The following is a 57671-nucleotide window of genomic DNA, read 5'->3' on the forward strand; positions in this document are numbered from 1 at the left end:
GCCACATAGCTGTCGCTACGGGGAGTGAGTGTGTTGTCGTAACCCACGTCACTTTGTTGCGCCCCCAGGTTAAAGGTCAAAGAGGGGTAGTGACCGCCCTTGCCTTCGCGCACTGCCGCATCGGCCGCTGCCAGATTGCTCTCATACGCTTTGAGTCTGGGATTGCTGTCCATCGCCTGAGCGATCCAGGTCTCCAACGGCAACGTGGGTGCTTCAAGCGCAATGTCGTTACGGATACGACTCAGGCGCTCATTGATGGGTCGCCCGACGATTTCCGACAACGCCTCTCGAGTCAGACGGACCTGATTGCGCGCTTCCACCTCCTGCGCCACCAGAGAGTCAACGCGCGCCTTCAGGTCGAGCATGTCGGTGATCTTTGCCATCTGCTTGGCATACATCGCATTGACCCGGTCCAGGCTGCCCTGGGTCGCACGCCGTTCAGCCACGACAAGCTCCAGAGCGTCGTCGGCAGCCAGTGCAGCAAAATACCGCTTAGCCAGATCAACTGTCGCCTCCGCCTGAGCGTCTTCGGACTGCGAGCCCTTCTGCTGCGTGACACTCTTGGCCTTCTGGTAACGCTCCCACGCCTCTTTGTTGTAGATGAACTGCGTGAGGTTCAGCGAATAGCTCTTGTTGTCGTAGATTTCCCGAGACGCATCATCCTTGCGCAGGATCCGGTTGAAGTTGCTGCTGGCCGTGACCTGAGGAAGTAAGCCGCCGAAAGCATCACGCTCTTGCTCGGCAGCGGAGCGTGCGCGCGCATAGGCAGAAAGAATGCGCGGATCCTCGAGTCTGGACTCCTTGTAAAGGGTCATCAGATCAAGGGAGTACGTCGAAGCGCTGACCTGCTGCGGGGCAACAGGCTGGGCGGCATGGGCATCAAGAACAAGCAGGCTCAGAACAAGACCGGGGATAAAACGCACTGCTGTCATTCCTCGATCATCGACTTGGCGAACATGTTGTTGGCAGGCTTCAAGAGGTACTGAAGCATGGTCCGGCTACCCGCGTTGATCAACACCTCAGCGGGCATGCCAGGTTGCAGCTTGCGATCGCCGAGCCGCTCTTTGCCCTCGTCAGTCAGCTTGACCCGAACCAGATAGTAACCTTCACCGGTCTTTTCATCGGTGAGCCGGTCAGCTGAAATGCGCGTCACCTCGCCTTGAATAACAGGCGTCGTGGCACTGTTGAACGCGCTGAAACGAATGTCCGTGTGTTTGCCCAGAGTGATCCGGTCAATGTCGTTCGTGCCGACGTGCGCTTCGACCACCAACTCCGACGACTCGGGAACAATGTCCAGCAACGGCGTTGCCGCGCTGACCACACCGCCGATGGTGTGGACCTTCATGTCCAGCACCATGCCGTCCTCCGGCGCGCGGATGACGACGCGAGAAAGTCGGTCCTTCAGCGCAGCGGCCTTCTCTTGCAGGTCGAACACCTGAGCCTGCACATCACTCAAATCCTTGGCAACTTCAGAGCTGAATTTCTGATTGAGCTGGACGATCTGCAACTCGGTTTCGTTGATCTGCAAACGGGTTTTGGTGATCGTCGACTGGTGATCGGCCACCTCGGACTTGAGCATGTCCAGCTTGCGCTCCTGCTCCAGCAAGCGCTGCTTGTCGACAAAGCCCTGGCGCAACAGGTCTTTGAGTTCAGTAATCTCGCCGCTGTAGGACTTTTCGAGATTGACCTTGGTCGCAATCATGTCGTTGAGGCCGACGATCTGTTGCTTGAGCTGACCGATACGCTCCTGCTGAACCGAAATCTCACCCAGACGGGCGACATGACGCGACTTGAAAACCTGCGCTTCACCATTGATGGCCTCGCGCGCGCGGTCACTTTCCTCCCCCTTGATGACCAGCGGCGGGATCGACGGAAGATCGTCACGTTCCGCCCTCAAGCGCGCCTCTTTGGCCTGAGCGGTGATCAACTGGTTGCGCGTGGACTCGTACTCCGAGCTCAACTGCGAATCGTCCAGGATGATCAGCGGATCGCCCTTTTTGACGGTGTCGCCGTCACGGGCAAGAAGCTCTTTGACGATACCGCCCTCCAGGTGCTGCACCGTCTTTCGATAGCTCTGCACCGTCACGAAGCCGTTGCCGTACACCGCATTGCCCAGCGGAGCGAAAGCGGCCCAGGTGCCGAACAGACCGAAGGTCACCAGTACAATCGTCATCCCGATCCGACGGATACCCCGGTCGGAGGTCGGCATGTCGGAAGAATGCTCGTCGAGCACGGTCATTGCATTACTGCTCATTCATTGAATTCCTTTCAAGCGCTGGGCTGTTCTTCGCCGGTGGTCGTGGCGGCGACTCGGGGCTGAGCCTGACCCTGCGCTTTGGCTTGAGCCTTGGCCTGTTGCTGAGCCAGCTCGGCGATGACCTGGTCGCGTGCCCCGTACATGCTCAGGGTGCCCGCACTCAGTACCATCACACGGTCCAGGCGGGACAGGATGTTGGGACGGTGAGAGATGATAAACACCGTGGCACCTGTTTCCTTGATCTTCTGCAGCGCAACGCTGAGCGCGCGTTCACCGACTTCATCGAGGTTGGAGTTGGGTTCGTCGAGCACAATCAATCGAGGGCTGCCATAGACTGCGCGTGCCAGACCGATGCGCTGGCGCTGACCGCCGGAAAGGTTGACGCCTTCACTGCCGATGACCGTGTCATAACCATCCGGCAACTGCAGGATCATTTCATGAACGCCAGCGATTCGAGCGGCCAGCACCACTTGCTCGGGGTCGACCTTGGTAAACCGTGCGATGTTGTCGCTGATGCTGCCTTCGAACAGTTCGATGTCCTGAGGCAGGTACCCCAGATGCGGCCCGAGTTCGCGTTTGTCCCAGGCACTGATGTCAGCGCCGTCGAGACGTACCGTGCCGTGCTGCGGCGGCCAGATGCCGAGTAGCGCGCGGGCCAGTGTCGACTTCCCTGCCGCACTCGGCCCGACGATGCCGACGATGCTGCCTGCCGGCGCAACAAAACTCAGGTTGCGAATGACCGCAGCCTTCGCCCCTGGCGGCGCAACGACGAGATTCTCGACCTGAATATGACCTTCAGGCGCCGGCAACGACATCCGCTCAGGCTCGGAGTGGAGTTTCTCCAGGGTGTCATTCAGGCGCTGGTACTGCATGCGCGCCGCGACGAAGCCTTTCCAACTGCCAATCATCTGATCGATAGGCGACAACGCCCTACCCAACAGCAATGAGCCAGCCATCATCAAGCCCGGATTGATCTCGTGGGTGATCACCAGGTACGCACCGGCCGCCAGCATCATCGACTGGGCCCAGTTGCGGAAGGTCTTGGAAATCGAGGTAAGAATACCGCCCTTGTCGCTGGCTGCCGATTGCAGGACCAATACCCGGCGCTGCCGCGTCGCCCAGCGGCCCATGAGCGTGTCGAGCATGCCCATGGATTCGATCACTTCAGCATTGCGCAGATTTTTAGTGGTCTGAAGGTTTGCCGTGATGCTCTGCTTGTTTGCTTCGGCCAACGCATTGCTGGTGTAGCGGTGGTTGAGATAGGCAAGGGCAACCAGCACGACAGCGGCGCCCACTGTCATCCAGCCGAACCATGGATGGAACAAGAACATGACGGCGGTATAAATAGGCAGCCAAGGCGCATCAAAAAAAGCAAACAACCCGCTGCCCGTCAGGAACTGCCTGAGGGATGTCAGGTCGTTGAGCGATTGCGCAGAGGCATCCATCCCTCCACTGCTAAGCGCTCGCTTGAAGCTTGCCCGATAAACGTCACGACTGAGCAACACATCCAGACGGTTGCTGATGCGGACCATGATTCTTGATCGCACCCATTCAAGAGAGCCAAGCGTCAACATCAGCACGGTCAGGATGAGGGTCAACATGATCAGCGTCGAGGTGCTGCTGCTGGGCACCACCCGCCCTGAAATCTGGATCATGTAGAACGTCGGGGCCAGCATCAGCGTGTTGACGAACAGGCTGAAGAACCCGACCGATAGGAAGCTACCTTTGCAGACCTTGAGGGCGGCTTGCAGGTTGTTTTCGTGTGAGCGACTCATGGAATCCATTACTGATGAGATAGGGCTGCGAAAGCGCGGGAGTGTATCACTGACCTTGGCCATAGACAGCATTAAAGGGCCATCAATTGGGGGGCCGTCCGGCAGATTTTCGTGAAGTTTTTTTAAGAATCAGAACTCAACAGATAACAAACGATGCGGTGCTTTACACATTTAACGAATAGTTCCGTAATTTTTTTTCCGACCCGACGAGCTTCGTTAGATCAACGTCTATATGTTGGCCAACATCATCAAGAGTTCATGAAACTGTATTGAATTCCTTGGAAGATATGGATTCACATAAATGTCTTTATCCCATGCGTAGTTGCCCTAGCCGAGCGCGCCCCAAGGCTGCGATTAAAGCGTATACCCCCTATCGATTGCAGATTTTGCAGGTGCGAGAGCCGGCAGCGGAGAAGTCGAAATGGTCAAAAAATAGGCAGCTTTCAACGACGACAACCGCCTTCAGCGTGAGCCACGGGACCGAAACACTCTGAAACACCCGTCCCAGAGCACCCCATATTGCTGACGTCAAAAAAACACGAGCGCATTGACTGAATTGCCACCCGGCAGCGGTTTTTTGCGAACGCCGGCCGCCCAGGTCAAAAATCGCCACAATACTGATTCCAGCGGCTCTCAGGCGAGTTTGAGCATGGCAACTTCCGACCCCTCGACCGCTCTTCCTGACCAGCGGCTTACACAGAACTCGGAATTCAGAGCAACATGCGAGCGCTGGTTTCCCGCGACACCGGGGGAAAATTCCTACGGGAACAATTGACATTTCGCAAAGATCAATTAATCTCCGACGACGGAATTGCCACCAGTGCGCCACTAAGTTGCGCGGTACCAGTGAAGAGTTGATCGGATCGACGAATTCCCAATCAACTGCTGTCAGCTCGGGATAAGAAGGAAACTTATTGAGTGCAGTCCCAAACATTAGACGGCCTGAAAATCACTTCCCGTGTCACGCTCCTTGAGCCCGGGATGTACATTTTTCGCTACGCCTCCCAGCCCATCGCAGAACGCAGCGTCTGCATTGCCTTGCAGCAGGCACCGCTTGGGAAAGGTGTGATTGATTTTTTCCCGGCTGAGGGTGTGTCCAAGAACATGCTCACCAAGCTGGGAGACTGCATCATCGGCCGCGTAAAAAGCGGCGTCGCGACAGTCCTCATCACCGAATACTATCTTGCCGACATGCAAGTCGATCCCGTCGACCTGCGGATCGACCGCATCGACACATCTGCGGCAATCATGCGTAACTTCATGCCAGCAAGCCCTGCTCCCGAAGCGGTGGCGTTTTCCCATACCGCTCCTACCCGCGCCGTGCTTAAGCTCACCGGGCATATCGAAAACCACGGCGATCTGTCCGTGACCGACGACTGCCTGGGAGACCAGCGCGCGAGCAGCCGCCTGGAAGGCTTCGCCATCGCCTGGGAAAACAAACCCTCCGGTGTAGACCTGGCTTACACCAGCACGATCGCGGGCGCTGGCCCCAGCCAGAAAGTGCTGACCGGAAGCTTCACCGGAGCGCGCAACAAAGGTGCTTCGCTGGTCGCAGTGGGCTTTGGCCTGACCGGTCCAGACCGCTCTCATTACGAATTGACCGGCTACGTGGTGTTCGCTGGATCAGCGCCCCAAGCCATCGTTAACGAACAAATGCTTTTTGGACCCAGCGGGACTGAACCCCTGGTTGCAATACAGCTCTCAATTACTCCCAAAACCGAGATCAACGCTCTCCGCCATAAGTCTCTCAGGGAAAAACCTGCGATTACGCAGACAGATAGCAACATAGGCCAAATGGCCTGACACATCAGGAATTAGACTCATGGCACTGCAATATGATGCACCAACCACAGCAGCAGCTCTGACCGCAGAACTGGAAAGCAACCCAGCAATCTCCGCTACCACCCTGGCAGCCATCAGCTCCCTGCTGAACCTGGATGCAGCGGGCACTCAAGTGTCGGTAGCTTCTTACAACGCCATTACCGGTCAAGTGGATGGCCAAGACGGCGTGACCCCAGACGTCGTGACTATCTCGACTGACGCTACTATCACTGCTCGCGCTATCGCCACGCCTCAAGTCGACGTCAACCTGACTCCAGTTGCCGACGCTTCCGTTTTCATCATCAGCGGCGATCAGGGCGTTAACGCTACCCTGAACACCGTTGCAGGTTCGGACAAAGTCATCGTTGGCGGTAATGGTAACGACACCATCACTGTGACCGGCGACGCTAACGTCACCGTTGAAGGCGGCGACGGTAACGACGTCATTACCACTGCAGGCGGCAACGACACCGTCATCGGCGGCATCGGCGTTAACTTCATCTCCACTGGTGCAGGCAACGACACCATCATCACCGGTGCTGGCATTGCCAACACTATCGATGCTGGCGATGGTTTCGACACCGTTCAGATCGGTGGCGCACGTGCTGACTTCCAGATCTCGCAGTCCGGTTCGACTCTGGTCCTGAACGGCGACGATCAGACCACCAGCGTTACCCACGCTGAATTCCTGAGCTTCACCGATGGCGCTACCGTTGCTATCGCTGACAACGCTGAAGATGCTGCAGTCCTGCGTCTGTACGAAGGCCTGCTGGGTCGCGACGCTGACCAAGGCGGCGCTGAGTTCTTCACCACTGCTCACGCTAACGGTGCAACCACTACTCAGCTGGCTGAGATCTTCGTCAACTCGGCAGAGTACAAAGATGTCGTCGTCGACAGCTATATCGACGATCTGTACAACACTCTGCTGGGTCGCACCGGTGGTGCTGATCAAGCGGGTCAGGACTTCTGGTCCAATGCCGTAGCCAATGGCTTGAGCCTGGGCGACTTGGCAGCTCAACTGTCTAACTCGACCGAAGGTCAAACTGCGACCGCCACCGATTCCGCGTTCGTGCAAGGCCTATACGAAGTTGCACTGGGTCGTAATGCAGACACAGGTGGTCTGGACTTCTGGGTTAACGCCCTGTCCAACGGCAGCAGCCGTGCAGACATCGCTTCGGACATCATCAACTCGAACGAAGCGGCTAGCCACTCTAACCTTGAGTTCGTGAACTCGCTGTACACCAACGCTTTGGGTCGTGACAACGACGCGAACGACATCAGCGGCAAAGCCTTCTGGCTGACCGCGCTGGACAACGGTGTATCGCAAGCACAAGTCGCCATCGAAATCGTTGGTTCGGCCGATGCACAAGCTCACATCACCAACGTTGTAGTGGTCCCAGGTTCGGTTTAATCGACCGTTTCTGAACCAGCCCGATCACCTCCAGCCGCAAGGCTGGGGGTTTTCAAAAAGGGGCTCCCTCGCGGGCGCCCCTCTTTATTTATCTGCGAACCACCCATGGCCACTTCTATTCAACCCAACCTTGAGCCGGGAACGCTCATGGATCGATTTCACCTTGCCCGGCAAGCCGGCGAGCTGGAACAGGCCATTTTTTTTCTGAACAAAGCGCTGCACACGCCCGAATACCGCGCTGAAGCCCTGATCTGGAAGGGCATAGACGCGATGCAGCAACAACAGCCTCAGGACGCATTTCTGTACCTGAGCACCGCCGCAGCTGCACTGCCCCAACGCTCGGACATCCAGGCGCTGACCGGTCGCGTTGTCGCTAGCCTCGGCAAACCGGAGCTCGCCACCCGACTGCTCACGTCGGCCTGGAAACTGAATCCTGCCGACAGCGTTCTGCGCTCAATGCTGTGGCAGTTACGCAGCCAGACAGAACGACCGGACACCCTGCGACGTTCACTTCTCTCAAGGCTTCCAGAGATTACCGCCCCCCAAGAGCTTCAACTGGTGGTCGGGCTGCTGAAGAAACAACCCGGCGCTCCCCTGCTGCTTGGCGTCAGCCGATACGATGCCGAACGCCGTGAAGTCTCTGGCTGGGCCCTCAACCTGCGCTCACCTGGCAGCCACGTCGAAGTGTGCATTGCCTCAGGGGCGACCCAGTACGTTTGCACAGCTGAACACGCCGATCCTTTGCTGACGCAAGCGGGTCTGGCCTCAGACCAGGGCGCATTCCGCGTGCAGATCAAGGACCCGGCGCCCACGCTGCATGTCCGCTTTGAAGATGGCACGCCGCTCATCGGCAGTCCGCTGTCCAACCTTCCGACCTTCGTTGCGCCTCTGCCTGTTGGCAAACAGGCGGGACGCCAGGAACCGGTCGATGTACTCGTTCCCGTGTATGACGGGCTGGAAGAGACCCTTGAATGCCTCAACAGCGTCCTTGGCAGCCGAGCATTAAACCGCACGGCCCACCGTCTGGTGGTGCTCGACGATGCAACGCCCAACCCGGCGCTGCGCCGCGCGCTGGCTGAGCTTGCGGCCAAAGGCGACATCGTGCATATCGAGCAGAACATCAACCTGGGCTTTATTCGAAACGTTAACCGGGGCATGGCGCTCAACCCGGAACGAGACGTGGTGTGGCTCAATGCCGACACCCGTGTACACGGCAACTGGCTCGATCGGCTGCGGGCAGTGGCGTACAGCGCCAAAGACATTGCGTCGGTGACACCTTTCACCAATAACGGTGAGCTGATGAGCTTCCCGGTCAGCCGTGTCAGCCATACGATGCCCACGGCCGAACAACAGGCGGTGCTGGACGAACTTGCCCTCGCCATCGACAGCCCGGCTGTTGAGATCGAGACCGGTTGCGGCTTTTGTCTGTACATCAAACGTCAGGCCATCGACGCGACTGGATATCTGGATGAAATACACCTGTTGCGCGGCTACGGCGAAGAAACCGACTGGTGCCTCAGAGCACGCGCGCTCGGATGGCGTCATATGGGCGCACCGAATGTCTTCGTTGCCCACCAAGGGGGCGTCTCCTTCGGTGAAGAAAAAGTCCTGCGCGTGGCCCATAACAACGCCATTCTGGAACGGCGCTATCCGACGGCTTCCGCCCGGTATCAACATTTCTGCCTGCGGGATCCGCTCAAGCCGTCCCGTGACGCGCTCCAACGCGGCAGACTGGCACAACTGGCCACTGAAATGGCGCAATCCTTGGCCAGCGCGAAGGCGATGCAGGCGTTCAGACAGCTGCAGGTCTGCTCCGGCGCAGCCTTCAAGACCCCGCTGAGCCTGCACTGGAAACAGGAAGGCGCGCGTACCCTAGTCACGCTGCATGCCGACCTGAAGCCATTGCCTTTGACCCTTGAATACCAGTTGCCGGACGAGGCTGGGCGCATGATCGACGACCTGAAGACACTCAGCCTCGACGAGGTCGTGTACCGGCAACTGACGGCGTGCCCTGCAGACTTGCTGGACCTGGCAGCGAAGCTTGAAAAACCCTACCGCATCGTTTGCCGGGACGACGAGTTGCTCAAGCCCGCGCCCTCACGCGACTGGGCGGCATTTGCCAACCAGGCCACAAGCCTCCATGTGCCGTGGAAGGCGCTGCGCAAGCCTTACGCAGAGGCGTTTCCGGGCACCGCGATTGTCATTGATCGCAACACGCTCAAACCTGCTCGTCCAGACAAACGGACTCCACGGGTGCTGATGATTGCCGACGAACTGAGCAATGCTGATCTCGCCCGCCGATGGATCGAACTGGGACGGCGCATCACGCGAGACCAGCTCAAGCTCACACTGCTCGCGCAGGGTGACAGCCCTTGGCTCAAAACACTGCTGGCAACTGGCGCAGTTCATGCTTTGCCTCAAGTCCAGGGACTTGAGCCTGCCGACTGCGCGTCACTCGCTGGCTGCACAGGTGCGCTGAGCCTCGAGGCCAACCCCGGCGCCAGCTGGAAAGCGCCCGCCATGGCGGCATCGCTGGGCGTGCCGTTGTACGCAGTGCCTGGAGCGATCAGTCAGGAGGCGGGAGCCTTCTCGACGAAACTACTTCCCTTTTCTCTGAGCCAGGTCTGATGTCAGAAGAAGTCCTAACGAAGCCTGCCAACAGCAGCCAGATCAGCGTGACCCCCTTGCGCGGAGCGATAACCGGTCTTTACGGCGATGTCCTGCAAGGATGGGCGCTGGACCTGTCCAGACCGAGCGAGCGTCTGGTTATTGAGGTCATGGTGGATGGCGCTTGCGTCAGCCTGGTGCGCGCCGATCATTTCGAGCCAAACGCCGACAGTGGCGACCAGTTCCATGGCTTTGGCGTGCAGCTCAGGCACTCGTGGCTTGAGGGGGCCCAACACATCAGTGCTCGCGTGGCCAATCAGGACTTCACCCTGGCAGGCGACCTCAAGATGCCGCCGCCGCCGCCCAAAGTGCCGGCGGCGATCGCCTCGCAAGTCTGGCATAGCGGCGGCCTGCGACTCAGTGGCTGGTCGTTCGACCCGGACGCACAGCATCGCCATGTTCAGGTCACCGTCCGCGAAAACGACCGCGTGATCGCCCAAGCCTCCTGCGACACCCATCATCAAGCGTTGGTGTATCGCTCGACGAGCGACCATGGATTCACGATTGACCTGCCTTGGGAGCTGGCAGACGGCAAGCCGCACACCTTGCACATAGAAAACGACATGGGCCACCCGCTTTCCGGCAGCCCGATCAAATTGTGCTGCTGGCCGGAAGGTCTGGAAGGGCTGTTCAAACTCCATGACCAGCAGGGGCCCGACGAGCAGACGCTTGCGCTGCTAACCGAAGTGGCCAAAGAGCAGACGCTGCGCTTCCCCAAAAGCGCAGGTTTTCACCATTACCCACAATGGTTCGAGGTTTTCCAGCACACCCCGGTGCGCAACCCGGCACCGCAAAAGACCAAGGTGGGCCTGTTACTGCTCAGTGAGGGCGACATGACGCTGGAAGGCGTCACACTCGCCAGCCTGCGCGGTAACAAGGCGACGCTGCGCAAGATTGTCAGAACGACGCCCGACGATCTTTTGCCCGCGCTCAAAGAATTACTGGAAGCAGACTGTGACAGCATCGTCCCCATCAAAGCAGGTGACCATCTGGCGAGCCAGGCGCTGGATCACCTGACCGGGTTGCTGGATGACAATATCGCCTGGGGCTATGCAGACTGCGACCGCGACGGCCCGCACGGCGAGCGCCAATTGCCCTGGCTGAAGCCGGTATGGGATCTGGACCTGTTCATCGGTGCCGACCTCTTCACCCCCGGTGCAATTTTCAGCGCGGACATTATCCAGGCCGCTCTGTCCTTGCTCGCGCCTGCCAACGACCTGCAATCACTGAACTGGGATTTCTTTGTTGCCGGCATCGCGCTCGCAACGGAAAAGCTTCAGGCAACCGTCGTACACTTGCCTCAGGTCGTTTACCACCGTGATCACCGAGCGCCGGCCAGTCCGGAACACGCCTGGCCATCGATGGACCGTCATCAAGCGATTGCCTGGCTTTGCCAGAGCCTCGTGCCCGGCGCAACGGTCAGGGCGTTGCCACACTTCCCGGCACTGCTTCGCGCACACTGGCCGCTTCCCCTCACCCTGCCCCGCGTCAGCCTGATTGTGCCGACCCGCGATCAGGTCGGCTTGCTGCGTACGTGCATCGAAGGGCTGCTGAACACGGATTACCCACACCTCGAAATCATCGTTGTGGATAACCAGTCAACCGATCCGGAGACCCTGGAGTACCTCCAGTACCTGCCGACGCAAGGCGTGAAAGTGCTGCCGCACCCGCACCCGTTCAACTATTCGACCATCAACAACCGAGCCGTTGAGCATGCCTCCGGCGAGATCATTGGTCTGGTCAACAACGACATCGAAATCATCGAAACCCACTGGCTGAAAGAAATGCTCAGCCAGCTGCTGCGCGACAATGTCGGCGCGGTCGGAGCCAAGCTGCTATGGCCTAACCGCATGGTCCAGCACGGCGGGGTCGTGGTCGGGATCAACGGGCTGGCGGCCCATGCCGGGAATAACCTGGAAGAACACGACGCGGGGTACCTGGCGACCAACCAGCTCACCCGTCGCCAAAGCGCAGTGACCGCCGCGTGTCTGCTTATGCGTAAATCAGTTTTTGAAGCGCTCGGCGGTCTCGACGAAAAAGCCTTCCCAGTAGCGTTCAATGATGTCGACCTGTGCTTGAGAATCCAGCAATCGGGACTGCACCTGGTCTGGACGGCGTTCGCGAAGCTGATTCACGCCGAGTCCGCGAGCCGTGGCAAAGACATCAGTGCAGAAAAACAAGCCCGAGCGCACCGAGAACAGCAGGGCTTTATCGAACGATGGTCGCTGGACGGACAGATTGACCCTTATTACCACCCAGCTCTGAGTCATGATTATTTGAGTGGGGCTTACGGCGGGTTGTCATTACCGCCGCTCGCGTCGCTCCCTAGATTTAGAAAGGTGCCTTTAAATTAGCGGTACAGGATTCGGTTTCGACAGACACCCCGATATCATTAATATTAATTAGCTGGTCGATCCAGTACAAATAGACTCCGACATGAAAAGATCAAAGAAATCAGTAAAAGCAGTGACCTCTTCGAAAAGTACACCGCTAGAGGTTGCACCTGAAATTCTTAGCGCAGAGGATATTCAGAATATCCCTGCGACTAAAAAACTTGTAGCATCTGCAGAAAATCCATCCAAAAAATTTATCAATCAGCTTATGCGTGATCGCCCGGACATAGCTGAGGATTATCTGTACAAGTGTCTTATCGACCATTCAAAATATATCGCTAAATACAAAGACATTGCGAATAGTGAGATGCACGCTGCAGAGCATTATTTCACCTATGGCCATATAGAAAAGCGCGACCTTCCCAAGCCGGGACTGCAGAAGCACCCGCAGCCTTTCAACATTCTAAGCGAAACGACCTTATTCCTGTCTAGCGCAGAACTGCGTGATGGTTCGTTTATCTACCGATGCCTATTTCAGTCTTTGGACTACCCACAAAATCTTGTCTACACAGGCAAAACGGAGGTCCTTAAACTGGTACGTGCAGTGTTTAACTGCAAAGAACTTATATTCTCCCGCCCAGAAAAGACCGATCTTGCGTTTTACCTTATAGAGCTTGCCAAGAACATTGGCGTAAAAGTCACGCTTGACTATGACGACCTTTTGCTTCCAGAGCACGCTGAATATTTAGGCCACGTCCGCTCCTCGGATGGTTTGACTATTGAAGAAGCTCGGAAAAGTTTGATCAACAAATCCGCGTTCCTTCTTTACGCGGATGCTTTTCACTGCAGCACACCCGCAATAGCAAAAGCCTTGGCGAACCTTGAAAAACCTGTAAAAGTCGTGAAAAACCGGATCATGAGGACGATGGTCGCCTCGGACTCCACCTGCATCTCACGCTTGGAAAACATTGAAACGAGAAAGCTAAAGATCCTCTACCTATCAGGGACTGCGACGCACAAGAGAGATTTCTCGATCATTCAAGGTACTATCGTGAAGCTGGCTCAGGAGTTTCCGGACAAGTTCGAAATGACTTTTCTGGGTAACACCGGCAGCAACGTACACCCCATTGCCATGTACAACAGCAACATTCATGTCATCCCAAGATTGACACTTAATGAAATGTACAAAGTCATCGCGCAGCACGATCTAGCGTTGGCACCGCTAGAAGATACAATCTTCAACTCAGCAAAGTCGAACATTAAGTTTATTGAATGCGGTTCACAAGGCGTACCTATCATCGCAAGCCCGCTAAACGAGTTCAAAAACGTGATCGTTGACGATGAAAATGGATGGCTATGCAACACTCAAAGCGAATGGTATGAGAAACTAAAATCGCTGATAATAAATCCTACCCCATTGCGCAAAGTTTCTCTGGAAGCTCGAAACTGCGTCATCAACAATTTTACTGTAGGTTAATCATGCATAGCATTATTCGTTCGGAGAGAGCAAACAAATCTCCAACCAAAAAAACCTTTCTGTACATCACGAATAATTTATCTCAAGCTGAGCTTGCTCTTCTTTCCATAGTAGGGTCAGAATTCGACTACCTGGTCTATATAAACAACACTCAGAAAGAATATAACTTACTGACTGATTATGACCTGCCTGAAAATGCAAAAATAACTTCAGACTTCAAGTCAGTCATCATGCTGACAACGATCTTTAGCGCTGTAATCACCACAGTGGGACATATCAGTCCGGTACTGAATGCCAAAATAATTTCTATAATGAAGGCTTGCGTTGCTGCTGAGCTTCCTATCATCGAAGTCCCACATGGACTCTATCAGTGGGGCTTCAACTTCGTTGATGATTCAAAATTTGTAAACACAGCCTCACATAGCCTGGGTGGAGGCTATCCGGTGCCTTCGTTCGCGGACTTCCAATTGAGTTGGTTTGAAGAGGGCGGTGTCGGCTACCCACGGAACAGGGTTGAAAAGATAAAGCGCACAGAGGTCATTGTTGTCCCTGAGTATACGGTCATAACAACGAATACAAACTGGTACATGTATAACTTTAATGACCAAAGGGTGCTGGCACAGTCGATTTTTGAATATGCGAAGGCTCACCCCGATCAAATGTTCGTCTGGTGCCACCACTCTGCGGAGCTTAATGGTATGAATCTAATTAATAATATGTATGGTGCGAGACCGACCAACATTTTCCGCTACGGCCATGACAAAGATATTTATTTTCATGGGATCGACACGACTGAAGAGGTGATTGAACATGCCAAATCTGGCATTTCCACCATATCAACCTGCTTAGTTGATTATGAAATTCATCGTATCCCTACCGCAATTTTCGCGAATGAAGGATTGGCAAAAATTCAACAATCTATCAGTCCCGCTTCTTTTTTTGAAAGTCCGGAGACGCTGAGAGCTCTAGATTTCAAAATCCCTTTCACCGGAAAACTGGAATCCTACGACGTCTCGCGATTCGACCTCAGCCTTAAAGAGTTCCTGCAAACTGGGCCATCTAGCAACACGGCGAAAAGAATCTTCATGACACTCTGACCCTTCGGCCCCGACGATAATTTTATTCATGCGGGGCCTTTTTGGCACTAAGGTGGATTCACCAAAGACCTCATCGCGGAGGATGTATGACAGAATCACATGACTTGCGCCATCTGTACAACGTCCACGCCCACAACGTTTCTGACAAATGGAGCAGCTACCTTGATACGTACGAATCGGTACTTTCTCCTTACAAAGCGGACCCCGTAAAACTATTAGAGATCGGCGTACAGAATGGGGGTTCCCTGGAAATTTGGGCCAAGTATTTTGAAAACTCCAAGCTGATCGCAGGCTGCGATATAAACTCAGACTGTGAGAAAATTAAGTTTGACGCACCCTCAATCAGCCTTTTGATCGGCGACATAAACAACCACGAAACATTACAAAAACTAAAATCCATTAGCGAAAAGTTCGACATTATTATTGACGACGGCTCTCACACTAGCGGCGATATAATAATGACGTTTTTCAAAGTTTTCCCCATGCTCAACCTTGGGGGAATATATATAATCGAAGACCTTCACTGCAGTTATTGGAAGCAGTTTGACGGTGGCTTGAATTCTACGCACTCCTCAATCGCATTTCTCAAATGCTTAGTCGACATCTTAAATTTTGAACACTGGGGACTGGATAAAGACCGACTTCATCACCTTGATGCTTTCGATGTGCCTATTGATTTTCCTGACAATGAACTTGCTAGCTTACACTCTATTGAGTTTAAAAACTCCATGTGCATTATCAAGAAGAAAGCCAGCCTTGATAATATCCTTGGCAGGCGCAGGGTTGCAGGCTCGCTTGAGGTTGTTTCTCCGGTAAAATACGTGGACAACACATATAACAATGCGCCCGCCCAGTCTCTAGAAGTTGATGCCTCGAAGGATAATGGCCAGAATCAGGACTCCACGCAGCAAAGGGTCCAGTGTCTCGAGAATGAGTTGCCCGCGTTAAAAAGCAACTGTTCTCCATCAAAAACAGATGCAGGCGAATAGTCTCCATGCATACCAGACGAAAACTCCGCATTGAATTGACGTCTGAGTTTTCGAGGCTATCAAACAAGACAATGTTATCGTACCGTACCGTTAAATCCGCCCACTTCAGGAACAGGTAAACTCGGGATGGAAATATATTATAAAAACGACCACGTCATGATCTCCAACGATTTCTACGACAAGAAATTGCTAGTCATTTCGCTTTCCCCCTTGGTGGACGAAAAACAAAATGCCACTATTGAGAATGGCTTCGGCAGAAGCTTCTTTCAGAGTAAAAGAATTTCTTGCATCTATATCATTCCGACGTGGAACCACTGGTACCAGTTTGAGTACGTGAAAGATGCTTTAAACATAATAAAAGCAATGACATCGAACTTTGATAAAGTTGTCATTTACGGGGTTAGCATGGGAGCGTATGCTGCACTGAAATACGCAGACTTTCTAAACGCCACCAACGTAATTTCCATCTCCCCACAGGCCGTTATCTCCGCTCCTTACGCAGACTTCGATAACCGGTTTTCGCAATTCTGGGAAAAAATCGAATATAAATCTGATAGCTGGCTACAAGAAAAACACCCCCCCATAGAAACGACGGTATTCTATGATCGTCTTCACGATCTTGACAACAGGCATGCGCAGCTAATAGCGCGTAACATGAAGCACTGCCAAATGGTAAGCTTGCCACTTTCTGGGCATGAGGTGTTCGCTGTACTTAACGAGTCAGGGATTCTCTCTGAGTTTATATTCTCTCTCATTTACAAAACTACTCCCATAGCCAAACTGCTGAGAACGTATCGACAAAACAGAAGCAAATCTGGTGTACCGTGGATGTATGCAGCTCAGATATCGATGTCAAGGGGAAGAAAGCTGATCGCCGGCAGGCTTTATCGCCGTTCAATTGAGGTTATCGAATCACGTAAAAAAAATGGACTTACTATTGACCAGGCGAAAGCAAGAATGACGGTAATGGAGTACGTTGCTTTTTGTTTCAAAACGAATGACTTTACTGGATTCTCGAAGCTCTACAGTGCATTTTCAAACAATAAAATTATCAAAATAGATCTGAGCGCGAAGCAGTTGGAATATTGCCTTCATGTTAACGACCGAGAACAATTCATCGCATCTTTAAAACACTTTAAAGACACTGGCAGAGGCCATGATGCGACTGTTAATCGACTCACTGCAGCGGCCATTCGGCAGGGCTTGGTGTCGGAAACGGATCTCAAATAAACGGTGCTCCGGGGTAACAGGCGTGGTGGGGAACATTCTGGGAGGCGTTAACGGCACATTTCCAATTTGGGTCAAATGTCCACGCGAGGCTAATCCCAAGGGCTGAGGCTGACATCCCAAAGGCGATGGACATGTTGCGACATCCGCTTGTACATCGCCGCGCCCCCCCCTTCTCTGCTATCCTAACGGCCTTTAATTTCCGAGTGGCGAGCCACAGCAACGTTGCTCGATCGGCAACCATTACCGCCAAAAATGGGACTGTGACACCTCGCGCTTAGGGGTTGCAGCGCTGGTATGCCGACCAATCTTTTAGCCAACAGCGTCGTTCGTAAGGACTTTTCAACATGGATTTGATACCCGTAATTTTGTCTGGCGGCGTCGGCAGCCGGCTGTGGCCCGTGTCTCGCGAGGCCCATCCCAAGCCGTTCATGACGCTGCCAGACGGCCAGAACCTGATTCAGAAAACCTTCCTTCGGGCCTCCGCACTGGCGGGTGTATCTCAAGTGCTGACGGTCACTAATCGTGATCTGCTGTTCAAGACTGAGGACGAATATCGCACCGTCAATAAAGGCGGTCTGGCACAGGGCTACATCCTTGAGCCGTTTGGGCGCAATACGGCTGCGGCCGTCGCCATGGCAGCGTTGCAGATCAAGGCACTGCAAGGTTCCGACGCTCACATGCTGGTTCTGGCGGCGGATCATTTGATTCAGGACGAGAAGGCGTTTGGCGCGGCGGTGTCCAATGCTGTCAAGCTGTCTGAACAGGGCTGGCTGGTCACGTTCGGGATTCAGCCGCAATATCCCGAAACAGGATTCGGTTACATCGAGGCGGGTGGTTCGGCTGGCCAGGCAGACGGTTTGAAGGTTGAGCGTTTCGTTGAGAAGCCTGATCTGGCCACTGCGCAATCCTATATTGCGGCCGGGAACTATTTCTGGAACTCGGGCATGTTCTGTTTCAAAGTTGAAACAGTACTGGAGCAGTTTGCCGAACATGCTCCCGACGTACTGGAAGCGGCGGCGGCCTCTCTTGCCAGTTCTCGCCTGACCCAGGGTGACGCCTATCATTGCCTCGCCGTCGATGCTGACTCGTTCTCAAAAGTCCCGGACATCTCGATCGACTATGCGTTGATGGAGCGCTCCAACAAGGTCGCTACCATTCCTTGCGACATTGGTTGGAGCGATATCGGGTCCTGGAATGCCGTCAGCGAGCTAACGGCTCAGGACGAAGACGGTAACCGTTTCGAAGGCGAAGTGCTGTCTCATGGCTCGCGCAACAACTACGTGAATTCGGAAGAGCGACTGACTGCGCTGGTGGGTGTCGAAGACCTGCTGGTCGTCGATACCGCGGATGCGTTGATGATCGCGCACAAGGACCATGCTCAGGACGTCAAGCACATCGTCACGCAGTTGAAGAAGTCGGGGCACACGCTGCATCAACTCCATCAGACGGTCCACCGCCCGTGGGGCACCTACACCACGCTGGAAAATGGTGAGCGGTTCAAGATCAAGCGCATCGTCGTCAAGCCGAAAGCGTCGCTGTCCCTGCAAATGCACCACCATCGCAGCGAGCACTGGATCGTAGTCAGCGGCATGGCGGTCGTGGTCAATGACGATCAGGAATTGATGCTCAATACCAACGAGTCGACATTTATCCGTGCTGGCCACAGGCATCGTTTGAGCAATCCTGGTGTCATAGACCTGGTGCTGATCGAAGTACAGAGCGGTGACTATCTGGGCGAGGACGATATCGTTCGCTTTGAGGATGTCTACGGTCGAGCTGGGGCTTGATTGTCAGGCAGCAAGGAATGATGTCGACATGGCTGTACGCGGGTTGGAGTCCTCGCCAACCCTTCTGCTTTCTTACAGCTCATCGACGCTGGGGCGACGGCTGGTCGGCTACTGTCGTGGTGGCTGATCGAACGCCCCCTGCGGTTGAGTTCGTATGCAGTCCTCCAGTCCTTTGCTTTTCCGATCTTTCAGGCATTCGTCTGCGTGAGGCGCGGGTTGCCAAGGCAACGCTGCGCCTGGCGGCCGTGCAGGACAACCACTGCCATCCGTGCGATCCAGTCGCCACGTCAGTGAAAAAAATCATACGCGTCATCGAGGACCAAGCATGTACGGCATGTTGAAAGGGCTTTGGGACTACCGAAGCTTTATTGTCACGTCCATCCGCAATGAATTTATCGCCAGGTTTGCTCGCAGCAAACTGGGCGGTCTGTGGATGATCATTCACCCTTTGTCCCAAGTGGCGATCTACGCACTGATTCTGTCGAACGTGCTAGCAGCCAAACTGCCAGGCATAGACAACAAGTATGCGTACGCGCTTTATCTGATGGCGGGGATTCTTGCGTGGAACCTGTTCTCGGAAATTGTTTCCCGATGCCTGAACCTGTTCATCGAGCAAGGCAACATTATGAAGAAAATGCGTTTCCCGCGCATTGCCTTGCCGGTCATCGTCATGGGCTCGTGCCTGCTCAATAACTTGCTGCTGTTCGTCGCCGTCCTGGTGGTGTTCGCGGCGTTGGGGCAAATGCCTAATATGGAGATGTTCTGGCTGCTCCCGCTGACTGTCGTGGTCACTGCACTGGCAGTCGGCCTCGGCCTGGTATTGGGCGTCATCAACGTTTTTGTCCGAGACGTCGGACAAGTGGTGCCAATCATCATGCAGGTCTGGTTCTGGTTCACCCCGATCGTCTACTCGGCGAATATCATTCCCCAGAATCTTCAAGGGCTGATGAATTTCAACCCGATGTATTCAATCGTGACCGCTTACCACGACGTGCTGGTTTACCAGGTCTCCCCGAAGCTCGAAGAAGTCGCCATCACCGTGGGCGTGACCTGCGTGTTGCTGGTCCTGGGGTTGTTCATGTTTCGCCGTGCGGCTCCGGAAATGGTGGATTCCCTATGACTCTTCTAGCGGTCAGCAATCTCGGCAAGGCCTACCGAACCTACAGCTCGGAATGGAAGCGAATTGCCAACTGGTTTTTCGTCCCTGCCAAACCTCACCACGAACACTGGGTGTTGCGCCACATCAGCTTCGCCATTGAGCCAGGCGAGGCCATTGGTATCGTCGGACAGAACGGCGCCGGCAAGTCCACTCTTCTGAAAATGATCACCGGTACCCTGCAGCCTACCGAGGGCAGCGTGCAGGTGAACGGGCGCATTGCTGCGATTCTCGAACTGGGGATGGGCTTCAATCCAGAGTTGACCGGTAGGCAAAACGTCTATCACGCCGCCGGTTTGATGGGTTTCAACAGTGATCAGATTGACGCGGTGATTGATGACGTCGAGGCCTTCGCAGAGATTGGCGAATACTTCGATGAGAGTGTGCGTACCTACTCCAGCGGCATGCAAATGCGGGTGGCATTCTCTGTCGCAACTGCGTTTCGTCCTGACATCCTGATCGTCGATGAAGCCCTGTCGGTAGGCGACAGCTACTTTCAGCACAAGAGTTTTGCCCGCATCAAGGCGTTCCAGGAACAAGGAACGACGTTGATTATCGTGTCCCATGACCGCGGCTCGATCCAGGCGCTGTGTGATCGGGCCATCCTGCTCGACGGAGGCACGGTGATCAAGGACGGTCCGCCCGAAGAGGTCATGGACTTCTACAACGCCATCGTAGCTGACAAGGAGAACGCAACGGTGGAGGTCGTCGCACTGGACAGCGGTGCGACACAGACACGCTCAGGCAGCCGCAAAGCGACCATTGAAAGCGTATCGCTTCTGGACGCGGCCGGTGCGCCGGTCGAGTTCGTGGGCGTCGGCGATGAAGTCACGCTGTGCATCAAGGGCAAAAGCCATGAGGCGCTCCCTGAAGTCGTCGTGGGTTACTTGATCAAGGACCGTCTGGGGCAGAGCATATTCGGCACGAATACCCACCACCTGAACTGCAAGTCAATGAACCTGGCAGCTGGCCAGACCTTTACCTACAAATTCAGGTTTCCGGCCAATCTGGGGATCGGTTCTTACTCGGTGGCCGTAGCATTGCACGCGTCCGAGACCCATATCGTAGAAAACTTCGAGTGGGTGGATCTTGCACTGGTGTTCAACGTCGTCAATATTGCCGAGCAAACTTTCGTAGGCCTCAGCTGGATGCCGCCGACTGTCGAGATCGATGTGTGATCGCCACGTCTCTCTCAGCCGGCGCCGCTTCGCTCACCCCCAGGTTGCGTAATCGCGCGACACGGGTTGAACCGAACATTACCCTGCCAATATTCGAATAATTGCTGGACCGATTCAGAATCAGGATGCGCCCGTGAGTGAATTTTACCGATCGTTTGAAGACAAGCACCGTGGCTCCCGAGAGTTGATATTAAGTCGCCTCAATGCCTATAAGCCGTTCATAGAGAAGCTAAGAGCGCACTGGGATCTGGAAATCACCGACCTCGGTTGCGGTCGAGGAGAATGGCTTGAGCTATTGACCTCGATGCAGGTGCGTTGCCACGGTGTTGACCTGAATGAGGCCATGCTGTCGGCCTGCACAGCTCGCGGCTTGAGTGTTACGAAAAACGATGCAATCAGCTACCTGAAGCAGCTTCCGGCTGGCAGCCAGATGGTTGTCAGTGGCTTTCACCTCGCTGAGCATATTCCATTTGATCAGCTACAGGTGCTTGTGCAGGAGGCTAAGCGTGTACTCGTTCCGGGTGGCCTTCTGATACTGGAAACACCTAATCCTGAAAACCTTCTAGTGGGTACCTCCAGTTTCTACATGGACCCGACGCACGTTAATCCTTTGCCTCCGCCACTGCTCCAGTTTTTGCCGGAGCACTATGGTTATGCCCGGGCCACCGTGCTTCGGCTCCAGGAGCCCGCCCCTCTGGAGGACATCGAACAGGTCACGCTGATGGACGTGCTGAGCGGCGTCAGTCCTGACTACTCGATCGTGGCTCAAACCGTCCATGCCGAGGGCGAAGGTCCCGACTTGGACGCATTGTTTGCGACACCATTCGGCGTCACCCTGGCAGAGCTTGCTCAAGGGTACGAGGAAAGAGTATCCCGTGTAGAAAACACGGCGGTGAATGCCGTGGATATGGTCCGGGCGCTGGAAAAAAATGTTGCGGCCCTGCAACAGAACCTCACGATTCAAATCAGAAGCCTGGAACTCGAAAACCGGATTCTGCGCGACGAAAACGCCAGGTTTTCAGACCAACTGCTGGCTCAGAAAGAAAAGATTCATGAAGGGGAGGTCGTGCTGGCCGAGCACGGCGCCTATCTGGGCGTGTTGACGTCTCAACTCGGAATTGCCAGAAGCCGGCTTCACGCGCTAAGCGTCATCATCCCGTCTCCGATCGTATCGTCGGTCAGGTATGTGCTGCTGCAAGGGAAGCTTCTGAAAAAGGATGGCGTCAAGACCCGGTCCAAGTTGATGGCCCGGAAAGTGGTGTTTTTCACGATCCGGAAACTGGCGCCTATCAAGCCGCTCAAGAAAGCTGGTGTTTTCGCCCTCAAAAAACTGGGCGCTTATGAAATTCTCCGAACCAAGTACATCCGCAAGGATATCCAGATTTTTCGGCCCGCCGTTGGTCACACCGTCAACATCGGCATGGACAACTTGTCACCTCATGGCCGAAACGTGCTGGCAAAACTCAAACTCGCGGAAAAGATTCGGGACAGGAACAAATAATGCGTATTGTAATTGACCTTCAGGGCGCCCAGACGGAAAGCCGGTACCGTGGCATCGGACGCTATAGTCTGTCTCTGGCCCTGGCAGTGGTACGCAACCGTGGGGAACATGACGTTCATCTGGTGTTGAACGGCATTCTGTCCGACACCATCGAGTCGGTCAGAACAGCGTTCGACGGTCTGCTTCCGGCTGAAAACATTCATGTCTGGTACGCGCCGGGGCCGGTCGCCGAAATCGACCCTTCGAATCTCGAGCGCAGAAAAGCTGCCGAGCTGATTCGCGAAGGTTTCATCGCCAGCTTGAACCCGGACATCGTTCATATCAGTTCCGTGATCGAAGGTTATCTGGATGACGCCGTCACCAGTATTGCCCGCTTCGACACCAAGACTCCCGTCAGCGTGTCGCATTACGACCTCATTCCGTTACTGAATCCAGCCCAGTATCTGAACTCCAGTCCCAGCTATAAACAGCACTACCTCGGCAAAGTCGACGAACTGCAAAGAGCGTCACTGGTTCTGTCTATCTCCGAGTTCTCTCGGGCTGAAGGGGTTGAATATCTGTCCGTTGACGAATCTCGCTCAGTCAACATTTCCACAGCCATTGACGATAACTTCCAGAAGCTGACGATCTCGCCGACAGATGCCGCTGTTTTCCTTCAGGCCATGGGTATCAACAAACCTTTCATTTTTTATACCGGCGGTTCGGACGAGCGAAAAAATCTACCAAGGCTGGTCGAGGCGTTTGCGTTATTACCGGATGCGGTCAGAGCACAACATCAGCTGGTCTTCGCTGGAAAGATCCCTAACGAACATTGCAACGATCTGATCGCGGAAGGCGAAGCGCTTGGATTAGAGGCCGAAGACCTCAAGTTCCTGGGGTATGTCGACGAAAAACAACTGGTGACGCTGTACAACCTGTGTCGAGTCTTCGTATTTCCTTCGTGGCACGAAGGTTTCGGTTTGCCACCGCTGGAAGCCATGGCATGTGGCGCGGCGGCCATTGGCTCACGCGCGTCGAGCATCCCGGAGGTGCTGGGTTGGGACGACGCGCTGTTCGACCCATACGACGTCAGGTCGATCAGCACTAAATTGCTTCAGGCCCTCGAAGATGAAGCGTTCCGAAACACGCTGATCGCCCACGGTCTTGAGCAGTCCAAATTGTTCACCTGGGACCATTGCGCACAGACGGCGATCAGCGCTTTCGAGCGCTTCATGAGCACACGTGTGCCTGAAGCGCCACGAACGACATCCACGCATCGAAAGCGCCTGGCGTTCGTCTCTCCTCTACCGCCAGAGCGCACCGGCATCGCCGGCTATGCATCCGAGCTGCTGCCGGAATTGCACAAGCTCTATGACATCGAACTGGTGGTCTATCAGAACGATGTGACCGACGAGTGGGCGAAGGCGAACTGCTCGATTCGAGACCCGCAGTGGTTGCTGGATAATTCCGGCGCAATGGACCGTGTGGTTTATCAGATGGGGAATTCGATTTTCCACCATCACATGATGGAACTAATGAGGCTGGTGCCAGGCGTCGTAGTGCTCCATGACTTCTTCCTGAGTGGCCTGAAGTCCTACTTGCAGGACGTGCATATCTCGGTGGATGCCTGGGACGAAGCATTGTATTTCTCGCATGGTTACAGCGCCCTGATCGAGAAATTCAAAGTCTTGACGCCAGATGAACTCCGGCTCAAATACCCCGTGAACCTGGAAATATTCCAGCAGGCCCAAGGTGTCATTCTCCACTCCAACTATTCAAAAGAGCTGACTCGCTATTGGTACGGTGACCGTCTGGCCGCTAAGTGCGAGGTCATTCCTCTTCTGCGTCAGCCCTCGCCTGCCGCAGATCGTGGTCTCTCTAAGGAAGTGGTTGGGCTGAAGCCGGACGACTTTCTGATCTGCAGCTTCGGCTTCCTCGACCCGACCAAGATGAATCATGCCTTGCTGGAAGCGTGGGTCGATTCATCCCTCTCCAAGAATCCCAACTGCAAGCTGGTGTTCGTGGGCGACATCAATCACCAGCCCTATCTTGATCAGCTCAAGGGGATCATGGCGCGAGCGCCGTTCCCCGAAAACATCAAAATCACCGGGTGGGCGGACGTCGAGACGTACAGCAACTACCTGAAAGCCACCGATGTCGCGGTCCAGTTGCGCAGCAACTCTCGCGGTGAAACGTCGGCGGCCGTGCTTGACTGCATGAACCACGGCGCGGCGGTTATCGCCAATGCCAACGGCTCGTTCGCGGAGCTGGACCCGAATGCGACCATCATGCTGCCTGACGTTTTCGGGAACAGCGCCCTGAAGGATGCGCTGGAATTGCTGTGGACGGATGCCGACCTGCGCCTAAAGTTAGGCGCCCACGGCGCTCAGACGATCCGGACGAAACACTCACCCGAGAACTGTGCCGCGTTGTACTTCACTGCGATCGAGCAACAGTACCGCAACAACCGCTATGGTCTGGATGCTTTGCTAAGCCGCGTATTCGATAACTCCAGCCCTGCTTATCTGGCAAACCATGCAGTGAGACTGGCCGACTCGCTGTCGCAAAACTTCCCGCCGCAGCGGTCCTTCAGCACGATTTATCTGGATATCACCGCGACCCACGTCACGACCCTGCGCACCGGCATCGAGCGGGTGGCGATGGCCGTCATGATGACGTTGCTCAAGAAAACCAGCCCGGCGCTTCGCATCGAACCCGTTTATCTGTGCAAGACCAATGATGTATGGGGCTACAAAACCGCGACGCGGTTCACGCTGGAATGCATAGGCGGCCCGTCCGGGCTGATGTCCGATCAGGTCGTCATTCCCCAGAAAGGTGATCGAGTGATCACGCTGGACTGGTCTCACGACCTGGTGAATGCCTATGAATCGGGGTATCTCACGCACCTGATGGATAACGGCGTAAAGCTGTACGCCACTATTTTTGATCTTTTGCCAGTGCTGCTACCACAGCACTTCCCGCCACAGGCCGAACTGCCCTCTCACCGCTGGTTACAGGTCACCTCCAAACTTAACGGGGTGGTCTGCATTTCAAAATCAGTGGCGGAGGAATACGCAGCCTGGTCGCAGACTCAGGCCATTAAACGAAAGACGTTCACAATCGACTGGTTCCACCTGGGTGCAGACTTGACGAGTACCCATATTGATCAGGCACAGGCAGAAGCCGTCGACACTTCGGTCATCGACAAGCTCGCTGGCCGACCGACGTTCCTGATGGTGGGCACGATCGAACCCCGGAAAGGCCACTTGCAGGTATTGAAGGCGTTCACGGCGCTGTGGCGGTCGGGCGTCGACGTCAATCTGGTGATCGTCGGCAAGGAAGGCTGGACCGGCGTGGAAGCGGAGTCACGCCGTAACCTGCCTGAAATAGTAGATTCGCTCAATGCTCACCCCGAACGTGGCGAGCGCCTGCAATGGCTGTCAGGTGTCAATGATGCGACTCTTCAGGAGATATACACCTGCGCTTCGTGCCTGATATTCGCCAGCGAGGGTGAAGGGTTTGGCCTGCCGATTATCGAGGCTGCGCAAAAAAGCCTGCCGATCATCGCGCGCGATCTTCCGATTTTCCGCGAGGTCGCGGGCGACTACGCCTTCTATTTTAGAGGCGATGCCCCAGAAGCGTTGCAGGCGAGCGTGGAAGAATGGTTGAAGCTTCACGCAGACGATCAGCATCCAAAATCATCCGGCATCAACTGGCTTACCTGGGAACAGAGCGTCGCTCGCCTGCTTGAGGTTATTTCGTGAAATTTTCTCCACTCATCCGGGCGCCCCACGGCGCCCAATCCCGCTGGCAATCGTCTACCGGCCCGGTGGGACTTTTCCTGGCCATGTTGATTGCTGCGGTGTTTATCTATCGCTACTTCCCGGCAGGATTCATTGCAGGTACGTCGTCATATTGGCTGACCGAGACGGACGACGTCACTCAGTACATCGCTGGCTTCAATGCCTATTTCCATTCTCCGTTGAAGTTTCCGTTGCTGGCATTTGACGGCTTCAACTACCCGGCAGGGACGCGGGCGACGTTCGTCGACATCATCCCGATCTATTCGCTGCTGTTGAAGCTCGTGCTTCCTGCAGACACCGCGCCCTTTAACCCCTTCGGTTTCTGGGTAGCGCTGACGTTCGTCCTGCAAGCCGTGGCGGGCTGGTGGGTGCTGCGTGAGTTGAACGTGCGGTCATGGTCGACACTCATTTGCGGCACTGTGTTGATGGTGTGCTTCCCTGCGCTGCTCGGCAGACTGGGGCACATCTCGCTGATGTCACACTGGATACTGCTGATGGCCATGGCGCTATACATCAGGAGCTACCGGCTGGGTCGGGTCGCAACTGTGGGCTGGTGCCTGCTTCTGGTAACCGGTTTCTACGTCAACATCTATCTGTTTGTGATGGCACTGGTGATCTACCTGTGCGCGGTGCTTACATCCCTCAAAGGCCTCAAAGGCCTCAATCTGCGGGCCATCGGGCGTGCCTCGATTCCGTTCATTGCCTTGGCGCTGAGCATTTTTGTGCTCTTGCTGCCAATGCCGATGGGTCAGGTTTCGACGGAGTGGGGCTTCGGCTACTACTCCATGAACCTGTTGGCGCCCATCACCGGGGGTACGTATGTCACGATTCCCGACGCAGCAATGCCCGGACAGTATGAGGGCTTCAACTACCTCGGGCTGGGCGTGATCATCAGCCTTGTTTACGCGATCTACCACTTGCGCCAAGACGGTTGGGGCACACTGAAGCGTCACCGCTATCTGGCTATTTTCCTGGCGTTGTTCACCTGCTATGCACTGTCGAACTCCATTTATATGGGCACTCGTCAGATCGCTGTGATCAGCTACCCGGATTTCATGACAACCCTGACTTCCCAGTTCCGGGCTTCGGGCCGCTTCTTCTGGCCGGTGGGTTACACGCTGCTGATTTTTTCCCTGCTGACACTCTATCGACGCTTCCCGGGGAAAGTCCTGATCCCGGTGATGCTGGTGCTGTTGTGCATTCAGGTGGGTGACCTGAAAATGCAGCGCGCCAATTTCAAGGCCGGCCTCAACCGTCCCTATACACCGCTGCTGACGAGCAGTGCCTGGGATGCCCAGACCGGTAATGGTGTGAACAAACTGTATTTCTATCCCAAATTCCGGTGCGGCAAGTTTGACAGCCTGACCACGCTGATGCCCGTGATGAAGTACGCGGCCATGCATCACATCAAAATGAATACAGGGTACATTGCGCGCCACCAGCCGCCTTGTGACGAACACAGCCTGACAACTGAAATCGCAGGGGCAGACCCGGCTTCGTCAGTCTTCGTTTTCGTGAAAACCGAGTTCAGCGATATTCCCAGCGTGAAGCGATTGATGCCGACTACTGACACCGCCCAATGCAGTGATGTCGACTTCGCATTCGTCTGTCATCTCTCACGCCAATGATCGGAGCAGCTATGAGCACTACCAAAAAAACCATCAGCGTCATCTCTCCGTTTTATAACGAAGAATTAGGCGTAGAAGCTTTTTTCGCAAGACTGTCCAGCGTGCACGCCGAAGTCGCTGACCGCTATGACCTTGAAGTGATAGCCATTAACGATGGCAGTAAAGACAACACACTGTCCGAGTTGGTCAACGTTCGACCCCGGTATCCGTTCCTGACCATCGTCGACCTTTCGCGAAACTTCGGCAAAGAGGCGGCGCTGTCTGCGGGCCTGGATTACGCCACGGGCGATGTCGTAATCCCGATTGATTCGGACCTGCAGCATCCACCCGAGCTTATCCTGGAAATGCTGGCGCAGTGGGAAGCAGGTTTCGAAGTCGTGCTCGCCAAGCGAGTTGACCGGGACACCGATCGGGCCATCCAGAAGTTCTCGGCGAACTCCTTTTACAAACTGCACAACTACATTTCCGACATCGATATTCCGGCAGACGTCGGGGATTACCGTCTGATGGATCGCAAAGTAGTAAATGCGCTCAAGGCATTGCCGGAAAACCGCAGATTCATGAAAGGCCTTTTTGCTTGGGTCGGCTTCAAAACCACCACGGTTGAATATAAGGTCGAGCCTCGATTAAGTGGAGTGACCAGTTTCAATACCTGGAAGCTCTGGAACTTCGCTCTGGAAGGGATCACCAGCTTTAGTTCGGCACCACTAAGGATATGGTCCTATCTAGGCGGCGCCATCTCGCTGCTGTCTTTCCTGTATGCGCTTTACCTGATTCTTAAAACCGTTGTTTTCGGAATTGACACGCCTGGCTATGCGTCACTGATGATCGCCATTCTTTTTGTGGGTGGCATCCAGTTGATCGGCATAGGTGTGCTGGGAGAGTACCTGGGCCGGATTTTCGTCGAGACGAAACGTCGTCCGGTCTACATTGTCCGTGAGGTCATTGGGCGTGGCTAAGCTGTATATCTCTTCCCGATACATGCAGGTGATGCAGTTCGCCGTTATCGGGGTGCTCAATACAGCCCTTCACGCCTCTGTCGTCATCGGGCTCGTCGAGCACATGGCGTTCAGGCCCGTGATAGCCAACGCGGTGGCGTTCTTTTTTGCGAATATCTTTTCCTACTGCCTGAACAGCCAGATTACCTTCAAGAGCACGCTCAGTTTTGGCGGATACCTCAGGTTTCTGTCTGTCTCGCTGGTGTCGCTGGCGGGTACGCTTCTGATCAGCGGGCTCGGTGAGCACTTTGGTATCGACTACCGGATCAGCCTCATCGGCGTGATTATTCTGGTGCCAGCCATCAGCTTTCTGGCCTTGAAATTCTGGGCGTTCTCGTCTGCAAAACCTGAATGAGCCAATGCTGGCAGACAACTGCCAGCATACTCTCCGATCAATTCGGCGCGATCAGTTTTCCGAAGGGCAATCGCTGGATAGCGAAAATAACCGCTGCGCTCAGCAGGAATGTCATCAACACTACGACGGGAATCGCCATCCAGGGATTTATGAACTGGAAGTCGAAACCTCTCAAATCCCACCAGAACATTACCATCACATGGATAAGGTAGACGCCGAAATTCACCTCGCCCAATTTCCGGAGCATACGGGACGGAAACCACTTTGACGCCGCAAATGCAATGGCCGTGGCGCGCAATACATAGAAAGCCGACACAGCGCCTGTGATCACGAAGGGCGAGGTGTAGGCATAAAACGCTTCGTTGGCGGCACCGACTTTTATCGAGTGCTTCCAAGTTAGAATTGCAATCAACGCGGCCGACAAGGCCCATACAAACGACGCCAGCAGAACTCTAGCAGCGCCAAACCGCGTCCAGCGATAAGCAAACCAGCCCATTACCAGATATCCGGCGTACAGTGGCATAAACCCCCAGTTCAGACCGAGATACTCTTTTCCCGTGAGGGCGTAAACAGTCGGAACCACGCTCGAGCCAACGAACCATGCGGTAATGGTTAGCACCTTTGACCCCTTGTCTGTAATTTTGCAGAAGCCAATCATTACGGGCAGAAACAGGTAAGCACCTAACAATGTATATAGGTACCAGAAATGCGGAACGACCGGAGCCCGAAGAATGGACTTCGTCCAATGCGGAAACTCAGTTCCGGTGTACCTGAACCAGTAAAGATAAGCAACGGACCACACAATCAAGGGCAAACCTACTCGCCACAACCGGTTACCGGTCTTGCGGGCGGTCGTTTCTTTACCCAGCAGCAACGCCCCTGTCACCATCAAGAACAAGGGTACGGAGAACCGAGATAGGCTCTCGTAGAAATTCACAGCCCACCAGTGGTTCGTCATTGACGCAAACCCTTTGGCAGACACATGTATTGAAATCACCATCAGTATTGCAACCAGCCTGATGAAATCCAGAGAGGGGTCTCTCACACTAGAGTACGGGCTGGTTGTTGGGTTGGTGTCTTTACTGATTGTCATTTTTATGTAACTTTTATCTTATTGAGCTGTTAAATAAAAAAACCGCAACGAAGTGCTTTGTTGCGAAATCTAGGTGCTTTATTGCTGGCCTGTACCTTGGCGTAGAAAGTTAAATCGTCAGGGCTTAATGCAATTGAAAAACTGGATATAGGCATCGTTTATGTTTTTCGTAATCGCACCACCCAGGAGAAAATCATCATAGGAAAACACTCCCGTCTTTTTCGTCATCGGCATCTCACAGATCCCCCACTCTTCGGCGATATGGAATCCGGTCTCCACCAATAGCCCTCTCAATTGGTCAGGTGTGTATTCAATCTTGTGGTCCGGGTGGATGAACGTGTTGCCTACTGTCGCAGCATGGATGCTGCTGATGTGCCCATTTGGTGTGTCCAGACAGAAACGGCCGCCTGACTTGAGGACTCGGAAGGCTTCTCGACACATGCTTTGGCCTTGAACAGGAGTGACATGCTCAATGCTCTGACCCGACCAGACCAAGTCAACACTCGCCGACTTAATACCTTTCAGGTCAGTCATGTCCTCATATCTCAGCACGACTTTCCCGCCAGTGTCCTGAAGGACAACCTGAAAATCCTTGTGACGCTCCTCAGTGGGTAAATCGATCAGAACAATTTTTGAGTAATCGTGCCTGTAACCCATGTGGTGAAGAGGCGCATTCGCCCCACCGAGATCAAGAATGATGTCTCCGGGTGGGAGGAGATGCTTCACCATTTTGAGCCGGGCGTTGTGCATCAGGTAAAGGTGGGTATCCATTGTACCCTGGCTAACGCTGTCAAATCCTTCCTTGGATAGAAGCAGAACAGTCAAGAGATCAATGTCGCGATCGAGGAAGGAAAAGCTGGACACTATTTCTGCGATTTCCGAGTCGGACTTTTTGTTCTTAAAAAGCTTGTAAAGATCACCCACCAACCCCTGACGCGTAGCCCAACTATCCATAGCACTGACTCTTCTTGTAGGAAAAATTTCGACATTTCTATCATCTCGCCGAAGCCGTGGCTATAGACCTAGAACGTTAATCAAGCGGATTGATGAAAAACGCATGCAAGCATTTTGCTTATCCAAATCTAGTCAGAGATAGCAGGGGAGGACGTCAATAGTTCGCTTGACCCCATAGATGTCACCTAGTCCCATGCAATCGCTGCATTGCGCACCGGTTTGTCGGATTCACCCACCTGAAATGCGTCCAGAAGCTTTGTACGGCCACACCCCGCCGTTGTACCATTGCGGCTTATCTACAGACGTTTTCACCCAACACGTGCTGTAACGGCACTAAACGGAGTTCAAAGGATTCGCATGAAAGCAATCGTTACCGGCATCACTGGTCAAGACGGCGCCTACCTGGCTGAACTGCTGCTTGCCAAGGGCTACACCGTCTACGGCACCTATCGTCGTACCAGTTCTGTCAATTTCTGGCGGATCGAAGAACTGGGTATCCAGAACAACCCTAATTTGCATCTGGTCGAGTACGACCTGACTGACCTGTCGGCCAGCATCCGTCTGCTGCAGACCACTGAAGCGACCGAGGTTTACAACCTGGCGGCTCAGAGCTTCGTAGGTGTTTCCTTCGATCAGCCTCTGACCACCGCGGAGATCACCGGCCTGGGTGCTGTGAACCTGCTGGAAGCCATCCGTATCGTTAACCCGAAGGCCCGCTTCTATCAAGCGTCGACCTCCGAGATGTTCGGTAAGGTTCAGGAAATTCCGCAGGTTGAAACCACCCCGTTCTACCCTCGCAGCCCTTATGGCGTCGCCAAGCTGTACGCACACTGGATGACCATCAACTATCGCGAGTCTTACGGGATCTTCGCGACCAGCGGCATCCTGTTCAACCACGAGTCGCCACTGCGCGGCCGTGAGTTCGTGACTCGCAAGATCACCGACACCGTTGCCAAGATCAAGCTGGGTCTGCAAGACACCCTTGAGTTGGGCAACATGGACGCCAAGCGTGATTGGGGCTTCGCCAAAGAGTACGTCGAAGGCATGTGGCGCATGCTGCAGGCTGATGAACCAGACACTTTCGTGCTGGCGACCAACCGCACTGAAACCGTCCGTGACTTCGTTACCATGGCATTCAAGGCCGTTGATATCACCATCAACTGGAGCGGCGAAGCGGAAGAAGAAAAAGGCACTTGCGCTGCCACTGGCAAGGTTCTGGTTGTTGTGAATCCGAAGTTCTACCGTCCAGCTGAAGTCGAGTTGCTTATCGGTAATCCAGTGAAAGCCAAAGAGGTTCTGGGCTGGGAGCCGAAGACGAATCTGGAAGAGCTGTGCCGCATGATGGTTGAAGCCGACCTGCGTCGGAATGAAAAAGGATTTTCGTTCTGATGAGTATTGCCGGTAAGCGCGCACTGATAACGGGTATTCAAGGTTTCACGGGGCGTTACATGGCCGCCGAGCTCGCAGCCCAAGGCTGTGAAGTGGTGGGTCTGGGTAGCCAACCGTCCGACGAAGCTAATTATCATCAAGCGGACCTCACCGACCTGGTGGGTCTGAGCAAGCTACTGGCAGACATTCAGCCGGATATCGTTGTTCATCTTGCCGCACTGGCGTTTGTCGGGCATGGGGCTGCGGAAGCGTTCTATCAGGTCAACCTGATTGGCACGCGCAACCTGCTGGAGGCCATCGCAAGCTGCGGCAAGGCGCCTGAGAGCGTCTTGCTGGCGAGCAGTGCGAACGTCTATGGGAATGCCTCGGAGGGGTTGCTCGATGAGAGCACCTTGCCAGCGCCTGCCAACGACTACGCGGTGAGCAAGCTGGCCATGGAATACATGGCAAGCTTGTGGTTCGGCAGGCTGCCGATCATCGTCACCCGCCCTTTCAATTACACGGGCGTGGGGCAAGCGGATAACTTCCTCCTTCCGAAGATCGTCAAACACTTCCGTGAGAAGGCGGACAAGATCGAGCTGGGCAACCTGGATGTATGGCGCGATTTCAGCGATGTCCGGTCACTGGTAGCTGCGTATCGAGGCCTGCTGGAGGCCAAGCCGTTTGGTCAGTTCGTCAACGTGAGTTCGGGCAAGACCCATTCACTGCGCGAAGTCATCGACATGTGCCGTAGCATCACTGGCCACGACTTGACGGTCGAGGTGAATCCTGCGTTCGTCCGGGCTAACGAGGTGAAGACCTTGTGCGGCGACAACAGTCGACTGAAGTCGCTGGTCCCAGGTTGGCAAACGCCGGAACTGAGTGAAACGCTCAGCTGGATGCTGGCTGAAGCGTGATCTCGCAAGATGAGCCCGGAGCGTTGCAAAACGCTTCGGGCTTTCTTTTACCTGCTGCACCTCAAATTGCTGCTCGATGCGTCTGGCGCTTTACGCGAGAACAGCGGACGTATCGTTTCGTCAGAGAATCCTGATGACCAAAGTTCTTCACTTTTTCAAAACCTACTTTCCGGAAACGCCCGGTGGCGGCATCGAGCAGGTCATCTTCCAGCTGTCCCAAGGCAGCGTGGCGCATGACATTGAGCCTCACGTGCTGTACCTGAGCGCGAACGGCTCGGCGCGTAACGAAACCGTCGGCAATCACGTCATCCACCGCTCAAAGCAGGACCTGTACATTGCGTCTACCGGGCTTTCACTGTCCGGCATTCGTGATTTCAAGGAGTTGGCTGCAGAAGCGGACATCGTGCATTACCACTTTCCGTGGCCATACATGGATGTGGCGCATTTTGCGACCCGACTGAAGAAACCATCGCTTGTTAGTTACCACTCGGACATCGTCAAACAGAAAACACTGCTCAAGTTGTACACCCCGCTGATGAATCGGTTCCTTGGTAGTGTGGACCGTATCGTGGCGTCATCACCCAATTACGCCTCCAGCAGCGAAGTGCTGACTCGCTTCAAGGACAAGGTCGAGATCATTCCTTACGGCCTGGATCGAGCGACCTACCCTGCTCCCTCCGCGTCGCGGCTGGCGCACTGGGAACAGCAGTTAGGTGAGCGGTTTTTCCTGTTTGTCGGCGCCCTTCGCTACTACAAAGGCCTCGACTTCCTGTTGGAGGCTGCCCACCAGACCGGTCTGCCGGTCGTCATCATGGGTGGAGGCTACGAAGAAGCGGCGCTCAAGGCGAAAGCCCGAACGCTGGGACTGACGAATGTCACCTTCCTGGGCGGCCTGCCGGATGAGGACAAGAACGCACTGCTCACCTTGTGCGAGGCGTTCGTGTTCCCCTCTCACTTACGTTCGGAGTCGTTCGGTATTTCACTTCTTGAGGGCGCGATGTACGGCAAGCCGATGATCTCCTGCGAGATCGGCAGCGGTACGACGTTCATCAATATCGCGAATGAAACCGGGCTGGTCGTGCCGCCCCGGGACTCGACGTCCCTGGCGGCAGCGATGACGACGCTGTGGAATGACAGAGCGCTCGCTGCCCAAATGGGGATGAAAGCCGCGCAGCGCTATGAAGAGGTGTTCACCGCCGAGAAGATGGTCGCGTCCTACGCAGCGCTTTATCAGGACATCCTGAGTAAGCATTGAAACGACTCACCACACCCGAGGCTTATGGCAGTGGGTGCACAGCTTTAAACTGTGGGACCCGATTCATTCTCAGGATGGCGGAGCAAACGATGAATGTTCATCGGCTGACCTACCGCATCGCGAATGAATTCGCTCCCACAGGTTTGTACCTATCCAGATAGCCGTCAAGGCTTCCGCTTCCTCGGCCCGGTATTGAATACCGGCACCTTCCTGACAGGCTTCGCTGCTGGTGCTTCAGCTGCCACTTCGCCACTGTCGACCCATTTGCCCAGGTTGCGTTTACCGCCACCGCCGCTGACTTTCGGTTTCTTCGGCTTTTTCGGTTTCTTGAGGATCTGGCCGGTTGCGTCGGTCGCCGGTACGCGGTGCTCGGGAATGAAGTCGGGCTCTTCGCGGCGTTGCAGCGTCTGCCGGGTCAGCACTTCAATGGCGCTGAGCAGTTCGACTTCATCGGCGCACACCAGTGAAATCGCTTCGCCGGTCTGACCCGCACGGCCGGTGCGGCCAATACGGTGGACGTAGTCTTCGGCGACGATCGGCAGGTCGAGGTTGACCACGGTCGGCAGGTCGTCGATGTCCAGACCGCGAGCGGCCACGTCGGTGGCCACCAGTATCTGCACTTCTCCGGCCTTGAACCTGTCGAGTGCACGCTGGCGCGTCGCTTGCGGTTTGTCGCCGTGGATGCCGTCGGCATTGATGCTCAGGCCTTGCAGGCGTTCGACGAGTTGATCGACGCCAACGCGGGTCTTGGCGAAGACCAGCACCTGGCTCCAGCGCTGTTTTTTCAGCAAGTGAATGAACAGCTCGCTTTTGCGCTTCTTGTCGACGGTCACGACCCACTGCTTGACCGAGGACGCCGCGACGTTGCGCGGGCTGACTTCGATGCTCAGCGGATTGTCGAGCATTTGCCCGGCCAACGCGCGGATCGAGTCGGAGAAGGTTGCGGAGAACAGCAGGGTCTGACGGCGCTTTGGCAGCGCAGCATAAATGTCGCGCAGCTCTTCGGAAAAACCGAGGTCGAGCATGCGGTCCGCTTCGTCGAGGATCAGGGTCTGAACCTGGGAGAACTTCACCGCGTTCTGGCGATAGAGGTCGAGCAGACGTCCCGGGGTTGCCACCAGCACGTCGACGCCACGGCGCAGTTTCATCATTTGCGGGTTGATGCTCACGCCGCCGTAGACCGCGTAGGTCGTCAGCGGCAGGTGTTCGGCGTACTGGCGGATCGCTTCGTGAACCTGCTCGGCCAGCTCGCGGGTCGGCACCAGCACCAGCGCACGCACCGAGTTGGCGGCCACTTTCGGGCCTTCCATGGTCAGGCGTTGCAGCAGCGGCAACGCGAAACCTGCGGTCTTGCCGGTGCCGGTCTGCGCGGCGGCCATGAGGTCGCGGCCTTCCAGCACAGGCGGAATCGCCTTGGCCTGAACGGGGGTGGGCGTCTGGTAGCCGAGCGCGTCAAGCGCGCGCAGCAAGGGTTCGATCAGGCCAAGAGAGGCGAATGTCATGTGTATACCGTTGAAAAAAGGTCGTGCGTTGCGCAATGGCGCGCAGTTTACCCGGTTTGCACCGGGTTCTGCTTGCGCCACTGTGGCAACCCGATCAACACCACGGCGCTGATGATCACCGCCATCGCCGCCGCCTCGGCCGGGCCGATGTGCTCGTCGGCGAACAGCATGCCCAACAGAACGGCCACCGCAGGGTTGACGTAGGCGTAACTGGTGGCCGCAGCGGGCCGCACGTTTTTCAGCAAGTACATATAAGAGCTGAACGCGACGATGGAGCCGAACACCACGAGATACGCCATCACCAGCCAGCCGGATGTACCGGGCGATTGGGTCATGCGCTCACCGCTGACGTAGCTGCCGATCAGCATCATGGCCCCGGCGACCAACATCTCGCAGGCGCTGGCCATCGGCCCGGCGGGCAAGGGCAGATAGCGACTCCACACCGACCCGAACGACCACGTGGCGGCGGCGAAGATCACCAAAGCAGCGCCCATCGGGCTGGCTTGCAGGTTCGATCCCAGGTTGAGCAGCGCGATACCGATCAGACCCAGCACGATCCCCGCCCATTCCAGCCGTGTGTTGCGATGACCCCAGATCAGGCCAAACAGCAATGTGAACAACGGCACCACGGCCACCGCCAAGGCCGCGACACCGGAGGCCACACCGGCATGTTCGGCCAGGGTCACGGCGCCGTTACCGCAGGCCAGCAACAGAAAGCCGATCATTCCCGCGGCCTTCCATTGCTTCCAGGTCGGCATCGGCGCACCGCGAAAACGCATGAACGCGAACAGGATCGACCCGGCAATGGTGAAGCGAACACCGGCCATCATCAGTGGTGGCCAGGTTTCGATACCGATACGAATGGCCAGGTACGTCGAACCCCAGATCACGTAAAGCGCGAAAAAGGCGCCAATGAGCAGCAAGGGAAAACGGCGGGAAGCAGGCATGAAGGGCTCGAGGGCTAGGAATTTATTATTGAAATGATTCTAAAAATGTTGGCCCGGACAATGTCAGTAACAACTGAGGTTTATTCGACCCGTACACTTTTACAAATAGTTGCAGCGTGTGAGTCAGCGTCCGCGATGCTTGATGATCGCTTCGGCCATTTTCTTCGCCGGGACTTTTTGCAGCGTGCACAGCAGCTGATGGGAAACACCGGCGATGCCGTGGGTGTTGCGCAGCTCATGACTCAAGTGCGCTGTCAGGTTGGCGGCCATCTCGGCATCGGCCATGGCCCGGTGAGCTTTGCCGGTGTGCGGCAGGCCAGCCCAGCTCGTCAGCGTGCCGAGCTTGTGGTTTGGTGCGCCGGGCATCAAGCGTCGAGCCAGCAGCATCGAGCAGGCAAAGCTTTGCTCGCGATTGCGTTTGATGCATGAGAGTTCGAAATCCCAGAACTTCTGGTCGAACGAGGCGTTGTGCGCGACCAAAGGCGTCAAGCCGACGAATTCGGCGACTTCATTCATGACGCGCTCGGCCGGTGGTGCCGTGCGCAGCATGCCGTTGGTGATACCGGTCAGGGACTCGATGAACGACGGGATACGCACGCCGGCATTCATCAGGCTCTGATAACGCTCGACGATAACGCCCTGCTCCATGATCACCACGGCAATCTCGGTCGCCCGGCAACTGCTGCTTGGGGAGATGCCCGTGGTTTCAAAGTCGATGACGGCGATGCGTTCAAGCATTTTTACAACCTTAAATATGTGTTGATCCACAGACTGTAGGAGCGTGGCTTGTCTCTGGGCCGCATCCGGACGATCTGCCGGGCACCGGCAGCAAAACCTGAAAACTCGTTATGCCTGATACACCAGCTGTACCGGCCTTACGGCTGCTGCGCAGCCGATCGCGGGACAAGCCTCGCTCCTACAGTTCGATGTTCAGCTTTTGAGCAGCAACCCGCCCTCGATCGGCACATACCGACTGGCCGCGCGGATCAGGGAATTGGCGGTCAGGCCCGGCACGCCGTAGGCCACGGCTTCGACGCCATGCCTACTGATGATGCGCTCGAGCAACAGGTCGAAATCCCCGTCGCCGGAGGCCAGCACGACCTCGTCGACGGTCGGCGCGACGTCCATGATGTCGATGGTGATCCCCACGTCCCAGTCGCCTTTGGCTGAACCATCGCTGCGCTGGATGTAGGGTTTGAGTTTGACGGTGAAGCCGAGATTGCGAAGGATCTGCTGGAATTGCTGCTGCTTGCTGTCGCCACGGTCGATGGCGTACGCATAAGCCTCGACGATTTGGCCGCGCTGGCTGATGTCCGCCCACAGTGCGGCATAGTTGAAGTGGCAACCATGAGCCTGACGCACGGTGTAATACAGGTTCTGTACGTCGGCAAACACCGCGATTCTTCTCACCCGATCTCCTCGATGCGCTGACAAGCGACGATGGTCCGACAGCCGGACCGGCGCTCAGTATGCCAGTTTGAGGAGGGGATTGAAGACTTCAGTATTAAACGGGGAGTACACATCAACGCAGAATTGAGCTGCGAACCAAAACCTGTGGGAGCGAATTCATTCGCGATACGCCAGGCCCGGCAACACAACTGCGGCGCCTGAAATATTTTTCGCGAATGAATTCGCTCCCACAGTGGTCCGCGTACGGTCAGGCAGACCGCATTGATCTTTCCCACGCTCTGCGTGGTAACGCATCCTGTGACGGTTCCCGTCACCCAAGATGGACGCGGAGCGTCCGGCAAGCCGTTCCCACGCGGAGCGCGGGAACGATCAAACCGTGGTCCGCGTACGGTCAGGCAGACCGCATGCGGTTTGGATCATTAGTCAGACGTAAGAATCGTCGTCATCGCCGCCAAACAGGCCGCCGCTGTCGTCGTTACCGTAATCGGTGTCCGCAAAGCTGCCCGCGTCATTGCCCCAGCCATCGTTGCTGGTCACGCGTTGCTGATCGTCACCCCAACCGCCGCTGTTGCCATTGCCGAAATCGCTCTCGGCCGCAGGCTGTGCAGGTGGCTGCTCGATGATCTCGACAATTTCCTGAGGCTGGCTGTTGTGGTGAAACAGGCTGCTGATGCCTTCAGCCAGCATCACACCACCGGCCACGCCGGCTGCGGTTTTCAGCGCGCCGCCCAGAAAACCGCTGCCGATTGGCGCAGCAGGAGCCTGTTGTTGCGGCTGGGCGTAGTTGCCCTGCGCAGGCGCGTTATACGGCGGAGGGCTGGCAGGACCACTGTCACGCCAACCGCCTGCAGACGGCTGCGGGCTGGACGGACGGGAGAACGATGACGCTGGCTGTTGCGCCTGTGGCTCGCGGGAACCGCCGCCGAAGATGCTCGACAGAAACCCGCCGCTGCTTTGAGCAGGCGGTGGTGTCTGCGCCCTGGCACGCTGGAGTTCGGCCTGCAATTGCTGGATTTGCTCGTCGCGTTGACGGTTTTGCGCTTCCATCTGTTTGAGCGCAACTTCCTGAACCAGGATCGCCTGCGCCATGTAATAAGGTGCGGTAGGCTGCCGGGTCAGGTGCTCCTTGATCAGCGCCTCGGCCTGGGCGTCTCGGGGGGCCGAATCGGTTTCTGCTTGCTTGAGTTTGGTAAACAAGCCGTCGATCAGGGTTTGCTCTTCGCTGTTCATGGCGACCTCGTTAGATTGCCGTAGGAATTCTGTGACTGACCACAGTGTCAGACATAAACAGTAATGGGGCGTTTCAAGGGCGTTTCAATAGGATGTAAAAAAAGTTAAGAACCCTTGAAGGCGTGTGTCACGTTGGCCCGCTCACCGGCTCTACGTTAAAGTGTCGGCCTGCTTTTTCCCTGTGAAGCTTTCATGAATCCTCTGACCATCGTTCAAGACTCGCTGTACTTCTTCCGGCGTAATTTCGCCAGCATTCTGACGTTGTGCCTGCCGCTGGTGATCCTTGAGGCACTGAGCAAACAGGTGCTGGGCAGCGCGGTGGGCGATGGATCGGCGAGCTGGCAATTGCTGATCGGCCTGCTGTTCTACCCGCTGTACACCGGCGCGCTGATTCTGTTTCTGGACGCGAAAAGCCGGGGCGAAGAACCTGCCAAACGCAACCTGCTGGCGGCGACGCTGCGCATGTGGCCCACCTTCGCCGTGCTGACAGCCTTGAGCACCCTGCTGATCATGGCGGGCCTGTCGCTGTTCATCGTTCCGGGCGTCTGGGTGATGATCAAGCTGGTGTTCTCCGAATACCTGCTGGTGCTGCGCGGCCTCGGTCCGCTGGAGGCGATGCGTGAAAGCTTCAAGATGAGCAAGGGCCACGTGGTGCGGATTCTGGTCTGTGTGCTGTTCGTCTACATTCCGCTGTCGGTGCTAGAAGGGTTGAGCTTCTACGTACTGCCCGATCAGCGAAGCCCGCTGCTGTCGCTGATCGTCGACAGCGTTTCCAGCTTCCTGCAGCTGTTCATCAGCGTGGTGATGTTCCGGCTGTTCATGCTGATCGACGAGCCCGCGCAGCCGGCCTGAGGAACGCCGATGTCCCGGTTACTGCGCGCTGCCCTCTTCCTTGCCCTGTTTGCGGTGTTCATGGGCGGCTTGATCTACGAAGTGACCTGGCATCCCGCCCGGCACGAGCGCATGCCTGTCAGTTGCAATGCAAAAGACGTGGCACCGCCGACGCTGGTACCCGGACAGGCGCTCAAGGTGATGACCTGGAACATCCAGTACCTGGCGGGCAAACGCTACGTGTTCTGGTACGACATGGCGGACGGCAGCGGCCCGGACGAACGCCCGACGCCGGAAGACATCGCCTACAACCTCGACGAAGTCGCGCGGGTGCTTCGTGACGAACAGCCGGACATCGTGCTGTTGCAGGAAGTGGATGACGGCGCCAAGAACACCGACTACGTGAACCAACTGGCGCTGCTGCAAGAACGGGTGACAGACCTTTACCCGTGCAGCACCGAGGCGTTCTACTGGAAATCCGATTTCGTGCCCGACAGCCACATTTACGGCAGCGTCGGCACCAAGCTGGCCACGTTGAGCCGCTATCAAATGGACAAGGCCGAACGCCTGCAACTGCCTTCGCCGGACGGCAACCTGATCGGGCGACAGTTCGACCCCAAACGCGCGCTGCTGGTGAGTTACCTGCCAATGAACAATGGCCAGCATCTGGCAGTGGTGAATACCCATTTGGGTGAGTTCAAGCCAGGCGACGACACTGTGCAGCGTCAGGTCGCTGCCACGACTCAGTTGCTGAATGCGTTCGAACAGGCAGGTACGCCATGGATCAGCGGCGGCGACTTCAACCTGCTGCCCCAAGGTCAGTATCAACGTCTGCCGGCCGGGCAGCGCGAGCATTACGCGCCCGACAGCGAGCTGCACGCCCTGTGGGACAAATACCCGATGATCCCGAGCAATGAAGACGTCAACGGAGACGAACCCCGCGAGTGGTACACCCGTTTCCCCAACGACCCACGGGTAAGCGGGCCTGATCGCACGCAGGATTACCTCTTCTACAGCCCGACGCTCAAGCGCGTGGATGCACAGGTTCGTCAGGCAGACACCTTGCTGATTTCCGATCACCTGCCGGTGATCGCACGGTTCCTTCTGCCGGCTGGTCAATAAGCTCAGTGAAGCCAATCCCCTGTGGGAGCGAATTCATTCGCGAAAAAACGTCTGGACGATAGTGATGTATCGCCTGTGCGCCCTCATTGCGAATGAATTCGCTCCTACAGTCTGATCCCGCAGGGCTGACGGTCGTGTATCACTTCCTCGGTTTCACGCGCGCGGTCGGCTCGGCAATCAGCGGATCATCAGGCCAGTAATGCTTTGGATAACGCCCTTTAAGGTCTTTCTTGACCTCGGCATAGGTGCTGCGCCAGAAGTTGGCCAGATCCTGCGTCACCTGCACCGGGCGCCGTGCGGGAGACAGCAGGTGCAGTTTGACGATCTGTCGGCCGTTGGCGATGCGCGGGGTGTCGGACAGGCCGAACAGCTCCTGCAACCTGACCGCCAGGATCGGCGGGTATTCGCTGTAGTCCAGACGCACTGACGAGCCAGACGGTACGCTCAAATGATGCGGGGCCTGTTCGTCAAGACGTTGCGGCAACGGCCAGGGCAACAGGTTATGCAGGATCGATGACAGGTCCAGATTGCCGAAATGACTTAGCCGCGTGACCTTCCCCAGATACGGCAGCAACCAATGCTCGAGCCTCTCAAGCAGAGCATCGTTGCTGACGTCCGGCCATTCGCTGCTGCCCTGCTTTTCCAAGTCCAGGTGACGCAGCAGCCCTACCCTTGCCTGCCACTGACGCAACTCTGGCGTCCATGGCAGAAGCTCCAGCCCTTTGCGCCGTACCAGCGCCAGCAGCGCCTGACCTCTGGCAGAATCGTCCAGGCCGGTCAGCGGCTCACGACTGATGATCAACTCGCCCGCCTTGCGCTGCCGCTCGGCGCGGAACACACCTTCGCGCTCGTCCCAATCCAGCTGATCAAACGAAGTGACCTGCTCAGACAGCACTGAATCGAACAGCGCAGGATCGAACTCGGCCGCCAGGTAAATACGCTCTTCTTTCTGCCCCTGACGGCTGCCCAGGTCCGCAATCACCAGCCAAGGCTCTTTCATCAACGCATCGGGCTCCGAGAACAACGCCGCCCGCCCGTTGGCCAGGCGATATTCGGCGCCGCCTGCCCGACGCTGTTGCGCCACCCGGTCGGGGTACGCCAGCGCCAGCAAGGCGCCGAGCCAGCGAGGATGATCGGGATCGGTGACGGGCGTTTTCGGGGCACCTCTGAGGTAACCGCGATACTGCCTCGACAGCTGTTTCGCCCGCTGCACGCCACCTTGCGCACCTCGGGCCGCCCGTTCTGTCCCGGCAAGCAGCGTCAGGCGGCTGTGCAGATCGGCACCCGCGCCACGCAGGATGTCGCGCTCACCCAGTAACGCGGCGACGTCGCACGCCAACGGCCCGAGGCCCAGTTCCTGCCCGCGAAGCAACAAATGCCCGATGCGGGGATGAGCAGGCACTTCTGCCATCGACTGGCCGTGGGACGTGAGTTTCCAGTCTTCACCCGGCTTGCGGCTGAGGGCGCCGAGGCGACCGAGTAGATCCTGCGCCTGCGCATACGCCGCTGCCGGCGGCACGTCCAGCCAGACCAGTTGCGCAGGCTCAACGCCCCAGCGCGCCAGTTGCAGCGCCAGTCCCGCGAGGTCGGCCTGGAGGATTTCCGCCGCACCGTAGGCCGCCAGCTGTTCATGCTGCGCTTCAGACCACAGTCGATAACACACGCCCGGCTCAAGACGACCTGCACGGCCTGCCCGTTGAGTCGCGCTGGCCTTGGAGATGCGTTGCGTGTCGAGTCGCGTCATGCCACTGCCCGGATCGAAACGCGGCACACGCGCCAGGCCGGCATCGATCACGACGCGCACGCCGTCGATGGTTAAACTGGTTTCGGCGATGTTGGTCGCCAGCACCACCTTGCGTTTGCCGCTGGGCGCCGGTTCGATCGCCGCGCGCTGCGCGCTCAGGTCCAGCTCGCCATGCAGCGGGCAGAGCATGACATCGCTACGCTCGCCCAGCGCGTCGGCCAATTGCTGATTGACCCGGCGAATCTCCGCCTGCCCCGGCAGGAACACCAGCACACTGCCGGATTCATTGCCCAGCGCATCAAGCACCGTTTGCACCACGCGCGCTTCGATGAACTCGCCAGGCTGGAAGGGACGGCCCCACTGCATCGTTACCGGAAACATCCTCCCTTCGCTGCTGACCACCGGCGCATCGTCGAGCAGGCTCGACAGCCGTTCGCCCTCCAGCGTCGCGGACATCAGCAGAATTTTCAGCGGCTGCTCATCCCTGAACAGCGCACGGCCATTGAGACTCAAGGCCAGTGCCAGGTCCGCGTCCAGACTGCGTTCGTGAAATTCATCGAAAATGAGCAACCCGACGCCTTCCAGCGACGGGTCTTCCTGCAGGCGGCGCGTCAGAATGCCTTCGGTCACGACTTCGATGCGGGTGTTGGGCCCGACCTTGCTGTCGAGGCGAATCCGGTAACCCACGGTTTCACCGACCTTCTCGCCCAACTCTGACGCCAGCCGCTCCGCCGCCGCACGCGCCGCAAGCCGCCGAGGTTCGAGCATGAGAATGGTGTGTCCCGCCAGCCACGCTTCGTTCAACAGCGCCAACGGCACGCGCGTGGTCTTGCCCGCGCCGGGCGGCGCTTCGAGGACAGCTTCGTCACGGTCGGCAAGGGCCTGGTGCAACGCAGGCAGGACGGAATCAATGGGCAGAGAAATCATGAGGGCTCCCGAAACAGACCGCGATTATACGGACGCACGTCCCGGATTGTTTACCCGGACACAGAACCGTCTCCTGGGTTGGATAGTCTTATTGATTAGGCATTTGCCTTGTATAGTTACGACTTCCTCTGAGGAGATCTCCATGCGCATACCTTCCCGTTTGATCGGCGGTGTTCTGATTGCCAGCCTTCTGGCCCAACTCACCGCCTGCGGCAGTATTTTTTACCCTGATCGCCGCGGTCAGATCCAAGGCAGCGGCAGAATGGACCCTGCCATCGTGGTGCTCGACGCCATCGGCCTGCTGTTCTACATCATTCCCGGCGTGATCGCGTTTGCGGTCGACTTCGCCACCGGCGCCATCTACTTGCCGAGCGGTAAACAGGCGCAGATCGATCCACAAAAACTGCAGCCTGCGGTGCGCGCTGACGGCACGGTGGACAACGCCAAACTGCAAGCCATCATCCAGACTGAGCTGGGCCGTACGTTGCCACTGGACGATCCACGCCTGATTCAGCACAAAGGCAGCACCGAGCAACTCGCGTCGCTGGGCCTGATACCGTCGGCCTGATGTTTCAATGTTGTCATTTAAGGAAGCGCCATGAGCAGCAGCCCTGAACACGCCCGGTTATTGCGTCTGGCGACGCGGGCATCGCTGGCCGTCGCCAGCATTCTGATCGTCGCCAAGGCTGTGGCCTGGTGGCTGAGCGGCTCGGTCAGCCTGCTCGCGGGCCTGACGGACTCGCTGCTCGATGGCGCGGCTTCGTTTCTCAATCTGTTGGCTGTGCATTACGCGCTACGCCCCGCCGATGATGACCATCGTTACGGGCACGGCAAGGCCGAAGCGCTGTCCGGCATGGCTCAGGCGCTGTTCATTGCCGTAAGCGCCTTCCTGATCGGCTTTCAGGCCATTGAACGCATCCAGCATCCGCAACCGTTGGGCGCGCCCGGTCTAGGTATTCTGGTGATGGTGCTGTCGATCGCTCTCACGGTGATGCTGCTGATGTTCCAGCACAAGGTCGTGAAGGAAACCGGCTCTGCGGCCATCCGCGCCGACTCATTGCATTACCGCTCCGACCTGCTGCTTAACGCCAGCATCATGGTTGCGCTGGGTCTGGCGTATTTCGGCTATGACCAGCTGGATGCGTATTTCGGCCTGGTCATCGCGGTGTACATCCTCTGGAGCGCGATCTCGATTGCACGGGAAACCGTCTCGGTGCTGATGGACACCGAGCTTGAGCCCAGCGTCAGCGCTCGCATGCTGGAGTTGGCACAGAACGTACCGGGCGTGCTCGGTGCTCATGATCTGCGCACCCGAATCTCGGGCAACCACTGGTTCGTGCAGTTGCACCTAGAGCTGCCCGGCGAGTTGACGCTCTCCGTGGCGCACGATCTGTGCGAGCAGGTTGAACGGGCGATCATTGCTGAATTCCCAAAGGCCGAAGTGCTGGTGCACGCCGACCCTCAGGAAGTGGTGAACAGGGCGAGCAGTCCAATCTTGAGCTAAACAGCTGTTTAGCCAAGGACAGTCGCCGATTTCACTGCGGACAAATGACCTGTGGGAGCGAGCCTGGTCTGGGCGGCATTACGACGAATGCGGTGGATCGTCGACATTGATGGTGAATGAACCACCGCGTTCGCGGCCCTCGTAACCTCGGACTGCTCCTACAGGGACCGCGGGTTTGCGAGAATCGGCGGAGAACGCGTGACCTGTGGGAGCGAGCTTGCTCGCGAATAGGGGGTGTCAGTCGACGTTAATACAACTGACCCATCGCGTTCGCGGCCCTCGTAACCTCGGACTGCTCCTACAGGGATCGCGGGGTTGCAAGAATCGGCGGCGAACGCGTGACCTGTGGGAGCGAGCTTGGTCTGGGCGACATTCCGACGAATAGGGGGTGTCAGTCGACGTTAATGCAACTGACCCATCGCGTTCGTCCGAGTGCGGCCCAGGCCCTCGTAACCTCGGACTGCTCCTACAGGGATCGCGGGGTTGCAAGAATCGGCGGCGAACGCGTGACCTGTGGGAGCGAGCTTGCTCGCGAAAGCGGCTGTGCGTCCGACATATTTTCGGAGTCGGAGCCACCACATTCACGACCACGCTCGCTCCCACAATTTCAAGCGAGCGACACAGTCCTACTGCTGAACACTGTACCCGCGGCTCGCATAACATCCGGCCATGGCCTGGCGGTAAATGCCGACGACTTCGGGCGCGGGTTGATAGCTCGCACTCGCCGGATCGAAGTTGCTTTGCTGCACCGCATAGCGATAACAGTCATAGTGATCCTGCTCGACCTGCTGCTGCGTCTGGCCATTGGCCGGATACGCCACCACGTCGAACGGGTCGGCGGGCTGCTGAGGCGGTTGCGGCAGGGTTTCCGGGCTGTACACCGGTTCGACGCCCTGCGGTGGTTCGGCAACCACGTATTCCTGAGTGCTTTGCTCGTAGGTGTAATAGGTGCCGGCGGCGAGGAAGAACAGCGCGCTGCCTAACCAGACCTGCTGTGCATAGTCAGGCAGATAACGCACCCGAACCCCGCGCGGTGGAGCGACCACGACATAGCGCGGCCCCTGCGGGCGATACCAGTAGCCACCCGAGTAGAAGTAGTCATTCCCGCGATACGGAACGCGGGAATAGCCACCGGGCATACGGTCTATTTCATAACCTGGGCGATAGCGCGGTCCGCCGCCCCAACCGTCACCATGACCACCCGGCCGACCGGCCTGCCAATTTCCATGGGGTTGCTGGTCACGCGGGAGGTCTCGGTAAAACCCCTGGCGTGGTTGTTCGGTCTGGCGCACGGTGTCGGGCCGACTCTGGATCGGCAGGTTGCCCTGACGGTCCTGTAACTGGCGCTGCTGCAACCGCTGTTGCTGCTGGCGTTGTTGTTGCTGAAGCTGCTCCTGGCGCTGCTGCTGTTGCATCTGCTGCTGTTGCTGCTGATTGCGCTCGCGCTCCTGCTGCTGACGCTGCTGATCGAAGCGCTGCTGCTGGTTCTGCTGAATCTGCCGCTGCTGATTGAGTTGTTCCTGCTGGCGTTGTTGCTGGTATTGCTGCTGTTGCTGCTGGCGTTGTTGCTGCTGCCCTTGGTCGTACTGCATTTTTTGCTGTTGCTGAGTCTGCTGCTGGCGCTGCACCTCAAAGCCGCGTTGCTGCTGGCGTTGCTGCTCATTGTGTTGCTGTTGCTGGTTGTTATCGTCGGCCAGCACCTGAGCACTGATGCTCAAGGCCAAAAGACTGACACCTGTCAAACGCCAGATGCGCATGTTCATGCTTTCCTCACTGCGGCGCGGATACCTGTTAATAGGACTGCATTCTGGGTGCGCCGTTCGCCGCACTCTATCAGCGCGCCGAAGGAAACTGTAGGCGTGAGCGTGGTTGCGATGGGGCAGCTCTGTGCCGAACTCACCGCTACAAATCGCGGGCATAAAAAAAGAGGGCCCATGGGCCCTCTCTTGAATGCTTCGTCCTGGCTCGACGCTTTTGACGCCGGCTCACCTCGCATCGTCTTCTGGACAGTGCGTAGCCCGGTGGCCTGGTCAACCCTGTTGGGCTGGAGGCCGCGGCTGGCCTGATTCGGCGGGCCGCGCTGGACGCTGTGTCCGGGCAGTGATTCTGGTTAAAAGAATAGGCTTTGACGGACGACAGAGGATTGCGAATGTTGCTGACGAAAACACCACTTGCGCAATTTTTACCCTCGGATCAATAATTCAGCGCAATCGATCCTATAAAGGTGTCAATCGTGAGCAAGCTCGATAGATATGACCTGAGCATTTTGGCGGAGCTGCAACGCGACGCGCGCATTTCCAATCAGGAGCTGGCCGAACGCATCGGCCTGTCCCCCTCGCCCTGTTCACGTCGAGTCAAACAACTGGAAGACGACGGCTATATCGTGCGCCAGGTCGCGCTCCTTGATCGCAAAAAACTGGGCCTGAGCCTGACGGCGTATGTGTTGATCGGCATGGACCGTCACACGCCCGACCGCTTCGAGAACTTCGAACAGCACATCCGCAACCTGCCGCAAGTGCTGGAGTGCAGCCTGGTCACCGGCATCGATGCCGACTATCAGCTGAAGGTCGTGGTGCCGGACATGGATCACTATCAGAAATTTCTGCTCGGCCATCTGACCCGTATCGATGGCGTGACCAGCGTTCGCTCGAGCTTCGTGCTCAATCAGGTTCTGGCCAGCACCGAACTGCCGTTGGTGCACCTGCGCAGCTGACGTGCAATCAGACAGCCCTATAATCGCCAGTCATACCGACTCACCGGAGGCGCCCGATGGAACCCGAAGTGTTCGAAGAATGGATGATGACCATTCTGGTGACCGTACTGATCGGCTTCATGTGTTTCATCGTCTGGGACCTGGCGAAGAAATCCAAAGCCGGACGGTTTGGCACGATGATCCTCTTCGGCGTTCTCGGCCTTGGGGTGCTGGCGTTCGTGATCAAGAGCGTGGTGATTGCCTACCTTGAGCAGCACCCATAAACCTCAGGCCAACTGAACATTCCTGTGGGACCGAATTCATTCGGGAGAGGCCGGTACATCCAATACACAATCATCGCCCGCCCCGCCGTCTCGCGAATGAATTCGCTCCCACAGTGGATCGCGCTCAGCAGTAAAACGTGTGACCGCTTCATTCCATGCAGTCAGAGTTTCGCTGGCACTTCCTTCCACTGACCTTGATCCAGCCCCTCGATGCTCCACTCGCCAATGCGCACCCGCACCAGCCTCAACGTCGGCAATCCAACGGCAGCGGTCATTCGGCGCACCTGCCGGTTGCGGCCTTCCTTGATGATCAACTCCAGCCAACTGGTCGGCACGCTCTTGCGAAACCGGACCGGAGGGTTACGCGGCCATAACTCGGGTTCATCCAGTTGCCGCGCCTGCGCGGGCAACGTCGGGCCGTCGTTCAGTTCGACGCCATCGCGCAGCTGTTGCAACTGCACCTCCGACGGCTCGCCTTCTACTTGCACCCAGTAAGTCTTGGCCAGCTTGTGCTTCGGGTCGGCAATGCGCGCCTGCAATTGGCCGTCGTTGGTCAGCAGCAACAGGCCTTCGCTGTCGCGATCCAGGCGGCCTGCCGGGTAAATCCCGGGTATGTCGATGAAATCCTTGAGCGTGGCCCGACCTTCTCCATCGCTGAACTGGGTCAGGACATCGAACGGCTTGTTGAACAGGACCAATCGCGGTTCGGCGGGAGGCGCCTTGGCGACACGACGGGGTGCGGCAGAGGCATTGGGCGCGGGACGGCGCGAGGCGGGGCGTTGAGTGCGAGGCATGTGGGCTCAGACTGACGGAGGTAAGCGAAAACAGAAAGGGCCACTTTAGTGGCCCTTTCGCTAAACGCCTAGCCGATTAACGGAACGGCGGCTCGTCGAAGCTGCGCAGTTTGCGCGAGTGCAACGAGTTCAGCTGCGTGCGCATCAGGTCCAGCGCCGCAATGCCGATCTTCAGGTGCTGAGTGACCGCGCGTTCATAGAAGGCGTTGGCCGAACCCGGCAGCTTGATTTCGCTGTGCAGCGGCTTGTCCGACACGCAAAGCAGCGTCCCGTAAGGCACCCGCAGGCGATAGCCCTGAGCGGCGATGGTGCCGCTTTCCATGTCCACGGCGACCGCCCGGGACAGGTTGATCAGCGGTCGCTCCTGCGCCCAGCGCAGTTCCCAGTTGCGGTCGTCGTACGTCAGCACGGTGCCGGTGCGCAGGCGTTTCTTCAGGTCGTCGCCACGTTCGCCGGTGATCTGTGCCGCAGACTCCTGCAACGCCAACTGCACTTCCGCCAACGCCGGGATCGGGATGTTTGGCGGCAACACACGGTCAAGAATGCCGTCGCGGCGCATGTAGGCGTGGGCCAGCACGTAGTCGCCAATGGTCTGCGACTGACGCAGGCCACCGCAGTGACCGATCATCAGCCAGCAGTGTGGACGCAGGACGGCCAGGTGGTCGGTGATGTTCTTGGCGTTGGACGGGCCGACACCGATGTTGACCAGCGTCACGCCGTGACCGTCTTCGGCAATCAGGTGGTAGGCCGGCATCTGATAGCGGTGCCAGACCACACTCGAAACGATGGCCTGGGCCTCGCCGTAATCCATGCTCTTGTCGACGACGACGTTGCCCGGCAGCACCATTTTCACGAAGCGCGGATCGTCGCGCAGTTTCTCAAGCCCGTGAACGATGAACTGGTCGACGTAGCGGTGATAGTTGGTCAGCAGAATCCACGGCTGAACATGACGCCAGTCACTGCCGGTGTAATGCACAAGACGACGCAGCGAGAAGTCGACACGGGCGGCGTCGAAGAGCGCCAGCGGCAGTGGATCGGTGTTGGCCCAATCGTACAAGCCGTCAGCGATGCCGTCGGTGGCGGCGGACAGGTCGGTGCTCGGGAACACCCGCGCCAGCGTCGCGGCGGTCACGCCTGTGCCTGCGAGCTCGTCGCCCTGCTCGACCACATACGGATAAGGAATGTTCTGCTCGCTGACCCCGACTTCCACCGTCACGGTGAAGTCATTCATCAGCGGCACGAGCTGTTCGATCAGGTACTTGCGGAAGGCTGCCGGGTGGGTCACGGTGACGCTGTAGGTGCCTGGCAGTTGAACCTTGGCGTACGCGCGCGTGGTGAGCGGCACTTCGCCCTGACAGTGGTAGGTCAGGCGTAATTCTGGATAGCGGAACAGCTTGCGCTCGGCGGCGTCGGGCTCGACGCGGTCCTTGAGATAACGCTTGAGCGCCTGGCTCAAGGCCGTGGTTGCACGTCCGTGCAGCTCGGCAAGCCGATCCACAGCTTGCTCGGCGGTTTCTACGACAATAAAAGCTTCAGTCACGATGCGCATCCTTCTGATCTTGCAAGGCTCCATCTTGCCTGCAACGGAAGGGGAAGGCACGAGTTGTGTCAGGAACACTGCTTCGCGACCGTCGTAACCTCCGATGGCTCCTACAGGGACTTACACCCGCCGCACGATCACCGGCCGACCGAAAAAACCTGTGTAGGCGCGTGGCTTGTCCCGCGATCTGGCGGGAACCGCCAGCAATGGCTGCAAACTCAATAGTCCTGACACCACCATGGCGTAGGTTTACGACCGCTGCGCAGCCGATCGCGGGACAGATTGGAGCGCCACCCCGGCGGCTCCTACGCCCTCCGGGCACAAGCAGATTTCCTACATTCTCAGATCAACGTTTCAGACTTGCGGCGACGACCTGGCCACCAATGCCTCGACATCCACCCCTCGCGGCAGCGCGCCGTATACCCGTCCCGGTTGCTCGATACGCCCGGCAATAAAACCGTCGCTGACCACCGAATTTCCCGCTTCCAACAGCAGTTTGGCCTCCAGCCCGACGGCGATGTCTTCGGTCAACTGTCGCGCGCGGTACTGGATGTCGGAGGTGTCCTTGAACGCCGTTTTCAACTGCTCGATGTGCGTCGCAAGGCGTCTGTCCCCGTGACCATCGCCCAGTTCGTCGAACAGCGCGTCGAGCACGCCCGGCTCTTTGGACAAGGCCCGCAGCACGTCCAGGCACTGCACGTTGCCAGAACCTTCCCATGTCGAGTTGACCGGCGCTTCTCTATACAGACGCGGCAAAATGGTGTCTTCGACATACCCCGCCCCGCCCATGCATTCAGCCGCTTCGTTGATCATCGCGGGCGCGCGTTTGCAGATCCAGTATTTGCCCACCGCCGTCACCAGCCGGGCGAACCGCGCTTCATGCGCATCGTCCAGACGCTCCAGCGAGCGCCCCATGCGCAAGCTCAGCGCCAACGCCGCTTCGCTTTCCAGCGCCAGGTCGGCCAGGACGTTCTGCATCAACGGCTGCTCGCTGAGCAGACGACCGCTGACGCTTCGGTGCGCGCAATGGTGCGCGGCTTGAGTCAGCGCCTGGCGCATCAAGGCGCTGGAGCCGGTCATGCAATCGAAGCGGGTCATGGCGACCATCTCGATGATGGTGGGCACGCCGCGCCCTTCCTCACCGACCATCCACGCCAGCGCGCCACGAAACTCGACTTCACTGGAGGCGTTGGACCAGTTGCCCAGCTTGTTCTTCAAACGCTGAATGTAAAACTCGTTACGGGTGTCGTCCGGGCGATGGCGCGGCAGCAGGAAACAGGTCAGCCCTTTGTCAGTCTGCGCCAGCGTGAGGAAGGCGTCGCACATCGGCGCCGAGCAGAACCACTTGTGGCCCACCAGCTCATAGGCCTGTCCAGGCCCCGGTTGACCCACCGGATACGCCCGCGTGGTGTTCGCACGCACGTCGGTGCCGCCTTGTTTCTCGGTCATGGCCATGCCGATGGTGGCGCCCGCCTTGTGGGCGATGCCGACGTTACGCGGGTCGTACTGGGTCGCGAGAATCTTCGGCAACCAGACGTCTGCCAAATCAGGTTGCAGCTTGAGCGCAGGTACGCTGGCAAATGTCATGGTCAGCGGACAGCCACTGCCCGCCTCGGCTTGCGTGTGCAGGTAACTCATGGACGCGCGGGCGACGTGGGCGCCTTTGCGAGGATCGGTCCAGGGCAGCGAGGGGATGCCGTGCTCGACGGCGGTTTGCATCAGCTGGTGATAGGCGGGATGGAATTCGACCAGATCGATACGATGGCCGTAACGATCATGGCTGGCGAACACCGGTTTATTCTGGTTGGCGAGGAAGCCGGCTTCCATCAACGGCCCGCCCGCCAAGGCACCGTAAGCATCGATCTTCGACTGCGCCCATCCGGCACCGAAGCGCGTCGACCACTCCTGCAACGGCAGGTCGATGCGATACAGGTTGGCACCCTCCAGTGACGGGGGCTGGTTAGTAACCTCGTGGGTCTCGGCGAACTGATGCAGGTTCATAAGGCGACTCCGGTCCGGTCATTGCGCAGCGAGCGCAGATGAAAGCCAGTGAATCACGCACCCGATCACGAAAAAAGCGCCATAGCCGACTAAATAACGGCGCTTTTGCCCTCTTTTGCCCGCACCACATCCAGGCTCAACCGGAACTGGCTGCCAGTGCCCGGCTCGGACTGATGACTCAGGCGACCGCCCTGCAACTCGATCAACTGCCGACAGATCGCCAGCCCGATGCCCAGACCGCCATACTCGCGCGTCATCGAACCGTCCACCTGATAGAAGTTGGCGTAGAGCGTCTCTTCGTCCAGGCGACTGAAGCCGATACCCGTGTCGATCACATCGACCAGCAGGCGCACGTGTTGCGAATCAGTGCACTGACCGTTGACGCGAATCCTGATTGAACCGGCCTTGGTGAACTTGACGGCGTTGTCCATCAGGCAGTCCAGACACTGGCGCAGCTTCAGCGCATCGCCTTGCAGGCTGTCCGGCAGGTTTTCGTCCAGCTCGATGCTCAACGTCAATGCCTTGCTGCGGGCAAGGGGTTCGAATGCGCTGCGCACCTGAAACAACAGATGGCGCAGGCTGAAGGCTTCGTGCTGCACACTGATCCGTCCGGCCTGAAGCTCGGTCAGGGTCAGGATGCCGTTAACGATGCCCATCATGTTCTGCGCAGAATCAGCAGCCGTCTGACGATACAGCTCGATGTCGTCTTCGGCGCCATCCATTTGCATCAGTTCCAGCGACCCGATAACGCCGTTCATCGGTGTGCGGAGCTCGTGGGTGAGCGTGGCCAGAAACTCATCCTTCAACCGGTTACTCACGGCCAGCTGCTGGTTGAGCTTTTCAAGGTCTTTGCTCGATTGCGCCATGATTTGCGCCTGACGCTCGCGCATGGTGTTGATGCGATCGGCCAACGCCAGCGACAGCAGCGCAACCTCCACCACGGAGCCGATCTGGCTGGCGTACATCGTCCAGAAATTGTTCGGCAAATGCCCCAGCAGCATGGTGGCGTTAATCACGCCACCGATCAGGAACGCCGACCAGGCAAAGATGAAATACCGTGCAACCCGCCGCCCTTTCAGCCAGGCAGCGATGCCGATCAAGAGAATGATCGGCGTAAAGATCAGCACCAATGCCGTGACCAGGCGCAGCGCAATTCCGTAATCGGTGGTGAGCGACAGAACCATGATCCCCGCCGAGCACGCCATCATCAGCCACAGTGGGCCGTCCATCCAGAAACCCAGCCGGGGCGTCTGCAGGAATTTGCGGGCGAACTGACTGGCGAACAGGATCGCGGCGGCAATCAGAAACGTCGTGGACGTGTTGGCCCACCATGGATCATCCGGCCACAGAAATTCGATCCCCGCGCCATTGACCGATACCTGATACAGACCGAAGCAGGTGATATAGAGGATGTAATAAAGGTAGCTGGTGTCCCGCACGCTCAGGTAGATGAACAGGTTGTAGACCAGCATCACCGCCAGGACGCCGTAAATCATCCCGAGGATGTACAACCGCGACGGCTGCTCCTCGATGTACGCGTGGCTGGCCCACAGATTGAGCGGTGCCTGAACGGAGCCATGACTCTCGACGCGCACGTACGCGGTCTTGCTCTCATTGGCTTTCAGGTTCAGGTCGAACAGGTAGTTGTTCTGTTTTATCTGGCGACTCTGGAAAGGCAGCATGTCGCCGGTTTTCCAGGTCAGGCTCGGCTGCGCGGTATCGCTGGCCAGATAAAGGTCCACGTGATCCATCGGCGGGTAGGCCAGCTCAAGGAGCCAGTCAGCCGATGCCACGGGATTGGTCGGGCGATAGGTCAATTGCACCTTCAGCCAGAACGCTGAACGTGAATAACCGGCGTTGAGCGACCCGGTGTCCAATGCACGAAACTTAGCGGCGCCTTCAGGCGAAGACACGTCCTCAATCGTGGCGGTACCGCTCGGGTCTTCAAACACCAGAGTCGCACGGCCCAACGGCAACGACCGGGTGTTTTCGTCGAACTCGACTGCGCTGGCCAGCATCGGCAGCAGCATGAAAATCAGCGTCAGTAAAAAGCGCATGCAACACCACCCGCTTCATTCTGGGCGGCGTGGTGAATGCCCCGTTCCATTGGAGACAGCATGATCCTGAGAGGGGCCAACAGGCTTAACGGGCAACGCACTTGCATTCACTCTTATGGCAGGGACGACGAACTAGGCCAACAGCATAGCGATTGATAGCTAGATGACACCATCTTAATCGTCGCACGCCAAGCTTTCCTTTTCCTTTCAAGACGATCGGCACACGCATCCCCGAAAATACCGGTCTAGAGCCTTACAGCACCTGACGGCGAAAAATCTCCGGTCGACCAGCGGCCCGGCAAAAGCTTTAGTGGTAAGCTCGCGCACCATGAATATCTATAGCTCCCGCCCCGTTGTCCTCTGTCTCTCCGGCCACGACCCCAGTGGCGGCGCCGGCTTGCAGGCAGATATCGAAGCCCTGCTCGCGCAGGGTTGCCACGCCGCTCCTGCGGTCACTGCACTGACCGTGCAAGACACCGTGAATGTCACTGACTTCCGGGTCCTCGACCGCGAATGGGTGATGGCTCAAGCCAATGCCGTGCTCAACGATTCGACGGTCGCAGCCGTGAAGCTGGGGATGCTCGGCTCACTGGAGATGGTGGACACCGTGGTCGAGCTGCTTGAGGCCCACCCGCATCTTCCGCTGGTGTGCGATCCGGTGTTGCGCGCTGGTGGTGGCGGACGACTGGGCAAGGATGAGGTCGGCTATGCGATGCGCGAGCGCTTGCTGCCGCTGGCCACCATTGCCACGCCGAATCTCCCTGAATCGCGCATCCTCGCCGAGCTGCCCAATGGCACGGCCGACGAATGCGCAGAAAAGCTGCTGCCCTTCTGTGAGCATTTGCTGATCACGGGCGGCCATGGCGACGAGCACGAGGTGCATAACCGTCTTTACCTGCGCAATGGCCAGTCGCGGACATTTACCTGTCAGCGCCTGCCAGGCAGCTATCACGGTTCAGGTTGCACACTGGCCAGCGCCCTGGCCGGACGTCTGGCGCTGGGTCAGGACGTGATCAGCGCCGTGCAAACCGCGCTGGACTACACTTGGCGCACGTTGCGCGACGCGGAACAACTGGGCAAAGGCCAGTTCGTCCCTCGCCGTCTGCCGCTGGATTTTTGCTCGTAACGCCACGATAAAGAGGCACCTTCATGAAACTACGTGGCTTGTATGCCGTGACCGACAGTCAGCTGTTGGCCGGCAAATTCCTGTCTTATGTCGAAGCCGCCCTCGAGGGCGGTGTGACCCTGCTGCAATACCGCGACAAATCCGGCGACGAAACCAAACGCCTGCGCGAAGCCTCGGCGCTGCTCAAACTGTGCGAACGCTACAAGACCCGCCTGATCATCAACGATGACGCCGAAGTCGCCGCGCGCCTCGGCGTGGGCGTGCACCTGGGCCAGACCGATGGCTCGTTGCCGGACGCCCGGGCGTTGCTCGGCCACAAGGCCATCGTCGGCGCCACCTGCCATGCGCAACTGGAGCTCGCCGACAAAGCCAAAGCCGATGGCGCGACCTATGTCGCGTTCGGTCGCTTTTTCAACTCCACTACCAAGCCTGGCGCGCCGGCCTGCAGCCTCGACATGCTTGACCAGGCGCGCAAACGCATCCATCTGCCGATTGCCGTCATCGGCGGCATCACCCTGGAAAACGCCGCGCCGCTGGTGGCCCACGGTGCCGACCTGTTGGCCGTGGTGCATGGCCTGTTCGGCGCTGACAGCACCCAGGAAGTGACACGCCGCGCGCGCGCTTTCAACGATTTGTTCAAGTCGGCCTGATCCCGAATCTGGCCGGCCGCACGCCCTCTTACGACCGATTCAAACAGAGACCTCATCATGTCCCGTTCTGAAACCTTGTTTGCCAACGCCCAGAAACACATCCCCGGTGGCGTCAACTCGCCGGTTCGCGCCTTCAAAAGCGTCGGTGGCACCCCGCTGTTTTTCAAACATGCCGCTGGCGCCTACGTCACCGACGAAGACGACAAGCGTTATGTGGATTACGTCGGCTCGTGGGGCCCGATGATCCTGGGTCACAGCCACCCGGATGTGCTGGACGCCGT

44 protein-coding genes and 1 pseudogene (2 of these 45 running past the window's edge) are annotated in these 57671 nt (G+C 57.3%); 29 read left to right on the forward strand and 16 right to left on the reverse strand.

Features of this window, described 5'->3' with window-relative positions; translation table 11 throughout:
* The 3 genes in view from ABDX87_RS10390 to ABDX87_RS10400 are tightly spaced (at most 14 nt apart) and all read right to left on the reverse strand, a layout consistent with a single transcriptional unit that may run on beyond the window.
* On the reverse strand, window positions 1-932 hold the 5' portion of the coding sequence (locus tag ABDX87_RS10390) for a TolC family outer membrane protein (RefSeq protein WP_346832786.1). The gene continues 460 nt to the left of window position 1, outside the view; 932 of the gene's 1392 nt are visible here — the first part of the coding sequence; the start codon lies at window positions 930-932; its stop codon lies beyond the left edge, outside the window.
* Window positions 929-2254, reverse strand: a complete 1326-nt coding sequence (locus tag ABDX87_RS10395; RefSeq protein WP_346832787.1) for an HlyD family type I secretion periplasmic adaptor subunit — start codon at window positions 2252-2254, stop codon at window positions 929-931. The genes ABDX87_RS10390 and ABDX87_RS10395 overlap by 4 nt, the downstream gene beginning before the upstream one ends.
* A gap of 14 nt (window positions 2255-2268) precedes the next feature.
* Complete coding sequence (locus ABDX87_RS10400) at window positions 2269-4032, reverse strand: type I secretion system permease/ATPase (protein ID WP_346832788.1); 1764 nt, start codon at window positions 4030-4032, stop codon at window positions 2269-2271.
* A 981-nt stretch (window positions 4033-5013) separates the two neighbouring features.
* On the opposite strand from ABDX87_RS10400, the gene ABDX87_RS10405 reads away from it, so the two are divergent.
* The 16 genes from ABDX87_RS10405 (at window position 5014) to ABDX87_RS10480 (ending at window position 29442) form a co-directional block, all read left to right on the forward strand.
* Complete coding sequence (locus ABDX87_RS10405; RefSeq protein ID WP_346833487.1) at window positions 5014-5835, forward strand: hypothetical protein; 822 nt, start codon at window positions 5014-5016, stop codon at window positions 5833-5835.
* Window positions 5836-5854: 19 nt separating this feature from the next.
* A complete protein-coding gene (locus tag ABDX87_RS10410) occupies window positions 5855-7264 on the forward strand; it encodes a DUF4214 domain-containing protein (protein WP_346832789.1) in 1410 nt (469 codons plus the stop codon).
* Window positions 7265-7411: 147 nt separating this feature from the next.
* Window positions 7412-9892 (forward strand): glycosyltransferase family 2 protein, encoded by a 2481-nt coding sequence (locus ABDX87_RS10415; protein WP_346832790.1) that lies wholly within the window; start codon window positions 7412-7414, stop codon window positions 9890-9892.
* Window positions 9892-12285 (forward strand): glycosyltransferase family 2 protein, encoded by a 2394-nt coding sequence (locus tag ABDX87_RS10420; RefSeq protein ID WP_346832791.1) that lies wholly within the window; start codon window positions 9892-9894, stop codon window positions 12283-12285. The genes ABDX87_RS10415 and ABDX87_RS10420 overlap by 1 nt, the downstream gene beginning before the upstream one ends.
* A gap of 82 nt (window positions 12286-12367) precedes the next feature.
* Entirely contained in the window at window positions 12368-13741 is a 1374-nt protein-coding gene (locus ABDX87_RS10425) for a glycosyltransferase (RefSeq protein WP_346832792.1), read from the forward strand.
* Between the two features lie 2 nt (window positions 13742-13743).
* Window positions 13744-14838, forward strand: coding sequence for a hypothetical protein (locus tag ABDX87_RS10430; RefSeq protein ID WP_346832793.1), 1095 nt, complete (start codon window positions 13744-13746; stop codon window positions 14836-14838).
* A gap of 86 nt (window positions 14839-14924) precedes the next feature.
* Complete coding sequence (locus tag ABDX87_RS10435; RefSeq protein ID WP_346832794.1) at window positions 14925-15827, forward strand: class I SAM-dependent methyltransferase; 903 nt, start codon at window positions 14925-14927, stop codon at window positions 15825-15827.
* A 156-nt stretch (window positions 15828-15983) separates the two neighbouring features.
* Window positions 15984-17057 (forward strand): hypothetical protein, encoded by a 1074-nt coding sequence (locus ABDX87_RS10440; protein ID WP_346832795.1) that lies wholly within the window; start codon window positions 15984-15986, stop codon window positions 17055-17057.
* A 344-nt stretch (window positions 17058-17401) separates the two neighbouring features.
* Window positions 17402-18844, forward strand: a complete 1443-nt coding sequence (locus ABDX87_RS10445; RefSeq protein WP_346832796.1) for a mannose-1-phosphate guanylyltransferase/mannose-6-phosphate isomerase — start codon at window positions 17402-17404, stop codon at window positions 18842-18844.
* A 325-nt stretch (window positions 18845-19169) separates the two neighbouring features.
* The gene (locus ABDX87_RS10450) at window positions 19170-19964 is read left to right on the forward strand and encodes an ABC transporter permease (RefSeq protein ID WP_346832797.1); all 795 of its coding nucleotides are present in this window, start codon (window positions 19170-19172) and stop codon (window positions 19962-19964) included.
* Window positions 19961-21178 (forward strand): ABC transporter ATP-binding protein, encoded by a 1218-nt coding sequence (locus ABDX87_RS10455; protein WP_346832798.1) that lies wholly within the window; start codon window positions 19961-19963, stop codon window positions 21176-21178. The genes ABDX87_RS10450 and ABDX87_RS10455 overlap by 4 nt, the downstream gene beginning before the upstream one ends.
* 133 nt (window positions 21179-21311) lie before the next feature.
* Window positions 21312-22679 (forward strand): class I SAM-dependent methyltransferase, encoded by a 1368-nt coding sequence (locus ABDX87_RS10460; protein WP_346832799.1) that lies wholly within the window; start codon window positions 21312-21314, stop codon window positions 22677-22679.
* 122 nt (window positions 22680-22801) lie between these two features.
* Entirely contained in the window at window positions 22802-26422 is a 3621-nt protein-coding gene (locus ABDX87_RS10465) for a glycosyltransferase (protein ID WP_346833488.1), read from the forward strand.
* A complete protein-coding gene (locus tag ABDX87_RS10470) occupies window positions 26419-28089 on the forward strand; it encodes a DUF6311 domain-containing protein (protein ID WP_346832800.1) in 1671 nt (556 codons plus the stop codon). Before ABDX87_RS10465 ends, ABDX87_RS10470 begins: the two co-directional genes overlap by 4 nt.
* Before the next feature lie 11 nt (window positions 28090-28100).
* Entirely contained in the window at window positions 28101-29048 is a 948-nt protein-coding gene (locus ABDX87_RS10475; protein WP_346832801.1) for a glycosyltransferase family 2 protein, read from the forward strand.
* A gap of 31 nt (window positions 29049-29079) precedes the next feature.
* Window positions 29080-29442, forward strand: coding sequence for a GtrA family protein (locus ABDX87_RS10480; protein ID WP_346833489.1), 363 nt, complete (start codon window positions 29080-29082; stop codon window positions 29440-29442).
* Window positions 29443-29479: 37 nt separating this feature from the next.
* Here the strand turns inward: ABDX87_RS10480 and ABDX87_RS10485 are convergent, their stop codons facing one another.
* Window positions 29480-30535 carry an acyltransferase gene (locus ABDX87_RS10485; RefSeq protein WP_346832802.1) on the reverse strand — a complete coding sequence of 352 codons (1056 nt, stop codon included), beginning with the start codon at window positions 30533-30535 and terminating at the stop codon, window positions 29480-29482.
* Between the two features lie 117 nt (window positions 30536-30652).
* Entirely contained in the window at window positions 30653-31489 is an 837-nt protein-coding gene (locus tag ABDX87_RS10490; protein ID WP_346832803.1) for a class I SAM-dependent methyltransferase, read from the reverse strand.
* A gap of 357 nt (window positions 31490-31846) precedes the next feature.
* Between ABDX87_RS10490 and gmd the strand changes: the two genes are divergently transcribed.
* The 3 genes from gmd to ABDX87_RS10505 all read left to right on the forward strand — a co-directional run bounded on the left by gmd (window position 31847) and on the right by ABDX87_RS10505 (window position 35029).
* Complete coding sequence (gene gmd, locus ABDX87_RS10495; protein WP_346832804.1) at window positions 31847-32878, forward strand: GDP-mannose 4,6-dehydratase; 1032 nt, start codon at window positions 31847-31849, stop codon at window positions 32876-32878.
* Window positions 32878-33774, forward strand: a complete 897-nt coding sequence (locus tag ABDX87_RS10500; RefSeq protein ID WP_346832805.1) for a GDP-mannose 4,6-dehydratase — start codon at window positions 32878-32880, stop codon at window positions 33772-33774. The genes gmd and ABDX87_RS10500 overlap by 1 nt, the downstream gene beginning before the upstream one ends.
* Window positions 33775-33907: 133 nt before the next feature.
* A complete protein-coding gene (locus tag ABDX87_RS10505; RefSeq protein WP_346832806.1) occupies window positions 33908-35029 on the forward strand; it encodes a glycosyltransferase family 4 protein in 1122 nt (373 codons plus the stop codon).
* 164 nt (window positions 35030-35193) lie between these two features.
* Here the strand turns inward: ABDX87_RS10505 and ABDX87_RS10510 are convergent, their stop codons facing one another.
* From ABDX87_RS10510 to ABDX87_RS10530, 5 genes are all read right to left on the reverse strand, one after another.
* Window positions 35194-36531 (reverse strand): DEAD/DEAH box helicase, encoded by a 1338-nt coding sequence (locus tag ABDX87_RS10510; RefSeq protein ID WP_346832807.1) that lies wholly within the window; start codon window positions 36529-36531, stop codon window positions 35194-35196.
* Window positions 36532-36578: 47 nt separating this feature from the next.
* Complete coding sequence (gene yedA / locus ABDX87_RS10515; protein ID WP_346832808.1) at window positions 36579-37478, reverse strand: drug/metabolite exporter YedA; 900 nt, start codon at window positions 37476-37478, stop codon at window positions 36579-36581.
* Window positions 37479-37601: 123 nt separating this feature from the next.
* The gene (locus ABDX87_RS10520) at window positions 37602-38216 is read right to left on the reverse strand and encodes a 3'-5' exonuclease (protein WP_346832809.1); all 615 of its coding nucleotides are present in this window, start codon (window positions 38214-38216) and stop codon (window positions 37602-37604) included.
* 192 nt (window positions 38217-38408) lie between these two features.
* Window positions 38409-38888 (reverse strand): NYN domain-containing protein, encoded by a 480-nt coding sequence (locus ABDX87_RS10525; protein ID WP_346832810.1) that lies wholly within the window; start codon window positions 38886-38888, stop codon window positions 38409-38411.
* 423 nt (window positions 38889-39311) lie between these two features.
* On the reverse strand, window positions 39312-40118 hold the full coding sequence (locus tag ABDX87_RS10530) for a DUF2076 domain-containing protein (protein ID WP_346832811.1): 807 nt from the start codon (window positions 40116-40118) through the stop codon (window positions 39312-39314).
* Window positions 40119-40310: 192 nt separating this feature from the next.
* Here ABDX87_RS10530 and ABDX87_RS10535 point away from each other — a divergent pair, with 192 nt between their 5' ends.
* On the forward strand, window positions 40311-40970 hold the full coding sequence (locus tag ABDX87_RS10535) for a YciC family protein (RefSeq protein WP_346832812.1): 660 nt from the start codon (window positions 40311-40313) through the stop codon (window positions 40968-40970).
* 9 nt (window positions 40971-40979) lie between these two features.
* Window positions 40980-42071: an endonuclease/exonuclease/phosphatase family protein gene (locus ABDX87_RS10540; RefSeq protein WP_346832813.1), complete on the forward strand. Its 1092-nt coding sequence runs from the start codon at window positions 40980-40982 to the stop codon at window positions 42069-42071.
* Window positions 42072-42210: 139 nt separating this feature from the next.
* Here ABDX87_RS10540 and hrpB read toward each other — a convergent pair whose 3' ends face one another.
* Complete coding sequence (gene hrpB, locus ABDX87_RS10545; protein WP_346832814.1) at window positions 42211-44742, reverse strand: ATP-dependent helicase HrpB; 2532 nt, start codon at window positions 44740-44742, stop codon at window positions 42211-42213.
* A 142-nt stretch (window positions 44743-44884) separates the two neighbouring features.
* Between hrpB and ABDX87_RS10550 the strand changes: the two genes are divergently transcribed.
* Window positions 44885-45310, forward strand: a complete 426-nt coding sequence (locus ABDX87_RS10550) for a polyribonucleotide nucleotidyltransferase (protein ID WP_346832815.1) — start codon at window positions 44885-44887, stop codon at window positions 45308-45310.
* Between the two features lie 30 nt (window positions 45311-45340).
* Window positions 45341-46246, forward strand: coding sequence for a cation diffusion facilitator family transporter (locus ABDX87_RS10555; RefSeq protein ID WP_346832816.1), 906 nt, complete (start codon window positions 45341-45343; stop codon window positions 46244-46246).
* Between the two features lie 626 nt (window positions 46247-46872).
* Here ABDX87_RS10555 and ABDX87_RS10560 read toward each other — a convergent pair.
* Window positions 46873-47661 (reverse strand): DUF6515 family protein, encoded by a 789-nt coding sequence (locus ABDX87_RS10560; protein WP_346832817.1) that lies wholly within the window; start codon window positions 47659-47661, stop codon window positions 46873-46875.
* Between ABDX87_RS10560 and ABDX87_RS29205 the strand changes: the two are divergent.
* The 3 genes and pseudogenes from ABDX87_RS29205 to ABDX87_RS10575 form a co-directional block, all read left to right on the forward strand.
* Window positions 47587-48051, forward strand: a pseudogene (locus ABDX87_RS29205) (hypothetical protein); the annotation flags it as partial. The gene ABDX87_RS10560 and the pseudogene ABDX87_RS29205 overlap by 75 nt on opposite strands.
* Before the next feature lie 428 nt (window positions 48052-48479).
* Entirely contained in the window at window positions 48480-48959 is a 480-nt protein-coding gene (locus ABDX87_RS10570) for an Lrp/AsnC family transcriptional regulator (protein ID WP_274135417.1), read from the forward strand.
* A gap of 56 nt (window positions 48960-49015) precedes the next feature.
* Window positions 49016-49222, forward strand: a complete 207-nt coding sequence (locus ABDX87_RS10575; RefSeq protein WP_346832819.1) for a DUF2788 domain-containing protein — start codon at window positions 49016-49018, stop codon at window positions 49220-49222.
* 161 nt (window positions 49223-49383) lie between these two features.
* On the opposite strand, the gene ABDX87_RS10580 is transcribed toward ABDX87_RS10575, so the two are convergent.
* The 4 genes from ABDX87_RS10580 to ABDX87_RS10595 all read right to left on the reverse strand — a co-directional run bounded on the left by ABDX87_RS10580 (window position 49384) and on the right by ABDX87_RS10595 (window position 55614).
* A complete protein-coding gene (locus tag ABDX87_RS10580) occupies window positions 49384-50016 on the reverse strand; it encodes a pseudouridine synthase (RefSeq protein ID WP_346832820.1) in 633 nt (210 codons plus the stop codon).
* A gap of 76 nt (window positions 50017-50092) precedes the next feature.
* On the reverse strand, window positions 50093-51565 hold the full coding sequence (gene amn / locus ABDX87_RS10585) for an AMP nucleosidase (RefSeq protein WP_431061226.1): 1473 nt from the start codon (window positions 51563-51565) through the stop codon (window positions 50093-50095).
* Window positions 51566-51910: 345 nt separating this feature from the next.
* Window positions 51911-53557, reverse strand: coding sequence for an acyl-CoA dehydrogenase family protein (locus ABDX87_RS10590; protein WP_346832821.1), 1647 nt, complete (start codon window positions 53555-53557; stop codon window positions 51911-51913).
* Between the two features lie 89 nt (window positions 53558-53646).
* Window positions 53647-55614, reverse strand: a complete 1968-nt coding sequence (locus tag ABDX87_RS10595; protein ID WP_346832822.1) for a sensor histidine kinase — start codon at window positions 55612-55614, stop codon at window positions 53647-53649.
* A gap of 328 nt (window positions 55615-55942) precedes the next feature.
* Between ABDX87_RS10595 and ABDX87_RS10600 the strand changes: the two genes are divergently transcribed.
* The 3 genes in view from ABDX87_RS10600 to hemL are tightly spaced (at most 57 nt apart) and all read left to right on the forward strand, a layout consistent with a single transcriptional unit that may run on beyond the window.
* Window positions 55943-56740 (forward strand): hydroxymethylpyrimidine/phosphomethylpyrimidine kinase, encoded by a 798-nt coding sequence (locus ABDX87_RS10600; RefSeq protein WP_346832823.1) that lies wholly within the window; start codon window positions 55943-55945, stop codon window positions 56738-56740.
* A 23-nt stretch (window positions 56741-56763) separates the two neighbouring features.
* Entirely contained in the window at window positions 56764-57390 is a 627-nt protein-coding gene (gene thiE, locus ABDX87_RS10605; protein WP_346832825.1) for a thiamine phosphate synthase, read from the forward strand.
* A 57-nt stretch (window positions 57391-57447) separates the two neighbouring features.
* Window positions 57448-57671, forward strand: the beginning of a protein-coding gene (hemL, locus tag ABDX87_RS10610) for a glutamate-1-semialdehyde 2,1-aminomutase (RefSeq protein ID WP_346832826.1). It continues 1060 nt past the right edge of the window; the window shows 224 of its 1284 coding nt (coding positions 1-224); it begins with the start codon at window positions 57448-57450; its stop codon lies beyond the right edge, outside the window.

This window comes from Pseudomonas abietaniphila (assembly GCF_039697315.1).
Classification (GTDB): Bacteria; Pseudomonadota; Gammaproteobacteria; order Pseudomonadales; family Pseudomonadaceae; genus Aquipseudomonas; species Aquipseudomonas abietaniphila_B.

Excerpts from the sequence above, each read along its gene's own strand:
- ABDX87_RS10395 (WP_346832787.1), bottom strand. The coding sequence starts at position 2,254 with ATGAGCAGTAATGCAATGACCGTGCTCGACGAGCATTCTTCCGACATG.
- ABDX87_RS10400 (WP_346832788.1), bottom strand. The coding sequence starts at position 4,032 with ATGAGTCGCTCACACGAAAACAACCTGCAAGCCGCCCTCAAGGTCTGC.
- ABDX87_RS10405 (WP_346833487.1), top strand. The coding sequence starts at position 5,014 with ATGTACATTTTTCGCTACGCCTCCCAGCCCATCGCAGAACGCAGCGTC.
- ABDX87_RS10410 (WP_346832789.1), top strand. The coding sequence starts at position 5,855 with ATGGCACTGCAATATGATGCACCAACCACAGCAGCAGCTCTGACCGCA.
- ABDX87_RS10415 (WP_346832790.1), top strand. The coding sequence starts at position 7,412 with ATGGATCGATTTCACCTTGCCCGGCAAGCCGGCGAGCTGGAACAGGCC.
- ABDX87_RS10420 (WP_346832791.1), top strand. The coding sequence starts at position 9,892 with ATGTCAGAAGAAGTCCTAACGAAGCCTGCCAACAGCAGCCAGATCAGC.
- ABDX87_RS10425 (WP_346832792.1), top strand. The coding sequence starts at position 12,368 with ATGAAAAGATCAAAGAAATCAGTAAAAGCAGTGACCTCTTCGAAAAGT.
- ABDX87_RS10430 (WP_346832793.1), top strand. The coding sequence starts at position 13,744 with ATGCATAGCATTATTCGTTCGGAGAGAGCAAACAAATCTCCAACCAAA.
- ABDX87_RS10435 (WP_346832794.1), top strand. The coding sequence starts at position 14,925 with ATGACAGAATCACATGACTTGCGCCATCTGTACAACGTCCACGCCCAC.
- ABDX87_RS10440 (WP_346832795.1), top strand. The coding sequence starts at position 15,984 with ATGATCTCCAACGATTTCTACGACAAGAAATTGCTAGTCATTTCGCTT.
- ABDX87_RS10445 (WP_346832796.1), top strand. The coding sequence starts at position 17,402 with ATGGATTTGATACCCGTAATTTTGTCTGGCGGCGTCGGCAGCCGGCTG.
- ABDX87_RS10450 (WP_346832797.1), top strand. The coding sequence starts at position 19,170 with ATGTACGGCATGTTGAAAGGGCTTTGGGACTACCGAAGCTTTATTGTC.
- ABDX87_RS10455 (WP_346832798.1), top strand. The coding sequence starts at position 19,961 with ATGACTCTTCTAGCGGTCAGCAATCTCGGCAAGGCCTACCGAACCTAC.
- ABDX87_RS10475 (WP_346832801.1), top strand. The coding sequence starts at position 28,101 with ATGAGCACTACCAAAAAAACCATCAGCGTCATCTCTCCGTTTTATAAC.
- ABDX87_RS10480 (WP_346833489.1), top strand. The coding sequence starts at position 29,080 with ATGCAGTTCGCCGTTATCGGGGTGCTCAATACAGCCCTTCACGCCTCT.
- ABDX87_RS10485 (WP_346832802.1), bottom strand. The coding sequence starts at position 30,535 with ATGACAATCAGTAAAGACACCAACCCAACAACCAGCCCGTACTCTAGT.
- ABDX87_RS10490 (WP_346832803.1), bottom strand. The coding sequence starts at position 31,489 with ATGGATAGTTGGGCTACGCGTCAGGGGTTGGTGGGTGATCTTTACAAG.
- gmd (WP_346832804.1), top strand. The coding sequence starts at position 31,847 with ATGAAAGCAATCGTTACCGGCATCACTGGTCAAGACGGCGCCTACCTG.
- ABDX87_RS10500 (WP_346832805.1), top strand. The coding sequence starts at position 32,878 with ATGAGTATTGCCGGTAAGCGCGCACTGATAACGGGTATTCAAGGTTTC.
- ABDX87_RS10505 (WP_346832806.1), top strand. The coding sequence starts at position 33,908 with ATGACCAAAGTTCTTCACTTTTTCAAAACCTACTTTCCGGAAACGCCC.
- ABDX87_RS10510 (WP_346832807.1), bottom strand. The coding sequence starts at position 36,531 with ATGACATTCGCCTCTCTTGGCCTGATCGAACCCTTGCTGCGCGCGCTT.
- yedA (WP_346832808.1), bottom strand. The coding sequence starts at position 37,478 with ATGCCTGCTTCCCGCCGTTTTCCCTTGCTGCTCATTGGCGCCTTTTTC.
- ABDX87_RS10520 (WP_346832809.1), bottom strand. The coding sequence starts at position 38,216 with ATGCTTGAACGCATCGCCGTCATCGACTTTGAAACCACGGGCATCTCC.
- ABDX87_RS10530 (WP_346832811.1), bottom strand. The coding sequence starts at position 40,118 with ATGAACAGCGAAGAGCAAACCCTGATCGACGGCTTGTTTACCAAACTC.
- ABDX87_RS10535 (WP_346832812.1), top strand. The coding sequence starts at position 40,311 with ATGAATCCTCTGACCATCGTTCAAGACTCGCTGTACTTCTTCCGGCGT.
- ABDX87_RS10540 (WP_346832813.1), top strand. The coding sequence starts at position 40,980 with ATGTCCCGGTTACTGCGCGCTGCCCTCTTCCTTGCCCTGTTTGCGGTG.
- hrpB (WP_346832814.1), bottom strand. The coding sequence starts at position 44,742 with ATGATTTCTCTGCCCATTGATTCCGTCCTGCCTGCGTTGCACCAGGCC.
- ABDX87_RS10550 (WP_346832815.1), top strand. The coding sequence starts at position 44,885 with ATGCGCATACCTTCCCGTTTGATCGGCGGTGTTCTGATTGCCAGCCTT.
- ABDX87_RS10555 (WP_346832816.1), top strand. The coding sequence starts at position 45,341 with ATGAGCAGCAGCCCTGAACACGCCCGGTTATTGCGTCTGGCGACGCGG.
- ABDX87_RS10560 (WP_346832817.1), bottom strand. The coding sequence starts at position 47,661 with ATGCAACAGCAGCAGCGCCAGGAGCAGCTTCAGCAACAACAACGCCAG.
- ABDX87_RS10575 (WP_346832819.1), top strand. The coding sequence starts at position 49,016 with ATGGAACCCGAAGTGTTCGAAGAATGGATGATGACCATTCTGGTGACC.
- ABDX87_RS10580 (WP_346832820.1), bottom strand. The coding sequence starts at position 50,016 with ATGCCTCGCACTCAACGCCCCGCCTCGCGCCGTCCCGCGCCCAATGCC.
- amn (WP_431061226.1), bottom strand. The coding sequence starts at position 51,565 with ATGCGCATCGTGACTGAAGCTTTTATTGTCGTAGAAACCGCCGAGCAA.
- ABDX87_RS10590 (WP_346832821.1), bottom strand. The coding sequence starts at position 53,557 with ATGAACCTGCATCAGTTCGCCGAGACCCACGAGGTTACTAACCAGCCC.
- ABDX87_RS10595 (WP_346832822.1), bottom strand. The coding sequence starts at position 55,614 with ATGCGCTTTTTACTGACGCTGATTTTCATGCTGCTGCCGATGCTGGCC.
- ABDX87_RS10600 (WP_346832823.1), top strand. The coding sequence starts at position 55,943 with ATGAATATCTATAGCTCCCGCCCCGTTGTCCTCTGTCTCTCCGGCCAC.
- thiE (WP_346832825.1), top strand. The coding sequence starts at position 56,764 with ATGAAACTACGTGGCTTGTATGCCGTGACCGACAGTCAGCTGTTGGCC.